This is a genomic window from Cryobacterium sp. TMT4-31, from assembly GCF_004403385.1.
Lineage (GTDB): Bacteria > Actinomycetota > Actinomycetes > Actinomycetales > Microbacteriaceae > Cryobacterium > Cryobacterium zongtaii.
Map to the genome: position 1 here is coordinate 1 of NZ_SOGI01000056.1, position 57,450 is coordinate 57,450.

Sequence of the window (57,450 nt, forward strand, 5' to 3'; positions counted from 1 at the left end):
GGCGGCTCCACGGCGGCCGGGGCCGGCGGTGCAACGGCGGCAGGCGCCTCGGCGGGCGCCGGTGCCTCGGTCGAGGGAACCTCGGCGACGGGCGCCTCAGCGGCGGGCGCCTCTGCGGCGGGCGTCTCTGCGACCGGTGCTTCGGCCGCAGCAGAGCCGTCGCCGATGGTCACCAGCGGGGTGCCGACCTCGACGGTCTCGTCCTCCTGGACAAGGATGGCTTCGATGATGCCGGCAACGGGGGATGGGATCTCCGTGTCGACCTTGTCGGTCGATACTTCGAGCAGCGGTTCGTCGACTTCGACGCGGTCTCCCACGTTCTTGAGCCAGCGGGTGACCGTACCCTCTGTGACACTCTCACCGAGTGCCGGGAGGTTGACGGATTCGCTCATGCGTTTGTCTCCTTTGAAACCATTAATGTCTGACCAATGTTAGTGAGAATCTGTGTGCCGAAACGGGCTACATCGCGTGCAAAGGCTTGCCGGCCAGGGCCAGGAAGGCCTCGCCGAGTGCTTCGTTCTGGGTGGGGTGCGCGTGCAGCAGCGGCGCGAGGTCCTCAGGGTAGGCCTCCCAGTTGACGATGAGCTGACCTTCGCCGATCAGCTCGCCCACGCGGGCGCCGATCATGTGGATGCCGATGATGGGGCCATCAGCCTCACGGACGACCTTGATCGACCCGGTGGTGCCCAGGATCGAGCTCTTGCCGTTGCCGCCGAGGCTGTACTCGTAGCTGGTGACCTTGTCGGCGCCGAACTTGGCGACGGCCTTGGCCTCGGTGTAACCGACCGATGCGATCTCGGGGTCGCAGTAGGTGACCTTGGGGATGTTCAGGTCGTCGACGACGATCGGGGACAGGCCCGCGATCTCTTCGGCGACGAAGATGCCCTGCTGGAAACCGCGGTGCGCGAGCTGCAGGCCGGGGACGATGTCGCCGACCGCGTAGACGCCGGGGATGTTGGTGGCGAGGCGTTCGTCGGTGATGACGAAGCCGCGGTCCATGGTGATGCCGGCCTCTTCGAATCCGAGACCAGCGGTCGACGGGCCGCGACCGACGGCGACGAGCAGCAGCTCGGCCTCGATCGTGGTGCCGTTCTCCAGCGTGACGACGACGCCGGAGTCATCCTGCGTGACCGACTGGAAACGCACGCCGAGGGAGAATTCGATGCCGCGCTTGCGGAACGCCCGCTCGAGCTGCTTCGACACCGACTCCTCTTCGTTGGGAGCGAGGTGCGGAAGGGCCTCGATGATCGTGACGTCGGCGCCGAAGGACTTCCAGACGCTGGCGAACTCGACGCCGATCACGCCGCCGCCGAGCACGGCGACCTTCTTGGGAACGTAGTTGAGCTCGAGGGCCTGCTCGCTGGTGATGACGCGACCTTCGATGGCCAGGCCGGGCAGCGACCGGGAGTACGAGCCGGTGGCCAGCACAACGTTCTTGCCGACGATGGTGTCTTCGCCGACCTGAACGGTCGTGGGGGAGATGAGCTTGCCCTCGCCGGCGATGACGGTGATGCCGCGGGCCTTGATCAGTCCCTGCAGACCACGGAACTTGCTGGCGACGATGCCCTCGCGGAACTTGGTCACGGCGTCGATGTCGATGCCCTCGAAGGAGGTGTTCACCCCGTACTTGGCCGACTCGCGGCTCACGTCGGCAACCTCGGCCGAGTGCAGCAGTGCCTTGGTCGGGATACAACCGACGTGCAGGCAGGTGCCACCGAGCTTGTCCTTCTCAATCAGGCCGACGGTCAGGCCCAGCTGAACGGCACGCAAGGCGGCCGCGTAGCCGCCGCTGCCGCCACCGAGAACTACAAGGTCAAAATTCTGTTCAGACACCCAGATACTCCCTCGTGCATCACATACACTTTCACGGCCCGCCCGACGCACGTGTTGTGCGTGGGTAGGCGTTGAACGGCAAGGATTTTCCTGCCTATAAGACCTTACTACTTGCGCGAAAACTCCTCGGCCAGTCGCAACAGGGTCCGCACCGTCACACCGGTCGGACCGGGGGCGGTGAAGCCGAGCCCGCCGCCGACAAGCTGGGCGCTGCCGGCGATGTCCAGGTGCGCCCACGGAATGGTGGTGGTCTCGGCGCCCTCGCCTGTGCTGCCGATGAACTCGTTCAGGAAAACCGCGGCCAGGAGCATCCCGCCGCCGGTGTTGCCGATCTTGGCGTTCGCGATGTCTGCGACGTCGGAGTTGAGCAGGGCGCGCAGTTCTTCGGGCATCGGCATCGGCCAGGCGAGTTCACCCTCGGCCTTGCTCGCGGCGAGAACCTGGGCCACGAGGTCGTCGTTGCCCAGCACCGCGGAGTAGCGGGTGCCGAGGGCCACGATGGCGGCGCCGGTCAGGGTTGCGACGTCGATGATCGCGTCGGGGCGCTCTTCACCCGCAGCGACGAGTCCGTCCGCGAGGACCAGCCGGCCTTCAGCGTCGGTGTTGAGCACTTCGACGGTGCGGCCGCCGCGCATGGTCAGCACGTCGTTGGGGCGGATCGCGGACCCGGACGGCATGTTCTCGGCGATACACAGCCACGCCGTGAGTCGCACGGGCAAGCGCAGGCGGGCCGCGGCCAGCGTCACGGCCAGCACGGTGGCGGCGCCGGTCATGTCGTACTTCATGCCCACCATGGATGCCGGCGGCTTCAAGGACAGTCCGCCGGTGTCGAAGGTGATCCCCTTACCCACCAGCGCGAGGTGCTGGGTCGCCTCGATCGGGTCGTAACTGACCTTGACCAGTCGCGGAGGCCGGGTCGACCCCTGGCCCACTCCGGCGATACCGCCGAAGCCGTCGGCGACGAGCTGGTCTTCGTCCCACACCGTCAACGTCACGGGAAGGCCCTCAGCGGCCGCAGCGGCGAGGTCTGCGAGCGATTCGGGATAGAGGTCGAGCGGCGGCATGTTCACGAGGTCCTTCACCAGGCTCACGGCATCGGCCACGATTCCGGCACGGTCGGATGCGTCCTCATCGGCCTGATCCGTGTGCACGGTGATGTCGGTGGCCGGAAGCTTGGTGGCGGCCAAAGACGCCTTGCGATAGGTCGTGAAGGAGTAACCGCCGAGCGCTGCACCCTCCAGAACGGCTGCGGCCTGGTCAGCGTCGGCCAGCGGGAGGGCGAACGCCACCGTGGCGGCGCCGGTGAGCTGGCGCACCGCCGAGCCGGCCGCGTAACGCAGCGACTCCGGTGTGACAACGGAGCCGAGCCCGATCACGGCGATGGTCTTCGCGGCCCCGACGACTGGCGCGAGACGAATCAACTGATCCTTTGTTCCGGACACGGCGACAGCGGCGAATTGCGCGGCGATCTCCTCGAAGCCCGGGTCGGCGAACAGGGTAGGCCCGTCCTTTCCCTGCACGGCACCGATGACGATCACGTCGGCTGTGGATTCGATGGAGGGCTGTGCGGACACGGAAACGCGGGAAACGGTCATGCCTCGATGCTACGGGGCGGAGTGTTCGCTCTGGGCACCACGGTGTGAGGAGCGATTCTCCGACAGTGGGCGAATCGTCCGCTTAGAGTTAATGGATGCGCGATCCTGATGAAATCTATACGCTCACTTCGGACGCCGCAGGCGTTCCAGAAGGGTTGCATCTCGTCGCGGGCCTGACCGGATTCGCGGACGCCGGCGGCGCGGTCTCCCAGTTCACCGAATATCTGCTCGCGACCCTCGAGCATGAGGTCATCGCCGAGTTCGACGCGGACCTGCTGCTCGACTACCGGGCGCGGCGACCGATCATCTACTTCGATCAGGATCACCTGACCGACTACCAACCACCCCGGCTCCGGCTCTACCTGGCCCGGGATGAGATCGGCCAGCCGTTCCTGCTCCTGGCCGGCTTCGAACCTGACTTTCGGTGGGAGCAGTTCACGGCCGCGGTGCTCGATCTCGTGAGCCGCTTCAGGGTGTCCTCCACCACGTGGGTGCACGCCATCCCGATGCCGGTCCCGCACACTCGACCCATCGGTGTGACGGTCAGCGGCAATCGCACCGACCTGATCGAGAGCATGTCGGTGTGGCGTCCGCACACCCAGGTGCCGGCCAACGCGCTGCACCTGGTGGAATTCAGATTGCAGGAAATCGGGGCCTGGACCATCGGATACGTCCTGCTGATCCCGCACTACCTTGCCGACACCGAATACCCGTCCGCCGCCCTCTCTGCCCTGGAGAGCACGAGCGCGTCCACCGGGCTGATCTTCCCCACCGATCGGCTGCGGGAAAAGAACCGCGAGTTCATCGGCCGGATCGACGAGCAGGTGGGGGAGAACCCCGAACTCGCCAAGCTCGTCGGCACCCTCGAAGAGCGCTACGACGCCTACATGGAGGGCAACACTCTGCGGTCGCCGTTGACAGACGAGGACGGCGCGCTGCCGTCCGCGGATGAAATCGCGGCGGAGCTGGAGAAATTCCTCGCGACCCGGCGTGGGCGGGACGACGGCCAGCAGCCCTGACCCGATGCCCACCCGGTGGACGGCGATGGTCGGGAGGACCGGCTCGCCCGGCTAGATTGAGGCGAGTGAACTCTCGTCGATCCTGGTTGATCTTTTCCTTCGGATCGTTCGTCTACCTGTCCGCCGTCATGCAGCGCACCTCGCTCGGCATCGCGGGAGTGTCGGCAACCGAACGATTCGGCGGCTCGGCCGCCGTCCTGTCCAGCCTCGCCGTGGTGCAGCTGATCGTCTACGCCGCCGCGCAGATCCCGGTCGGCGTGCTGATCGATAGGTTCGGCCCCCGCGTCCTTATGCTCGCCGGGACCGTCCTGATGGTGGCGGGGCAGCTGACGCTTGCTTTCGCCCCGTCGATCACTCTCGCGGTGGCGGGGCGGATGCTGGTGGGGGCCGGCGACGCCGCAATCTTCATCTCGGTGATCAGGCTGATCACCTCCTGGTTCTCCGGGCGTATCGTGCCCCAATTGTCGCAATGGTTCGGCAACATCGGCCAGCTCGGCCAGGTGCTCTCCGCAGTGCCGCTGGCCTGGGTCTTGCACGAGTTCGGTTGGACGCCGGCGTTCCTGGGCGCCACCCTGGTCGCGTTCGTTGCCTTCGTGGTCGTCGTCGTGGGTGTCCGCGACCGGCCGGCCGGGTCGCCGGACCAACCGCGACCGCAGAGCTGGGGGAGCGCCCTGACCCAATTGCGGCACAGTCTCGGCCGACCGGGAACCCAACTCGGCTTCTGGTCCCATTTCGTCACCCAGTCCTCCGGGACGGTCTTCACCCTCCTGTGGGGCTTCCCGTTCATGGTCTACGGTCTCGGCTACGAGTCGAGCATGGCCGCCGCGATGCTCACCATCCCGGTCGCCGCCGGGATGATCTGCGGACCGATTCTCGGCGTGCTGACGGCCCGGCATCCGCTGCGTCGCAGCAATATAGTGCTGGGCATCGTGACCGTCATGGCAGCGACCTGGGCGGTCGTCCTGCTGTGGCCGGTGGCGCCGCCGTTCTGGCTCATCGTCCTCCTGCTGATCGTGTTGGGCGGCGGCGGCCCCGGCTCGCTGATCGGCTTCGACTTCGCGCGCACGTTCAATCCGCAACGCAGCCTCGGCTCCGCCAACGGGGTCGTCAACGTCGGCGGGTTCCTGGCCAGTTTCGTGATGATGTTCCTGATCGGGGTGCTGTTGGACCTGCAGGACGGGTGGCGTCAGGCCCAGGGTGGCGTCAGCGATCTCTACTCGCTGGACTCGTTCCGTTTCGCGTTCACCGTGCAGTTCCTGATCGTCGGCATCGGTGTGGTCATGCTCGTGAGGACCCGGAAACGCACCAGGCGACTGCTGTCCCGCGATGAGGGAATAGAAGTGGCGCCGCTCTGGGTTGAACTCTCTAGAAGAATGAGACGCCGCGGGCGCGGAGAGTGAGAGCGCGTGGCTCGGTTTATACACAATCCGTGCAATAATTGTCAATAGGACCCGTTCTGGTTCCTGGACGCGCCGATCAGTTGTCGGCTGCAATCCCGGGGACTTGACATGGGTCCTAGTACTGCCCAAAAACGTACGGCCCACAAACGTACTGCCCATAACCCCGCTCTCAGATGAACCCGGCCCGCGCCGAGTACCGCAACGAGCGAGGCCGCGCCGCACGCGCACGAATCACGGCATGAGAGGTGTTCGAATGGCAACCCCAACGAAGACAGAGCCCGAATTGAAGACCACCGAGACCCAGCCGGCCGACGACGCAACCGTCACCGCGGCCAAGACGCCCGCACAGAAGGCCGCTGCGACGCGCGCAGCCACGGCCGCCGCCAAGGCCGCCGCCGCCGCCGCGGCCGGTGCCGACGCCCCCGAGAAGGCCGCACCACGCAAGCGCGCCGCGAGCACGAAGACCAAGGCGCCAGTGGGGAAGAAGAAGGCCGGCGATGCCGAAGCCGGCGACGACGAGGCCGTCGCTCCCGGTGACGAGCACGACACCGATGATGACGACACCACCGACGGCGCTGCCAAGCGCGTCGCCCCTGCCGAGCCGCTGCCCAGCGGTGCGCTCGTGCTGTCCCTCGTCGACGACGAGGATGAGGTACCGGTCTACTCGAGCGCCATCACCGGCGCGACGGCGGACCCGGTCAAGGACTACCTGAAGCAGATCGGCAAGGTCGCGCTGCTCAACGCCGCCGAAGAAGTCGAACTGGCCATGCGCATCGAGGCGGGCCTGTTCGCCGAAGACAAACTTTCCCAGATGACCGACGCCGAGAAGAAGAGCGCGCTCGGACGCGAATTGCAGTGGGTCGCCAAGGACGGCGCCCGCGCGAAGAGTCACCTGCTCGGCGCCAACCTGCGTCTGGTCGTCTCCCTGGCCAAGCGGTACACCGGTCGTGGAATGCAGTTCCTGGACCTGATCCAGGAGGGCAACCTGGGCCTCATCCGTGCGGTCGAGAAGTTCGACTACACCAAGGGCTTCAAGTTCTCCACCTATGCGACCTGGTGGATCCGCCAGGCCATCACGCGCGCCATGGCCGACCAGGCCCGCACCATCCGTATCCCGGTGCACATGGTCGAGGTCATCAACAAGCTCGCCCGTGTGCAGCGCCAGATGCTGCAGGACCTCGGTCGCGAACCCACGCCGGAGGAACTGAGCCGCGAGCTCGACATGACCCCGGAAAAGGTCGTCGAGGTGCAGAAGTACGGCCGCGAGCCGATCTCCCTGCACACCCCGCTCGGCGAGGACGGCGACAGCGAGTTCGGCGACCTGATCGAGGACACTGAAGCGGTGGTTCCCGCCGATGCCGTGGGCTTCACGATGCTGCAGAAGCAGCTGGAAAGCCTGCTCGACTCCCTCTCCGAACGCGAAGCCGGCGTCATCCGGATGCGCTTCGGCCTGGGCGACGGCATGCCGAAGACCCTCGACCAGATCGGCGACACCTTCGGCGTCACGCGTGAGCGGATTCGTCAGATCGAGTCCAAGACCATGGCCAAGCTGCGCCACCCGTCCCGGTCGCAGTCGCTGCGCGACTACCTCGAGTAAAGAGTTGGCTGTACGGTACGCGCCGGCGATCCTGCTCGGCAGAGTCGCGCGCACCCTCGCGCGCTGGCGCAAGCCCGGTGGCGGCTCTGCCGTCCCCGGCCTGGTCGTCAACACCATCGCGCCCGGGTTCCTGCCGCGCACCCTGAACGGTTTTCCGGGCGGGCTCGTCATCGTGACGGGCTCGGCCGGCAAGTCCACGACCACCAAGATGCTTGTTGCGGCGCTGCGCGCCCACGGCCTCTCTGTCTTCACCAACCAGTCGACGGCGAACATCAGCCAGGGTCTCACCTCGGCACTGTTGGAACGGGTCAGCCTGACCGGCCGCATTGAGGGCGACATCGCGGTCCTCGAAATGGACGAGGGCCACGGCGCCCTGATCTCGGGCTCCCTGAACCCCCGCGTCGTCGTGCTGACCAACGTGATGGTCGATCAGATCGACCGTTTCCACGACTCCGACATGGTCGCCGCGATGCTGGCCAAGATCGCCGCACGGGCCACCGGCTCCGTCGTGCTGAACGCCGACGACCTCCACCTGTCCCGGCTGGGCGATGGTATTGCCCCCGGCGTCGCCGTGGCCCGCTACGGCGTGGCCGACGAGGTGCTTGCGGCGAACCCGCGGGGTTTGGGCTATACCCTCACCGCACCGACCCGGCTTGACGCCGCCGACGGCATGGTTCTGACCGCGGTCTCCGGACTCGACGCGACGGTGCTGGTCGACGGACGGGTGCACACGCTGCGGTTGCCGGCCAGAGGCACCCACTACGCGGTGGACGCGCTCACGGCCCTTGCCGCCGCCCGGTCGGCCCTGCTCGACAGGTTCGATGCCGCTGTGGCGGTCGCCGCGATTTCCAGCATCCCCCCGGTGTTCGGCCGCGGCGAGATCGTATCGGTGCGCGGCACCACTGTGGAATTCGTGCTGGTGCAGAACCCCGCCAGCCTGCAGCTCAACGTGGACAGCCTGGACCCCGACACCGAACAGATCCTCGTCGCCGTCGGCTCCGACGTGCGCGACCCGTCCTACCTCTGGCCGGCCGACACCTCCGCCCTCGGCCACGTGCTTATCGCCTCGGGGTCGAAGGCCTACGACATCGGCCTGCAATTGGCCTATGACGGCGTGCTCGTCGACCGCATCGAACCCGACCTCGGCCGGGCCCTCGACGACTTCCTGGCGCTACCGGAACCCGCCCACGGTGTCAAGACGATCATCTTCTCGGCCGATTCGATGCGGCGCACCCGGGCGCACCTCGGCCTGGAAACCAACGAAGCGGACCCGTCATGACAGTTGACCACCCGGCCGATCTCACCATCGTGAGCCTGCTCCCGCGGCTTCTGGACACCAACGGCGACGCCGCGAACGCGCGGGTTCTCGCGCAGCGCGCCCGCTGGGCCGGACTGTCGGCCCGGATAGTGCCCGTGCACGCCGTCGCCGACCTTCCCGAGACCGTCGACCTCGTCGTCATCGGATCGGGAACCGACACCGACCTCGTCGCCGCTCGCGACGCCCTCAGTACCCTGGCAGAGCCACTGCGTGCCTGGCTGACCGGGGGAGTGCCCGTGCTGGCCGTCGGTACCGGCTGGGAGCTGCTCAGCGCCGGGCTCAACCTGGCGGACGGCTCGTCGGTCGACGGTCTCGGCCTGGTGCCGGGGCGCGCGGGCGCCCTGCCGGCCCGCGTCACCGACGACCTCGTCGTCGACGCCGACGGTCTGCGCCTCCTCGGCTTCGAAAACCATCTGCGCGGGTACGCCGGAGCCGCGGCCCCGCTGGGCACCTTGGACTACGGCACCGGCAACGGCGACGGCACGGAGGGCGCCGTCGACGGCAGCTTCATCGGCACTCACCTGCACGGCCCGGTCCTGGCCCGCAATCCGCAGCTCGCCGACCGGATGCTCGGAACTGCCGCCGCTGCCAGAGGCCTCACCCTGACCCCGACCGCTCAGACCGAATCGGTCGACGGCATAGCAAAAGCCGCACGCAACCAGGTTGCAGTGCGGCTCAGCCTCACCTCGGAGTAACTCCGGTCAAGCGCCGTCGGCGCCGCAGTTGCCTGCGGCGCCGACCGGTGATTAGGACTTCTGGTCCTCGAAGAGTCGGCTCGACTCGTCGTGCCAGCTTTCGGCGATTGCGGCGAGCTTCTCCTGGTGCTTGCGTCCGTGGTGGGCGCAGAAGAGCAACTCGCTGTTATTCACGACTACACGGATGTAGGCCTGAGCGCCACAAGCGTCGCAGCGGTCGGCCGCGGTGAGCTGGTGGGGGGCGCCCTGTTGGTCGACGGCACCATTTTCGGTGGCGATCTGGGACATATTCTCCTCCTCCAGACTGATACCAGGTGATACCAATTGAATCCTTACTCACCATGTAAACACGGCCGGGCGTGGATTGGGCCACAGTTGGGTGACATTTCGCTCACCGCGTAGCCTTCCGCGCGGTGGACCCGGCTCGGGGGAGCCCCGCTCGAGTGTCGAACGAGGCTGCACGCATCCGGGTCGCTATTCTTAACAGTTGTGAGTTCTGACTATTCCGCCCGCCACCTCTCGGTCCTCGAAGGCCTGGACGCGGTGCGCAAACGCCCCGGCATGTACATCGGATCGACCGACTCCCGTGGGCTCATGCACTGCCTCTGGGAAATCATCGACAACTCGGTCGACGAGGCGCTCAGCGGGCACGGGTCATCGATCGGCATCGTGCTGCATCCCGATGAAAGCGTCGAGGTCAGCGACACGGCGCGCGGAATCCCGGTCGACATCGAACCGAAGACCGGACTCTCCGGGGTTGAGGTCGTCTTCACCAAGCTGCACGCCGGCGGCAAGTTCGGCAGCGGTTCCTACGCGGCGTCCGGCGGCCTGCACGGTGTCGGCGCATCGGTCGTGAACGCCCTGTCCGAGCGCCTCGACGTCGAGGTTGACCGCGACGGCAAGACCTGGGCGATGTCCTTTCACCGCGGCGAGCCCGGTGTCTTCGCCGACACCGGTGAGAAGAGCCCGGATGCGCCGTTCACGCCGTTCGAGAACAAGAGCGAACTGCGCGTGGTCGGCAAGGTTCGCAAGGGTGTCACCGGCACCCGCATTCGCTATTGGGCCGACCGGCAGATCTTCACCAAGGGCGCCACCTTCCAGACCGAGGACCTGATGGGCCGGGCCCGCCAGACGGCGTTCCTGATCCCGGGCCTGACCATCAACATCGACGACCGGCGGAGCGCCGTGCCCATCGCGGAGTCGTTCACCTTCGCCGGCGGTATCTCCGAGTTCGTGGACCACCTCGCCGTCGACACGCCGATCACCGACACCTGGCGGCTGACCGGCGCCGGGAGCTTCACCGAAACCGTGCCGGTCCTCACCGACACGGGCGCGATGATCCCCACTGAGCTCGTCCGGGAGTGCCAGGTCGACATTGCCCTGCGTTGGGGCACGGGTTACGACACCGTCATCAAGAGCTTCGTCAACATCATCTCCACGCCCAAGGGCGGCACCCACCAGGCGGGTTTCGACGCGGGCATGCTCAAGTTCCTGCGGGCGCAGGTCGAGCAGAACGCCCGGCGGCTCAAGGTCGGCTCCGACAAGCTCGAGAAGGACGACATCCTCGCCGGGCTCACCGCGGTGCTCACCGTACGGCTGCCAGAGCCGCAGTTCGAGGGCCAGACCAAGGAGGTGCTCGGCACCCCCGCGGTGCGCGCCATCGTGGCCGCGGTGATCAACAAGACCATGACCGAACGGTTCACCTCGACCAAGCGCGACGACAAGACCCAATCGGCAGTGGTGCTCGACAAGATCGTGGCCGAGATGAAATCCCGCATCTCCGCCCGCGCCCACAAGGAGACCCAGCGGCGCAAGAACGCCCTGGAAAGCTCCTCGTTGCCGGCGAAGCTGGTGGACTGCCGCAGTAACGATGTGGCCCTGAGTGAGCTGTTCATCGTCGAGGGTGACTCGGCACTCGGCACCGCGAAGTTGGCCAGAGACAGCGAACATCAGGCGCTGCTGCCTATCAGGGGCAAGATCCTCAATGTGCAGAAGGCGTCGGTCTCCGACATGCTCTCCAACCTGGAGTGCGCCTCGATCATCCAGGTCATCGGCGCCGGGTCCGGCCGCAGCTTCGACCTGTCCGCCGCCCGCTACGGCAAGGTCATCATCATGGCGGATGCCGACGTCGACGGTGCGCACATCCGTACGTTGCTGCTCACCCTGTTCTTCAGGTACATGCGCCCGATGATCGAAGCCGGCCGGATCTTCGCGGCGGTGCCCCCGTTGCACAGGGTCGTGGTGATGAACCCGGGTAGCAAACCCAACGAGACCATCTACACCTATTCCGAAGCAGAGCTGCAGGGTGTCCTCGCCGCGCTCAAGAAGAGCGGCAAACGCTTTCAGGATCCCATCCAGCGGTACAAGGGGCTGGGCGAAATGGATGCCGACCAGTTGGCCACCACCACGATGGAACGGGCCCACCGCACTCTGCGCCGGGTCAGGGTCGCCGACGCCGAAATGGCCGGAAAGGTGTTCGAACTGCTGATGGGCAACGACGTCGCCCCGCGCAAGGAGTTCATCATCGAAAGCTCCGACAAGCTCAGCCGCGACCGCATCGACGTCTGACCGGGCCCGACTGTTCCCGAAGCGGACTTCTGCGTCCGGTGTGCCGGACGCAGAAGTCCGAATGGGCAACAGTTGCGGGCGTGAGACTGGTCGCGTCGCGGGCGGCGGTCAGCGTGGCGCGGCGGCGGCGAAGACGGTGCTGGGCAGATCCCGGTCGCCGTCCGCGAGGCCCCGAACGATTCGGGCGCACACGGCCACGGGGTCAAGGCCGACGGGCAAGGGCGGCGCCGTGCCGCTGATCGGGTGGCTGGACAGCGCCGTCTCGGTGTGCCCGGGCCGCGCGTCGATGACCCGGATGCCCGCCCGCCGCAGTTCCCGGCCGGCCGCGGTGCCGAAGGCGGCCAGGGCGGCCTTGGACGCCGAGTATGCCGCGAGATTGGCGGTCGGGCTCTCACTGACCACCCCGCTGAGGGTGAGGAAGAACGGTGTGCGGCCGGCGGCGGCCGAGGCCGAGAGCGGCCCGTGGGCGGCCTGCAGCAGCAGCATGGGCGCGGTGGTGTTCACGGCGAAGAGCCGGGCGATGGTGTCTCCGGTCAACTCAGCAGCGGGGCCGAAGGCGACGACACCCGCGGCGACCACGATCCCGTCGAGGTGGCCGGTCACCGAGACCGCCACGTCGACGAGGCGCCGGACGGCGGCGGGATCGGTGAGGTCTGCGGGGATGACAGTGCCGGGCAGTCCGAGTTCGGCGATGGCGGCGGGGTCACGGGCGCTGAGCACAAGGGTTGCTCCGGCGTCGGACAGTTGCCGGGCGATCTCCCGGCCGAGTCCGCCCGTGGCGCCGACGACGAGGATTGTGGAACCGTGGAGTTCGGGCATGTTTCACCCTACTGCGGGCGCCCCGACCGTGGCTGAAACGCGGTCAGGAAACGAACGGCGGTCGGACAGCCCGTCAGCCGATACCCGAACCGATCGAGCCGACGACGGCATCCAACATGGTTCCGGAAGCATCGCGTCGCGCCCCGGTGTCCGGCAGGGTCCGGGGAGAGCCCTCGACGCCCAGCGCGCGGGCGGGTGCCGCGCCCACCCAGGCCACAGCCAGGGCGTCTTCGCCCTTGAGGAAGCGGTGCGAGCGCACCCCACCGGTGGCTCGGCCCTTGGCGGGGAATTCGGTGAAGGCCGACACCTTGGCGCTACCTGGATCCGTTCCCGGCAAGGTCTGGCTTCCGGAGGCGATCGTCGCCACCACGGCGTCCTCGGCGGCGTCGCCCGCCAGGCTCGTGAAGAACACCACCCGGGCGTCCGGGCCCAGCTTGATGCCCGCCATCCCGCCGGCCGTCCGGCCCTGCGGGCGCACCGTCGATGCGGGGAACCGCAACAGCTGGGCATCGGAGGCGACGAAGACCAGCTCGTCGTCCTCCGCACCCTGGACGGCGCCGACGACCTCGTCTCCGGGCTTGAGCGCGATGATCTCGAAGTCGGGCTTGTTCGCCCAGTCGTTCGGGGTGACCCGCTTGACGATGCCCTGCCGGGTGCCGAGCGCGATGGCACGTTCGCTGTCCAGAGAGACCAGGGCACGGACCACCTCACCGCCGCTGCCCAGCGAGAGGTAGTCGCGCACCCGCACACCGGCCGCCAACTGGATCGAGGTGGGTGGCAGAACGGGCAGGTCGACGGGGGAGAAGCGGATGAGTCGGCCGCGATTGGTCACGGCACCGATCTCCGAACGGCTGGTGGTGTCCAGCGCCGAGAGGACAGCGTCGTGCTTGCTGCGGCGGTGCGCCGGAGTGATGCGTTCGATCTGGTCGTCGCCGGGCTGCGGCAGGTCCACCCTGGCGATGCGGCCCGTGCTGCTCAGATAGACGCGGGTGGGGGAGTCTGAAACCTCGAGCACGGCCGTCTTCCGCGCTGAGGCTCCGGCGATGCTCGGACGCGCCTCGGTGAGGAGCGTGCGTCGCGGGGTGCCGAACCTGTCGGAGATGGTGGCCAGCTCGTCGGAGACCAGCGTGCGGATGGCCTGCTTGCTGGCGAGCAGGGCTTCCAACTCCTTGATCTCGGCGAGCAGCTGGTCTCGCTCTGTTTCCAGTTCGATGCGGGAGAACCTGGTGAGCCGGCGCAGCCGCAACTCGAGGATGTACTCCGCCTGCAGCTGGCTGAGGTCGAACACGTCGATGAGCCGGGTACGGGCCTGCTCGGTGTCGTCGCTGGCGCGAATCACCTGGATGACCTCGTCGATGTCGAGGATCGCGATGAGCAGTCCCTCGACCAGGTGCAGGCGTTCGCGGCGTCGGGCCAGCCTGTACGCGGAACGCCGGGTGACGACCTCGACGCGGTGGTTGACGTACACCTGCAGCAGTTCGACCAGGCCCAGCGTCTGCGGACCGCCGTCGACGAGAGCGACGGCGTTGATGTTGAAGGAGTCCTCCAGCGGGGTCACCCTGTACAACTGCTCGAGCACGGCCTCCGGGCTGAAACCGGTCTTGATCCCGATCACCAGGCGCAGACCCTTGGTGCGGTCGGTGAGGTCGGTGACGTCGGAGATGCCGCTGAGCTTCTTGGAGTTGACGCCGTCCTTGATCTTCTCGATCACCCGTTCGGGTCCGACCAGGTAGGGCAGCTCACTGACGACGAGCCCGGCCTTGCGGGCGGTGATCGCCTCAACCGACACCTTGGCCCTGGTCTTGAAGCTGCCACGCCCGGTCAGGTAGGCATCCCTGATGCCGGCCAGGCCAACGATGGTGCCGCCGGTGGGCAGGTCAGGGCCCGGCACGAACTCCATGAGCTCGTCGAGGGTCGCACGCGGGTGGGCGAGCAGGTGCCGGGCGGCACCGATGACCTCGACGAGGTTGTGCGGGGCCATATTGGTGGCCATGCCCACCGCGATGCCGCTGGCCCCGTTCACGAGCAGGTTGGGGTACGCCGCCGGCAGCACGTCGGGCTGGGTGAGCTGATTGTCGTAGTTGGGCACAAAGTCGACGACATCTTCATCGAGGTGTTCGGTCATGGCCAGTGCCGGTGCCGCCAGGCGCGCCTCGGTGTACCGGGGCGCAGCGGGCCCGTCGTCGAGCGAACCGAAGTTGCCGTGCCCGTCGATGAGCGGCACCCGCAGGGTGAAGGCCTGGGCCATCCGCACCATGGCGTCGTAAATGGCGGTGTCGCCGTGCGGGTGCAGCTTGCCCATCACCTCGCCGACGACGCGCGCCGACTTCACGTGCCCGCGGTCGGGCCGCAGGCCCATCTCGCTCATCTGGTACAGGATGCGGCGCTGCACAGGCTTGAGGCCGTCCCTGGCGTCCGGGAGAGCTCGGGAGTAGATCACCGAATAGGCGTACTCGAGGAACGACCCCTGCATCTCCGTCGACACATCGACGTCTTCGATGCGCTCGGTGGATGCGGCGGGCCCCTGGTGGGCTGACACTGTCTTGTCTGAGCGGCTCATTCGTAGATTCTGCTGTGTGGTGCATGTCGGCGGAACCGGGAGCACCAGGCTGATGCGCACGGACCTGCGCTGAGGAAACCTGCGGCCGGGTCTATGTCAGACTGGGCCAGATGCCCCCTATGTTACCGGTCCGGCCCTTCAGCGCCGTTCGCCTTGCCGACGTTTTGACAAGTTCGCTGGCCTCGCTCCGGTCCCAGCCGAACCCGCTCGGGCTCCCGCCCGCTGGCAAGGCCCTCGTGCTCCTCGCGGACGGTCTCGGGATGAGCAACCTGCGAGCTCGCGCCGGGCATGCCCGGTTCCTCACCTCGCATCTGGCCAAGACCGACGTCGTCGACGGGGTGTTCCCGGCCACGACCGCCGCGGGCATCGCCTCACTGACCACCGGGGTCGCGCCAGGCACCCACGGGCTGGTCGGCTACAAGGTGCTCGACGCGGCCAACGATAGGGTCGTCAACCAGCTCACGGGCTGGGACGAGCGGATGGAGCCGCACAGCTGGCAGAACCAGCCGACGGTCTTCGACACGGCCGCGGAGACCGGGATCCCCAGCTTCGCCGTCGGCCCCAAGAGGTTCACGGATTCCGGCTTCAGCCGGGCCGTGCTTCGCGGTGCCGGCTACGTGCCGGCCGAGACCATCGGCGCGCGGTTCGACGCGGCGCGGGCGATTCTCGACGCCGAGCCCACGGCCCTGATCTACCTGTACGTGCCCGAATTGGACATCAACGCGCACGCCCACGGCTGGGAATCCGCCAGGTGGTTGGCGCAGCTGGAAAACCTCGACGCCGAAACGGCCAGGTTCGCCGCCACCCTGCGCCCGGACGAGGGCATGATCGTCACGGCAGACCACGGGGTCGTGGATGTTCCGGCGGCCAAGCAGGTGCTTTTCGACACCGTGCCGGCCCTCGTCGCCGGGGTGCGCCACATCGGCGGTGACCCGCGCTGCCTGCAGCTCTACACCGAGGCCGGTGTCGACGCCGACGTGCTGGCCGAAACCTGGCGTGCGGTCGAGGGCGAGCGCGCCTGGATCTTCACCCGGAGCGAGGCCGTGGCCGCGGGACTGTTCGGTGCTGTGCGAGACGACGCCGCGGCACGGATCGGCGACGTCATCGTGGCCGCCCGGAAGCTGATCGCGTACTACGACTCCCGGGAACCCAACCAGTCGGCGCGCAGCATGGTCGGCCAGCACGGCTCCTTGACCGATGAGGAACTGCGTGTTCCGGTCATCAGGTTGGGCGCATACCGGCGTTGACCCGATGCACGCAAGAACCCCTCGGAGCCGGCTCCGAGGGGTTCTTCGTGTTTTCGTGGATCAGGCCGGGTACTGGCCCCGCTTCACCTGGGGCTTCGGCAGGCGCATGACCCGCAACTGCAGGGCTCGCATGGCCGCATACCAACGGACCTTCTCGGCCCGGTCGGCGCCGAACTTGGCCTCGATTTTCTTGGTGAGGATGAAACCGAGCACTACGCAGTCCGCGATCGCGACCAGGAAGAAGGCCCAGAGAGCGAGGATGCCATACGTCTGGACGGACGGATCCGGGAAGAAGGTGAGCAGGATGACCAGGAACATCACCGGGATCATGAACTCGCCCACGTTGAATCTGGCGTCGATGTAGTCACGGGCGAAACGCTTCTGCGGTCCACGCTCGCGCACCGGGAGGTACTTGTCGTCACCGGCGGCCATGCCGAGACGCGCCCTCTCACGGGCCTCGGCCGACTTCGCCCGCGCCTGCTTGGCGGCCAGTTTGCGGTCGTCCGGAACCAGTGGGCGTTTGTTCGCGGCCTCCTGTACACGGCGGCTCGGCGTGGGCTGGCCCTTGCGCGTCGACTGACCGGCCAGACGGGACTTCGTCTCATCGGCGGATTCGATCGACGGTTCTGCGCCGGGATTTACAGGTTGCTTAGCCACATCAGTTCCTTGCAGTTAGGTTGCCTTAAGATTACTCGCATGACGGATACCGCGGACACAGCAGCAGCAACCACCCAGCAAGTCGCAGCACACCCCCGTGAATCGGCGCTGCGGAACGCCGTCGAACGGGAGCTCCCGCGGACGGTCGCCGACCTGTGCGCCCTCGTGCGGATCCCCTCGGTGTCCTGGGCCGCATTCGATCGCGATCACGTGCGCGCCAGCGCCGACGCCGTCGCCGATCTGGTGCGGGAGATCGGGATCTTCGACACCGTCACGGTCACGCAGGCGGGCATCCCCGGTACCGACGAACTCGGACAGCCCGCCATCCTCGCGACCCGCCCGGCCAAGAACGGCCGCCCCACGGTTCTGCTTTACGCCCACCACGACGTGCAGCCTCCCGGGCTCGACGACGCGTGGGACTCGCCGCCCTTCGAACCGACCCTGCGCGGGGACCGCCTGTACGGTCGCGGCGCCGCGGACGACAAGGCCGGCGTCATGGCGCACGTCGCCGCATTGCGCGCGCTCCTCGCGGCCACCGACGGGGACCTCGACCTCGGCCTGGCCCTCTTCATCGAGGGCGAGGAAGAATTCGGCAGCCGCTCCTTCGCCACCTTCCTCACCGAGAACCGGGAGGCGCTCCGCGCCGACGCGATCGTCGTCGCCGACTCGAACAACTGGGACGTCGACACTCCGGCCATCACTATCGGGCTGCGCGGCAACGTCACCTTCAGGCTCACCGTGAGCACGTTGGCGCACGCCTCGCACTCCGGAATGTTCGGCGGCGCCGTCCCGGACGCCATGATGGCGACCATCAAACTGCTGGGCACCCTGTACGCCGCAGACGGGTCCGTCGCGATCAGCGGTCTGACCAGTCACGACGCGCCGACACCGCCGTACGATGAGTCCGCGCTGCGAGCGGAGACCGGCCTGCTCGACGGAGTCTCCCCGATCGGGCACGGATCCATCCTCAGCCGCATCTGGTCCCAGCCCGCGCTGACGGTGACCGGAATCGATGCTCCCACCGTCGCCAACGCGTCCAACACCCTGACGCCCGCGGTCAGCGTGCAGATCAGCGTGCGCATCGCGCCCGGCCAGTCCGCCAAGGAAGCTGCCGGCGTGATCGAGGCCCACCTGCGTGCACACGCACCGTTCGGCGCCCACCTCGCCATCGACGACCTGGACACCGGAGAACCGTTCCTGGTCGACACCGGCGGGTGGGCCGTTGCGGAGACCCGCCTGGCCATGACGGCAGGCTGGGGCGTGGAGCCCGTCGACATCGGTGTGGGCGGGTCGATCCCGTTCATCGCGGACCTGGTCCGGGAGTTTCCCGAAGCGCAGATCCTGGTGACCGGGGTCGAAGACCCGGATTCCCGGGCGCACAGCCCCAACGAGTCGCTGCACCTGGGCGTCTTCAAGCGAGCCGTGCTCAGTGAGGCCTTCCTTCTGGGCCGCCTCAACGACCGCACCGGCCACTGACCCCACCGCAGGGCCTGAGAAGGCGTCCGCGTCATCCAGCCCGCTCACGGCCCGGGCGGATACACTAGGAACAGATTCGCCGGCGGACCCCATGCGCGTGGGATGCTCACCGACGCGAAACCGGATAATACCGAGGAGCACCATGACCGACACGATCGAAACCAGCACCATCGCCCACGGCGTCGGTCTCACCGACGTCGCCGCCGCGAAGGTGCGCAGCCTGCTCGCCCAGGAAGGCCGCGAAGACCTGCGACTGCGCGTCGCCGTGCAGCCCGGCGGCTGTTCAGGCCTGATCTACCAGTTGTACTTTGACGAGCGCACCCTCGAGGGTGACGCCGTCATGGACTATGACGGTGTCGAGGTCGTCGTCGACAAGATGAGCGTCCCGTACCTCGAGGGTGCGTCCATCGACTTCGAGGACACCATCCAGAAGCAGGGCTTCACCATCGACAACCCGAACGCCGGCGGCAGCTGCGCCTGTGGGGACTCCTTCAACTAGCGTGTGATCATAAAAAAAAGGAGACCGTCCACCGGACGGTCTCCTTTTTGCACATCCGGTTCGGGTCCCGTCGTCGTCGGCGCTTCTGGCTCAAAACGGCTCAGGACGGGCCCTTCGACCCTGTTGTCACTCCCCAATCGGAGCGGAGAATTGCGACGGGTCCGTCGCTCGTGCACTCGGGTGCGACCGGCGCGGAGTAAGCTAAAGATGATAAACGCACTTCCTGTGTAGTGCCTTCACGTCTTTCCGAAAGGTCACCGGTGCTCAAAAACCGCCGTCTCCGATGGGCCGTCATACCGGTCGCAGCAACGCTAGCCATTGTCCTCACCGGATGCACCCAGGCTCAGCTCAACGGGTACCTGCCCGGTTTCGAGGAGGGCGAGTCCCCGGTAACCAACAACACCGAGCGCGTGTCCGGTCTGTGGACCACCTCGTGGATCGTGCTGCTCATTGTCGGCCTGATCACCTGGGGCCTCACGATCTGGTCCGTCGTCGTCTACCGTCGGCGCAAGGGCCAGACCGGACTCCCGGTGCAGCTGCGGTACAACATGCCGATCGAGATCTTCTACACGATCGTCCCGCTCATCCTGGTGCTGGGCTTCTTCGCCTTCACCGCGCGGGACCAGAACGCCATCGAGGCTCGGTTCGACGAGCCTGACCTGCAGATCGAAGCGATCGGCAAGCAGTGGGCCTGGGACTTCAACTACGTCACCGACGATGTCTTCACTCAGGGTATTCAGGGCCAGCCTGACCTCGAGGGTGAGAAGGGCGCGCTGGTCGAGTCCGAGATCCCCACGCTCGTCCTGCCCGTCGGCAAGAAGATCGAGATCGCGCTGGAAGCGCGCGACGTCATTCACTCCTTCTGGGTCATCGACTTCCTCTACAAGAAGGACATGATCCCGGGCAAGACCAACTACATGTCGGTCATCCCCGAACGCGTAGGCACCTACGCCGGCAAATGCGCCGAGCTCTGCGGCGAGTACCACTCGTTGATGCTCTTCAACGTGGAGGTCGTCTCCGAGGCCGACTACGAAGCCTATGTCGACTCCCTGCGCGCCGCCGGCAACGACGGCCAGGTCGACAGCGAATACGACCGCAACTTGAACCAACCAGGCACCGACGCCCCGACGGCTGAGGAAGGCAACTAGACCATGAGCACCACAACAGCTCCCGCCGGCGCTCCGGCAGCGTCCTCGGCCGCCCGGCCGACCGGCGTTGACCGCAAGGGCAACATCGTCGTTCGGTGGATCACCTCCACCGACCACAAGGTCATCGGGTACATGTACCTGATCACCTCGTTCATCTACTTCTGCCTCGGCGGGGTGATGGCGCTCGTGATGCGCGCCCAGCTCTTCGAACCCGGACTGCAGATCGTGCAGACCAAGGAGCAGTACAACCAGCTCTTCACGATGCACGGCACCATCATGCTGCTGATGTTCGCGACACCACTGTTCTTCGGCTTCGCGAACGCGCTGATGCCGCTCCAGATCGGTGCACCCGACGTCGCGTTCCCGCGACTCAACGCGTTCTCCTTCTGGCTGTTCTTCTTCGGCAGCCTGATAGCGGTCGGCGGCTTCCTCACCCCGCAGGGAGCGGCGTCGTTCGGCTGGTTCGCCTACCAACCGCTGGCGAGCACGACCTTCTCGCCAGGGGTCGGCGGTAATCTGTGGATGGTCGGCCTGGGGCTCTCGGGCTTCGGCACGATCCTCGGTGGCGTGAACTTCATCACCACCATCATCACCATGCGTGCCCCCGGCATGACGATGTTCCGGATGCCGATCTTCACCTGGAACACTCTCGTCACCTCGCTGCTGATCCTGATGGCGTTCCCGGTGCTCGCCGCCGCCATGCTCGCCGCCGCCAGCGACCGGATCTTCCTCTCGCACATCTACGACCCGGCCAATGGCGGTGCCATCCTCTGGCAGCACCTGTTCTGGTTCTTCGGTCACCCCGAGGTGTACATCATCGCCCTGCCGTTCTTCGGCATCGTGTCCGAGGTGTTCCCGGTCTTCAGCCGCAAGCCGATCTTCGGGTACAAGACCCTGATCTACGCGACCATCTCCATCGCGGCGCTGTCCGTGACGGTGTGGGCGCACCACATGTACGTGACCGGCTCGGTCCTGTTGCCGTTCTTCTCCCTGATGACGATGCTCATCGCGGTTCCGACCGGCGTGAAGATCTTCAACTGGATCGGAACGATGTGGCGGGGTTCGCTGACCTTCGAGACCCCCATGCTCTGGGCCATCGGCTTCCTGATCACCTTCACCTTCGGTGGGCTGACCGGCGTCATCCTGGCCTCACCGCCGCTGGACTTCCACGTGTCAGACACCTACTTCGTGGTTGCCCACTTCCACTACGTGGTCTTCGGCACGGTCGTCTTCGCCATGTTCAGCGGGTTCTACTTCTGGTGGCCCAAGTGGACCGGCAAGATGCTCAACGAACGCCTGGGCAAGTGGCACTTCTGGCTCCTGTTCATCGGCTTCCACACAACCTTCCTCGTGCAGCACTGGCTCGGTGTGGTGGGCATGCCCCGCCGTTACGCGTCCTACCTGCCCGACGACGGGTTCACCTGGATGAACCAGCTCTCGACCGTCGGCTCGATGATCCTCGCGATCTCGATGATCCCGTTCTTCCTGAACGTGTACGTCACCGCCCGAACGGCTCCGAGGGTCACGGTGAACGACCCGTGGGGCTACGGCGCCTCCCTGGAGTGGGCTACATCCTGCCCGCCGCCGCGCCACAACTTCACGTCGATCCCGCGTATCCGCTCCGAGCGTCCCGCATTCGACCTGAATCACCCGGAGGTCGGTATGCCCGTCGGCATCGGTCCGGCAAAAGACGCCCCGGATGCTCCCACCTATGACGCAGGATCGGAAAAGGTTAAGTAGATGAAAGCCAATGTCAACCTCTACTGGATCCTGACCGGATTCCTCGCGCTGGTAGCAGTCGCGTACGTCGTGTGGGGCCTCGTCGACCCGAGCCAGGGTCGCATCGAGTGGGTCGGAGCCTTCGCGATCTCCCTCTGCGCACTGCTCGTGGCGTTCATCGCGTTCTACCTGTCTCGCGTCTACAAGGCGCAGGGCGGCGAACTTCCCGAGGACATGCTCGACGCCAACATCGATGACGGCGACCCCGAGCTGGGCTTCTTCAGCCCGTGGAGCTGGTGGCCGATCATGCTCGCGGCCAGCGCGGCACTGTTGTTCCTGGGACTGGCCGTCGGCTTCTGGATCTCCTTCATCGCCGTCGGCATCGGCGTGATCAGCCTCGTCGGCTGGGTCTACGAGTACTACCGCGGACTCTTCGCCCGCTAGGCCCCACCACCGCACGACAAAGCGCCAGTGACCTTCGGGTCACTGGCGCTTTGTCGTGCACCGATGCTCAGTGCAGGGAGCGGCGGAAGCCGAGGAGTCGGAACGCCACGGTCACCTCGGTCGACCCTGGCGGCCCGGTAGGGTCTGCGGGGTCTGTGGAGGATGTGTGGTGCGAGGAGGGGCCCATGCCGATGAGGGCGGCAACGTCGTCGGGGGAGAGTACCAGGACCCTGGAGAGGTCCGCCGTGGACTCCAGGTGAAAGCCCGGCGCCAGGCTGGCGACCAGGTCGTCGGTCTTGTTCCCGTGCACCTCCAGGGCCAGGCCGGCGGCGCGCAGTTCCTGGAGATGGCTGGCGTGCGGCACCACGACGGCGAGAAGTGCTCCGGGAGCCAGGATGCGATGGAACTCGGCCGGATTCCGGGGAGCGAACACGTTGATGGCGACGTCAGCGGCCCCGTCCCGGATCGGCAGCGGCGACCAGACATCCGCGACGAGCCCGTCCGTGGTCGAGTGAGGTTCGGTGAGACCGGCCCGGACCGTTCGTGCGACCGCGGCCGCTGACAGGTCCATGGCCAGTGCCGCGACGCCAGGGGTACGGGACAGCGGGGAACCGGGGGAGTGGACGCCGGAGGCGGCGTGCAGGGCCCCCCGCAGGTAATAGCCGGTGCCGCAGCCGATGTCGATGATTCGGTGCGGGGATTCGGCGGCCACGAGAGCGCTGAGGGCCTCGCGGAGTTCGGTATACCACCCGCGTTCCAAGAAGATGTCGCGGGCGTCCAGCATGGCGGCGGAATCGCCGATGAGTTTGCGTGAACCGACCATGAGGGACGCGAAGCCCCGCCGGTTCGTGTCGAAACGGTGGCCGGTGCTGCAGGCGAGAACTCGGTCGCCGGCCGGGACCAGGTCGCCCAAACAGTTCGGGCACCGCAGCCACTCAGACAGAGTCTGGAGTGGGTGGGGTGCCCGAACCGATTCGGCTGAGGAACTAGTGGTGATCGCCGTGGCTTTCTTCGAGTTCCTTGGTCCCGACCGGGGCAATCCGATCTTCGAAGAACCAGCGGGACAGGCCGGCACGAACCCGCTGAACCGGGGACACCTTGCCCTGGGCGTTCGGAGTCAACTCGAGCGGCTTGTAGTTGGTGTAGCTGACCAACTTCCAACGCTCGTACTCGTCGACGGGCTGGTGCACCTCGATGTACTCGCCGCCGGGCAGACGGACGATGCGACCGGACTCGTAGCCGTGCAGGACAATCTCCCGGTCCTTCTTCTGCAGCGCCAGGCACACTCGCTTGGTGATGAAGTAGGCGACGAACGGGCCGAGGATCACGACGGCCTGAAGGGTGTGGATGACACCCTCCATGGTCACCGAGAAGTGCGTGGCGATGATGTCCGAGGACGCCGCCGCCCACAGGCCGGCGTAGAACGTGACACCCGCGGCGCCGATGGCCGTGCGGGTCGGCGCGTTGCGCGGACGGTCCAGGATGTGGTGCTCGCGCTTGTCACCGGTGATCCACGCTTCGAGGAACGGGTACAGCAGGACAACGCCGATGAACACGCCGAGGCCCACGAGGGGGATCAGGATGTTGAACGACCAGGTGCCGCCCAGACCAACCCACTCCAGTCCCGGCGGAATCAACCGGAGGGCGCCGTCGGCAAAGCCGATGTACCAGTCCGGCTGGGTCCCGGCGGACACCGGTGAGGGGTCGTACGGTCCGTAGTTCCAGATCGGGTTGATCGTGAAGAACGAGGCCATCAGCATCACGACGCCGAAGACGATGAAGAAGAATCCACCGGCCTTGGCGGCGTAGACCGGGAGCACCGGGTAGCCGACGACGTTCGTGTCCGTGCGGCCCGCTCCGGGGTACTGGGTGTGCTTGTGCACCACGACGAAGAGCAGGTGCAGCGCGATCAAGGCGACGATGATCGCCGGAAGCAGCAGGATGTGAAGCGAATACAGACGACCGACGATGTCGGTGCCCGGGAACTCGCCGCCGAAGAGCAGGAACGAGATCCAGGTTCCGACGACGGGGATGCCCTTGACCATGCCGTCGATGATCCGCAGGCCGTTTCCGGAGAGCAGGTCGTCGGGCAGCGAGTAGCCGGTGAAGCCCTCAGCCATGGCCAGGATGAACAGGACGAAGCCGATCACCCAGTTCAGCTCGCGAGGCTTGCGGAAGGCTCCGGTGAAGTAGATGCGCAGCATGTGCAGTCCGATGGATGCCACGAACAGCAGCGCAGCCCAGTGGTGTACCTGACGCATCAGCAGTCCGCCGCGCACGTCGAAGGAGATGTCCAGCGAGGATGCCATGGCCACCGACATCTCCACGCCCTTGAGAGGCACGTAGGAGCCTTCGTAGTGCACTTCGGCCATCGAGGCCTGGAAGAAGAAGGTCAGGAACGATCCGGACAGCAGGATGATGACGAAGCTGTAGAGCGCCACCTCACCGAGCAGGAAAGACCAGTGGTCGGGGAAGATCTTGCGACCCAGTTCCTTGACCGCGGTGGAGATGCTGGTGCGCTCGTCGATGTAGTTCGCCGCGGCGCCGGTGAAGCCACCGGACTTCTTCGACTCGGCGGGTTTCATATCGGTTGTGGTACTCACTGTCGCTCCCAAAAGCTCGGTCCGACCGGTTCAAGGAAATCGCTCTGCGCGATGAGGTACCCCTCGGAGTCCACGGCGATGGGCAGCTGCGGAAGGGCGCGTTTGGCGGGTCCGAAGATGACTTTCGCCTGGTCGGCCACATTGAACTGTGACTGGTGGCAGGGGCAGAGGAGGTGGTGCGTCTGCTGTTCGTACAGGCCGACGGGGCAGCCTACGTGTGTGCAGATCTTGGAGTACGCGACGATCCCGTCGTAGGACCAGCTAGCCCGCTCGGGCGTTTCGATGAGGTCCTCGGGCTTCATGCGCACGAGGATCACCACAGCCTTGGCCTTCTCTTCAAGCCGGCCGTGCTCAAGATCCATCAGGCCCTCCGGGATCACCGCGAAGGACGAACCCAGGGTGACGTCCGAGGCCTTGATCGGCGCACCGGACGGGTCCAGGGCCAGCCTGGTGCCCTTCTCCCACATGGTCTGCTTCAGGAGGGCGACGGGATCCTGGTCCATCGGGGCGAGCCCGCGGAACAGGACGACGGCGGGGAGCGGGAAGACCACGAGGGCCCCGATGAGGCTGTTGCGGATCACGGCGCGTCGGCCGATGCCGGACTCCGTGTTGGCTTCCTGGAAGATTTCGACCGCGCGGGCGCGGGTCTCGTCGCTGCCCCGGACCGGGTGACGCTCGTCCACGCCCTCCTCGTCGTGCATCAGCGCCTTGCCCCAGTGCACCGCACCGATGCCCAGCGCCAGCAGCGCCAACGCGAGCCCGATCCCGATGAACAGGTTGTTCAGCCGCACGGAGCCCGGGTCTTCGGGGACGATCGGGAAGATGATGTACGCCGCGATGGCGAAAATGCTGCCGACGATCGACAGGTAGAACAGGGTGTACACCGTGCGCTCGGCGCGCTTCTCGGCGCGCGGGTCGAGGTCGGTGATCCGGGGGCGGTGCGGAGGGAAGCCGGGATTGGCCACGGCGTCGCGGGCGACGACGGCGGTGCCGACGGCGGCCGTGACGTGCTCGACACTCGAGGAGTCGGCAGCGGTCAGATCCTTTCCGCTGGTCTCATCGCTGGCCATTGTTCTCCTTCGTGGGCGCTGTCTGTGCTGGGTGTGTCATTGCCGGGTGCCGATCAATTCGATTTCGCCGTGATCCACACGGTCAGGGCCACGATGGCACCCAGACCGAAGATCCAGAGGAAGAGGCCTTCGGACACCGGTCCGAGGGATCCGAGGGCGAATCCACCCGGCGACGGGTTGTTCTCGATGTACTTGAGGTAAGTGATGATGTCGCGCTTGTCTTCAGGCGAGACGTTCATGTCGTTGAACACCGGCATGTTCTGCGGGCCGGTGATCATGGCCTCGTAGATGTGCTGCGGGGTGACGCCGTCCAGCGCGGGAGCGTACTTGCCCTCGGTGAGCGCGCCGCCTGCTCCGGCGACGTTGTGGCACATGGCGCAGTTGATCCGGAACAGCTCGGCGCCGGCGGCGGCGTCGCCCTCGGCATCCAGGTATTCGGCTTCGGGGATGGCAGGGCCGGGCGCGAGGGATGCGACATAGGCGACGAGAGCCGCGGTCTGCTCCTCGGTGAACTGCACAGGCTTGACGATGGCCTGCGGGCCGTTGGCCTGCATGGGCATGCGCCCGGTGCCGACCTGGAAGTCAACGGACGCGGCGCCCACGCCGATCAGGCTGGGACCGGTGCCGGTTCCGTCGGCGCTGAGGCCGTGGCAGGTCGCGCAGTTCGCGGCGAAAAGCTTCTCGCCCTCGCTGACGGTCTGCTGCGATGCCGTTTCGGTCTGTGCGGTTGCCGTGCTGGTGCTGATCATCGCGTACGCGCCGCCGGTGAAGAGCAGGCCGATCGCGATCAGGGCGACGCTGGCCAGCGGGCTGCGCCGACCGCTGCGACGTGTGCGGCCGTTGGTAGGTTTCTGAGTCCTGGGCATACTGAGTGTGTCCGCTCCTGCTTGTTATTTAAGAACGTAGATGACCAGGAAGAGCCCGATCCACACGACGTCGACGAAATGCCAGTAGTACGAGACCACGATGGCGCTGGTGGCTTCCTTGTGACCGAAGTTCTTGACCGCGAAACCGCGACCGATCACGAGGAGGAAGGCAATGAGTCCGGCGGTCACGTGGATGCCGTGGAATCCGGTGGTGAGGTAGAACGCTGAGCCGTAGGCGTTGGAGGCGAGGGTGACGCCCTCCGACACGAGGGTCGCGTACTCGAGGACCTGGCCGGAGACGAAGACGGCGCCGAGGGCATAGGTGAGGAAGAACCACTCGACCATGCCCCACTGGCTGGGCTTCCACCCGGTGGACCTGGCCTGCAGGCGCTCGGCAGCGAAGACGCCGAACTGGCAGGTGATCGAGGAGGAGACCAGGATCAGGGTGTTCACCAGGGCGAAGACGAAGTTGTGCTTTTCCGTCTCGAACTGCCACAGCTCCGGGGAGGTGGACCGCAACGTGAAGTAGATGGCGAAGAGGCCAGCGAAGAACATGACCTCACTGCCCAGCCAGACAATGGTGCCAACCGCCACGCTGTTGGGCCTGTTAACTACGGGAATGGTCGCCCGGGGAGTAATTGAGGTCGTCGTCACTATTCCATTATGACCGATTCCTCCACAGGTTTTTCTCAAGGTGAAGTGCCATAAGACCCTAATGTGAAAATTGGTATCCCCAACCGAGGCCTGACGGCGCCGAAATACCGGTCGGGGGAGCGCCGGCGCTTAAGATTGGGCCATGCTCGAATCCCAGTCATGGCCCGCCGTTCTTGATGCCCTCCTGCGTAGAGAGGACCTGAGCGTCGCCGATGCGGCGTGGAGTATGGAACGCATCATGCTCGGCGAGGCCACCCCGGCTCAGTTGGCCGGATTCCTGGTGGCTCTGCGCGCCAAGGGTGAGACCGTCGATGAAATCGTCGGTTTCCGCGACGCGATCCTGGACCACGCCGTTCCGCTGAACGTCAACTCGATGGGGCTGGACATCGTCGGCACCGGGGGAGACCGGTTCGGGACCGTGAACGTCTCGACCATGGCGTCGATAGTGTGTGCGGCAACCGGTGTGCCGGTGATCAAACACGGCAATCGGGCGGCCAGTTCGGCATCCGGTTCGTCGGACGTGCTTGCCGCGCTGGGCATCGACCTGACCCTGTCGGCCGACGCAGTGGCCTCGATCCTGGCTGCCACGGGCATCACCTTCGCCTATGCTGCCGCGTTCCACCCCGGTTTTCGGCATGCCGCTGCCGTTCGGTCCGAGCTGGGTATCCCCACGGTGTTCAACTTCCTCGGCCCCCTCGTCAACCCGGCCCGGCCGGAAGCTTCCGCCGTCGGTGTGGCCAACCTCGACAGGGTCCCTCTGTTCGTCGGGGTGTTCCAGACCCGCGGAGCATCGGCGTTGGTGTTCCGTGGCGACGATGGCCTCGACGAACTCACCACGACGGGGCACAGCCACGTGTGGGAGGTCTCCAGGGGTCTGGTCACCGAGCACGACATCGACCCACGCGATCTCGGCATCCCGCGGGCGACCATGAGCCAGCTGATCGGCGGTTCGCCGGAACACAACGCGGCAGTGGTGCACTCGGTCCTCGCCGGAGAGCAGGGACCGGTGCGGGACATCGTGCTGCTGAACGCGGCAGCGGGCCTGGTCGCCTACGACCTCGCCCACGATCCCGCTCAGTCCCAGGTCAGCATCCTGGACCGGTTCCGGGCGAAACTCGCCGTGGCCGCGCAGGCCATCGACTCCGGCGCCGGAACCGCGAAACTCGCCGACTGGGTGCAGGCCAGCCGCGCCTGACCTGCACCACACGGCGGTTTGACGGTTAGAGCACGTCCTCGTCGACCCAGTCGAAGGTCTTGGTGACGGCCTTCTTCCAGTTCCGCAACTGCCGGGCGCTCTCGTCTGCGCTCAACTTCGGTGTCCAGCGGCTGTCTTCCTGCCAGTTCGACCGCAGCTCGTCCAGGGTGCTCCAGAAGCCCACCGCCAGGCCTGCCGCGTACGCGGCGCCGAGCGCGGTGGTCTCCGCCACAACCGGGCGGATCACCGGCACACCGATGATGTCGGCCTGGAACTGCATCAGCAGGTTGTTCTTGATCATTCCGCCGTCGACCTTGAGCTCGGTCAGCGGCACCCCGGAGTCCGCGTTGACCGCGTCGAGGACCTCGCGGGTCTGGAAGGCAGTGGCCTCCAGCGCCGCCCGGGCGATGTGGCCCTTGTTCACGAACCGGGTCAGTCCCACCAGGGCGCCGCGGGCATCCGCGCGCCAGTACGGCGCGAACAGGCCGCTGAACGCCGGCACGAAGTAGGCGCCGCCGTTGTCATCGACCGTGGCGGCCAGCGTCTCGATCTCCTCAGACGACGTGATCATGCCCAGGTTGTCGCGCAGCCACTGCACCAGGGCGCCGGTGACGGCTATCGACCCCTCCAGCGCGTAGTGCGGTTCGGCGTCGCCGAGCTTGTAGCCCAGGGTGGTGAGCAGGCCGTTCTTGGAGTGGATGATGTCGGTGCCGGTGTTGAAGATCAGGAAGTTACCGGTGCCGTAGGTGTTCTTCGCCTCACCCTGGTCGAAGGCGGCCTGGCCGAACGTGGCGGCCTGCTGGTCACCGAGGATGCCCGCGATGGGCACCTCGCGCAGNGGTGCCGTAGACCTCGCTGGAGGACTTGATTTCCGGCATCATCGACTTCGGTACGTTGAAGATGCTCAGGATCTCGTCATCCCACTGCAGCGTCTCCAAGTCCATGAACAGGGTGCGACTGGCGTTGGTGACGTCGGTGGCGTGCACGCCGCCCTCCAGGCCGCCGGTGAGGTTCCAGAGCACCCAGGAGTCGGTGGTGCCGAACATCAGGTCGCCGGCGTCCGCCTTCGCCCGCGCTCCCTCGACGTTTTCGAGGATCCAGACGATCTTGGTGCCGGAGAAGTAGGTCGCCAGTGGCAGGCCCACCTTCTGCTTGAACCGTTCCACGCCGCCGTCGGCGGCGAGACGGTCGACGATGGGCTGAGTGCGGGTGTCCTGCCAGACGATGGCGTTGTAGACGGGCTTGCCGGTGGTGCGGTCCCAGACCACGGCGGTTTCCCGCTGGTTGGTGATGCCGACAGCGGAGATGTCGTGCCGGGTGAGGTTGGCCTTGGAGAGCGCCTGGCCGATCACCTCACGGGTGTTGTCCCAGATTTCCATCGGGTTGTGCTCGACCCAGCCGGCGCGGGGGAAGATCTGCTCGTGTTCGAGTTGTCCGGTCGAGACGATGGACCCCGAGTGGTCGAAGATGATGGCGCGTGAACTCGTGGTGCCTTGGTCGATGGCGAGTACGTACTTAGCCATGGTGTACCTCCTTGTACGTTGCATGATGGCTTGAACAGACTATAAAACCGTGTGGCGGTTTTCAGGTGGACTGATGCACAGCGAAGCAGGCCAGTCCGGGGAGGGACCGGCCTGCCACGGTCATACCATGGGCAGCCAGACCAGCGATGCCCAGCCCGCGAGGACTCCGCCGATGACGGGACCGACCACGGGGACCCAGGAATAGGCCCAGTCCGAGGACCCCTTGCCCTTGATCGGCAGGATGAAGTGCGCGATCCGGGGGCCCAGGTCACGGGCGGGGTTGATGGCGTATCCGGTCGGGCCACCGAGTGAGACGCCGATGACCAGAACGAGGAGGGCGACGGGTAAGGCGGCTACGGCCCCCACGTCACCGGACTGGCCCCAACCACCGAAGGCGAACACGACGAAGACCAGGACGAAGGTGCCGATGATCTCGGTGACGAGGTTCCAGCCGTAGGAACGGATGGCCGGCCCGGTCGAGAAGGTACCGAGCTTGTTCGCCGGTTCCGGTTCCTCGTCGTAGTGCTGCTTGTACACCAGCCAGACCACCACGGCGCCGAGGAAGGCGCCGAGGAACTCGCCGGCCAGATACACGAGCGTCGAAAGGAAGTTCACCGGGACGTCCGCAGCACCGCCGAAGGTGTCGGAGCCCGATGCGACGATGCCGAGGGTGACGGCCGGGTTGAGGTGGCCACCGGAGTTGTACGCGACGACCACACCGACGAAGACCGCGAAGGCCCAGCCGATGGTCACCATCAGGAAGCCGCCGCCGAAGCCCTTGTTCTTCGTCAGGGCCACGTTCGCCACGACACCACAACCGAGGAGGGTGAGCATCCCTGTGCCCAGCACCTCCGACAAAAACACTAGACCGATATTGTCCACGATGACCTTTCTCGTAGTAGCGAGATGCCGGCAGTACCGGAGCAATCCCTTCGCGGTGAGCGATTTCGCAGTCACCATAGCGCGGGCGGGGCGTGAGCGAAATAGTCCCGATGGGCTGCATCATCTGCCTCTTACCGAGACCGTTGGCAGCGCGTAGGTTGGGCACGGAGCACAGTTGCGTGCCCGGCGCTCTAGCGTGCGCCGATCGATCCCGACGAAATGAAGGAATGGTCATGAAAAAGCTTGTCAACGACCCGAAGAACGTTGTCGACGAAGCCGTCGCAGGTTTCGGTGCCGCGCACGCGGATATCGTGCGAGTCTCGCTGGATCCGGTGTTCATCGTGCGGGCCGACGCGCCGGTGGCCGGCAAGGTCGGTATCGTCAGCGGCGGCGGCAGCGGGCACGAGCCTCTGCACGGCGGATTCGTCGGGTCGGGCATGCTGGACGCCGCCGTGCCCGGCGCCGTGTTCACCTCGCCGACACCCGACCCGATCCTGGCCGCGACGAAGGCCGTCGACGGGGGAGCCGGGGTGCTGCATATCGTGAAGAACTACACGGGCGACGTGCTGAACTTCGAGACCGCGGCGGATCTGGCCGAGGCCGATGAGATCGAGGTGCGCACGGTGATCGTCAACGATGATGTCGCCGTGAAGGACTCGCTGTACACCGCGGGGCGAAGGGGAGTGGCGGGCACCGTGCTCGTGGAGAAGATCGCCGGTGCGGCCGCCGAACGCGGTGATGACCTGACGAACGTGGCGACCGTCGCCGAAAAGGTGATCGGCCAGGTGCGCTCTATGGGCGTGGCCCTGACCCCCTGCGTCGTGCCGCACGCCGGCGAGCCGAGTTTCACCCTGGCCGACGACGAGATCGAGATCGGCATCGGCATCCACGGCGAGCCCGGGCGCGAGCGGATCAAGCTCGAACCGGCCGACGCCATCGTCGACCGGATCCTCGGTCCGATCCTGGACGACATCCCCTACGCATCCGGAGACAAGGTTCTGCTCTTCGTCAACGGAATGGGCGGGACGCCGCAGGTTGAGCTGTACATTGTATTTCGACGGGCCGCCGAAGTTCTCGCCGAACGAGGCATCGAGGTGACTCGCACGCTCGTCGGCAATTTCACAACATCACTGGAGATGCAGGGCATGTCGATCACGATTCTCAAGCTCGACGATGAGTTGACCGCCCTGTGGGATGCTCCGGTGCACACAGCCGCACTGCGGTGGGGAAAGTAGGGAAGACCGAATGAGCGTAGACGTCGCATGGGCCCAGGCCTGGATCAGGAGCAGCGCGAAGGTTCTCTCCGAGCACCGCGCCGAGCTGAACACACTCGACCGCGAGATCGGCGACGGTGATCACGGCGAGAACATGGACAGGGGCTTCCAGGCCGTGCTGCCCAAGCTCGATGCGCTGGCCGACGCTGCCACGCCCGGCGAACTGCTCAAGACTCTCGCGGCGACGCTCATTTCCACCGTCGGCGGTGCGGCCGGTCCGCTCTACGGCACGGCGTACCTCAAGGCCGCCGGCGCCGTGAGCGGGGCCGCCGAACTGGACGGCCCGGCCGTCGTCGCCCTGCTCACGGCCGGACGGGACGGCATCGTGCTGCGCGGCAAGGCCGAATCCGGTGACAAGACGATGGTGGATGCCTGGACCCCGGCAGTGGAGGCGGCCGTCGAGGCCGAAGCCGCCGGGGCCAGCCCCAGCCTGATCCTGGCCGCCGCCGCTGACGCCGCCGAGGCCGGCGCCGTCGCGACCGAACCCTGGGTCGCCCGCAAGGGGCGGGCGAGTTACCTGGGGGAGCGGGCCATCGGCCATCGCGACCCCGGCGCCCAGTCGACGGCGCTCATCCTGCGCTGCGGCGCCGATGCGGCCGCACAGTCCTGATCGTGGCTGACCTCAACGACGCTGACCAGAGCGTGGCAGCGTCCCGCGTCGGCGTGGTGTTCGTCTCACACAGCGTCGAGATAGCATCCGGTCTGGTGACACTGGCCCGTCAGATGGCCCCTAACGTCGCCCTGGTGGCCGCGGGCGGAATGGACGACGGCGGCATCGGCACCAGCTTCGACAAAATCGTGGCAGGCATCGAGGAAGCCGACCACGGCAGCGGCGTCGTGCTGCTCTGCGACCTGGGCTCGGCCATCCTGACCGCGGAAACCGCGGTGGACTTCCTCGACGACGAGGTGCGGGCACGGGTGCGCATCGCCGACGCACCGCTCGTGGAGGGCGGCGTGTCTGCCGCCGTGGCCGCCGAGATCGGGGGAGACGTCGCGGCGGTGCTGGCGGCGGCCGAGTCGGCCAGTGGCGCCGGGTCGGCACCGGCAGACGCCGCGCCGCCCGCACCGGGCACAGCCGGTACCGAGGAGCTGCCGCAACCGGTCAGCCGCACGGTGACCTTGCGGAACCGGGACGGGCTGCACGCCAGGCCGGCGGCCGACTTCGTGAAGCTCGCCAGCCAATTCGACGCTGAAGTGTCCGTGAACGGCAAGGACGCGCACAGCCTGCTGGGCATCATGTCGCTCGGACTGACCCGGGGGATGAGCGTGGAGATCTCCGGACCCGACGAACGATCGCGGGCGGCGGTAGACGCCCTGGCCGAGTTGATCGAGACCGGCTTCGGCGAAGAATAGTTCCCGCGCAGCCGCTGGTTGGCTGGGCGCGCTTCAGGGGCGTACGCTGTGGCCATGGTCCAGAATGATAAATCCTCGGCCCAGGCTCACCGCAAGGGCGCGAACCGCTTGTTCGACTGGGTAGAAGACCGACTCCGGCCCGCCTTCGACTCGCCGCCCGTCGGCACCTACGACGCGGCCGAGACGACCGGGCTGGCCCAGTGCCCGGTGTGCGGCCGGCCGATGACCGAGCACACCATCGAGCACTCGGCACATGACACCGTGTTGAACTGCCCGGTCCCGCACCCCGGGGCCTGGGACCGGGATGCTTTCGAGCCGGTGAATGAATACGGCATGGTGATCCGTCGTCGCCCGGACGAGGGCTTGCCGGAGTGAGTCTGCGCGGAGTGCGACCGCAGGTGGCGGTCGTCACGCGGATCGCCGACGAGCTGTGAAACCCTCAACCCGAGATTGATTCTCGGTCCAATCTCCGCTTGTTGACATAATGTGCATTATCGGTCATATTTCCATCCCGGGAAAACGGGGTCGGTCCTCGTCCGTCCGGCGTTGGAAACTCTCCGGCTAGATCCCCATCACTGCCCGCCTGGGTCGGCTCGGCAGGGTTTTCGATCGCACGCCAGTCACGGAACGAGAGCGTGCGGAAACCCGAAGGCGCCGCAGGACGACTCCGGTTGCACCAGTCGTCGCACCCCTTCCGGCTGAAACGGTGCGGCCCGAGCCCAACGCATATTATGTCAAGAAAATCGGCTCAGGCGCCGACGTACGCCGCCAGATGCTGGCCGGTGAGGGTGGACCGTGCGGCGACGAGGTCGGCCGGAGTTCCCTCGAAAACGATCCGGCCGCCGTCGCGACCGGCGCCGGGACCCAGGTCGATGATCCAGTCAGCGTGGGCCATCACCGCCTGGTGGTGTTCAACGACGATGACCGTTTTGCCGGCATCGACCAGCCGGTCCAGCAGGCCGAGAAGCTGTTCGACGTCAGCGAGGTGCAGGCCCGTCGTCGGCTCGTCGAGCACGTACACGCCGCCCTTTTCCGACAGGTGCATGGCCAGCTTCAGCCGCTGCCGCTCTCCCCCGGACAGCGTCGAGAGCGTCTGGCCCAGGCTGAGGTAGCCGAGCCCCACGTCGGCCAAGCCGACGACAATGGCGTGCGCGGCCGGGATCCGGGCCTCACCGGCGCCGAAGAACGCCACGGCCTCGGTGACCGACATTGCGAGAACCTCGCTGATATCGCGGCCACCGAGCCGGTATTCCAGCACGGATGCGTCGAACCGCTTGCCCTCACACACCTCGCAGGTGGTTGAGACCGTCGCCATCGGGCCCAGGTCGGTGAAGATCACGCCGGCGCCGTTGCAATTCGGGCAGGCGCCCTCGGAGTTGGAGCTGAACAGGGCCGGTTTGACACCGTTGGCCTTTGCGAAGGCCTTGCGAATCGGCTCGAGCATTCCCGTGTAGGTGGCCGGGTTGCTCCGGCGTGAGCCGCGGATCGCGCCCTGGTCGATCGATACCACGCCGGCGCCGGCGGGGATCGATCCGTGCACCAGCGAGCTCTTGCCCGAGCCGGCCACGCCGGTGATGACTACGAGCACCCCGAGTGGGATGTCGACGTCGACGTCCTCAAGGTTGTGCTCCGTCGCGCCACGGATCTCCAGGGCACCGGTGGGCGTGCGCACGGCCTTCTTCACTCTCGCGCGGTAGTCGAGGTGGCGCCCGGTGAGGGTGTCGCTGGCCCGGAGGCCCTCGAGGGTGCCCTCGAAGCAGACCGATCCGCCCGCCGTGCCGGCGCCGGGGCCGAGGTCGATGATGTGATCGGCGATGGCGATCATCTCCGGCTTGTGCTCCACCACGAGCACGGTGTTGCCCTTGTCCCGCAGGCGCAGCAGCAGCTCGTTCATCCGCTGGATGTCATGCGGGTGCAGGCCGATGGTGGGTTCGTCGAAGACATAGGTGACGTCGGTGAGCGACGAGCCGAGGTGCCGGATCAGCTTGGTACGCTGCGCCTCTCCCCCGGACAGGGTGCCGGCCGGCCGGTCGAGCGACAGATAGCCCAGGCCGATCTCGGTGAAGGAATCGAACAGGTGCTGCAACGCCGCCAGCAGCGGGGCCACCGACGGGTCGTGAATGGTGCGCACCCACGCGGCGAGGTCACTGATCTGCATGGCGCAGGCATCCGCGATGTTGACGCCGTCGATGCGGGACGACCTGGCGCCCTCGCTGAGACGGGTGCCACCGCAGTCCGGGCAGGTCGCGAAGGTGACGGCGCGGTCCACGAAGGCGCGAATGTGCGGCTGCATGGCCTCACGGTCCTTGGCCAGGAACGATTTCTGCACCTTGGGGATCAGGCCCTCGTAGGTCATGTTGATGTCACCGACCTTCACCTTGACCGGCTCCTTGTAGAGGAAGTCGTGCCGTTCCTTCGTGGTGTAGTCACGGATCGGCTTGTCGGCGTTGAGGAAGCCGGAGCCCGTGAAGATCTTGACGCCCCAGCCTTCGGCGGTGTAACCGGGGATGGTGAGCGCACCCTCGTTCAGCGACTTGGAGTCGTCGTACAGCTGAGTCAGGTCGATGTCGTTCACGGTGCCCATACCCTCGCAGCGCGGGCACATTCCGCCAGTGATGCTGAAGCTGCGCCGTTCCTTGGTCGTGGTGCCGCCTCGCTCGATGGTGACGGCGCCGGCGCCGGAGATGGAGGCGACGTTGAAGGAGAACGCCTGCGGCGAGCCGAGGTGCGGCTGGCCGAGCCGGCTGAACAGGATGCGCAGCAGCGCGTTGGCGTCGGTGGCTGTGCCGACCGTCGACCGGGCGTTGGCGCCCATCCGTTCCTGGTCGACGATGATCGCGGTGGTCAATCCGCTGAGCAGGTCGACATCCGGCCGGGCCAGCGATGGCATGAAGCCCTGCAGGAAGGTGCTGTAGGTCTCGTTGATCATCCGCTGGGACTCCGCGGCGATGGTGCTGAACACCAGTGAGCTCTTGCCGGAGCCGGACACGCCGGTGAACACGGTCAGGCGGCGTTTGGGGATCTCGACGCTGATGTCGTTGAGGTTGTTCTCCCGGGCGCCCTGCACCCGGATCAGGTCGTGGCTGTCGGCAACCTGGTTGGACGACGGCGGGGCCGTGGGGGCTGAAGCGTTCATCGTGTCTCCAAGAATGGGTGCCGGGGCTCTGCAGTCGACCAGCTTCGAGCATACGTGAGGATCGCCATGGTCACCGGGCAGTTTGATTGTCGGGTCGACGGCGCGTAGCCGTGGGAGCGGCATCGGATTAGGTTGGCGCCATGCCCAACACCGCCGGACCCACCAGCGCAGTCTTCGCCATCGCCATCGACCCTCGGCAGCTGAGCGCCAGAGAGATAAGCGGCATCCGGGTGGCCTTCGCGGTCAGCGCCGTGGTGGCCATCGCCATCGGGGCGATCCTGCTGGTCTGGACCGAGGCCACCCTCACGGTTATCGCGGTGTTGTTCGGGCTCTATTTCGTGATCAGCGGGGTCGTCAGGATCGCGCGCGGGGTTGCCAGCACCGGGTCGGCCGCCGGCGGCCGGGTGCTCAATATAGTTCTCGGCGTGCTGGTGCTGATCCTGGGCATCCTGGCGCTCCGGAACCCCGAGGGGTCGTTGGCCGTTCTCGGACTGGTCGTCGGCATCGTCTGGATCGTCGAGGGCGTGGCGGCGCTGGTGGAGTACACCACGGACTCCAGCCGCTGGCCCGGAATCCTGCTCGGCGTCGTCGGCGTCCTGGCGGGCCTGATCGTGCTGTTCGCCCCGGTGCAGACCATCGGCGTCCTCGTCACGATCGGCGGCATCATGCTGATCATCTCGGGACTCGTCCAGCTGGTGCGCGCGTTCACCTTCGGGCGGGGCGTCAGTGCCGGGTGACTGACGGTACTAGCTGGTGAAGTCGGAGGTGTCGCCGACGTAGCGGGTGTTGTTCGCCGGGACCGGCTCGACGGCGGCCAGTACGATCTCCGCGGCGAACTCGCTGACGTTGTACAGCTTGCCGGCAGAATCCTGGCGGGCGCTGATGGCACCGGGATTCGCACGCTCGAGCAGGACCGCCGTGATGGTGCCCTGGATCATGTCACCGGAGACGACGACAAAACCGATGCCGGCCTCGGCAAGTTCGGGGATGACGGCGCGGAGCGCGTCCTCGCCGGCCCGCTTGCTGCGGGCCACCGGCTCGTAGACGGCCACGTTCGACGCGGTGTCGACGAAATGCGCCTGGTGGCTCGTGATGAAGACCACGCGGGCGCCGTCGCTGAGCAGCGGCACGGCCGCGGTGAGCAGGTTGACCTGGGCGTCGCGGTTCAACTGCATGGCATAGTCCTCGGCCATGCCGGACTCCATGCCGCCGGAGGCATTCATCACGAGGATGTCGAGTCCGCCGTACTCGGCGCGGATGGTGTCGAACATGGCCGAGACGGATTCCGCGTCGGTGAGGTCGGCGGCCACGGTGATCGCGGTTCCGCCGGCGGCGCGGATGGCGTCGGCCAGCTTGGTGGCGCGCGCTTCCTTGTTGCGGTAGTTGATGACGACCTTCGCGCCGGCTTCGGCGAAGTAGGCGACGGTGTCGGCTCCGATCCCCCGGGACGAGCCCGTGACGAGGATGCGCTTTCCCGAGAGACTGCCGGGCTGGAGGGGATTCATCGTAGGTGTGCTCACGGTGATAAACACTACCAACATGCCCAACACCTCCAAGTGCTAGCGTCATCTGCAAGCGACGCTAAGAGGGGCGACGACATGGTGGATTTGACGGACTACCTGTGGATCGTATGGCTGGTCTTCATCCTGGTCTGCGTCATCATCGAGCTGCTGACCCTGGATTTCACCTTCCTGATGATCGCCGTCGGCAGTCTCGCCGGGCTGGGAGCGAACCTGCTCGGCTGGGAATGGTGGGTGCAGATCCTCGTCGCCGGCGCCGTCTCGGTGCTGCTGTTGCTGCTCATCCGCCCGGTGCTCTTACGCCTGATGGCCAAGAGCGCGGCGGCAGTGCCACCGAGCAACGTGGCCGCGCTGATCGGCATGGGAGGGCGGGTGTCCTCCACCATCGCCGAACTGGGCGGCCTGGTCAGGCTCGACAACGGCGAGACCTGGACGGCCCGCCTCTCCCCCGACCGGACCCCGACCCGCATCGATCCCGGCGAGCGGGTCCTGGTGTCGGCCATCGAAGGCTCCACAGCTGTTGTCGTCCCCGAGGAAAGGACCGATTAACGTGCCAAATCTCGATCAACTCCTGCTCCAGATCTTCATTGTGGTCCTCATCATCGTCGTTCTGGTCTTTGTCGTGGTGGTGCTTGTGCGCACCATCCGCATCATTCCGCAAGCCAGTGCCGGTGTCGTCGAACGCCTCGGCAAGTACCACAAGACCCTGATGCCCGGCCTCAACATCCTGGTGCCGTTCATCGACCGGGTGCGGCCGCTCATCGACATGCGCGAACAGGTGGTGTCTTTTCCCCCGCAGCCGGTGATCACCGAGGACAATCTGGTGGTGTCGATCGACACCGTCGTCTACTTCCAGGTGACGGATGCCCGCGCCGCGACCTATGAGATCGCCAACTACCTCGGCGCGGTCGAGCAGCTGACCACGACCACCCTGCGCAACGTGGTCGGCGGGCTCAACCTTGAAGAGGCTCTGACCAGCCGCGACAACATCAACGGGCAACTGCGGATCGTGCTGGACGAGGCCACCGGGAAGTGGGGCATCAGGGTCGGCCGGGTGGAGCTGAAGGCCATCGACCCGCCGCACTCGATCCAAGACTCGATGGAGAAGCAGATGCGCGCCGAACGAGACCGCCGAGCTCTGATCCTCACGGCCGAGGGCACCAAGCAGTCCGCCATCCTCACTGCGGAGGGCGCGCGTCAGGCCTCGATCCTGCAGGCGGAAGGCCAGGCAAAGGCTGCCGTGCTGCGGGCCCAGGGAGAGGCGGAGGCCATCACCACGGTCTTCAAGGCCATCCACGACGGCGACCCCGACCCGAAGCTCCTCGCCTACCAGTATCTGCAGACCCTGCCCAAGCTGGCGGACGGCACGGCGAACAAGCTCTGGATCGTGCCCAGCGAGCTGACCGAGGCGATGAAGGGGATCGGTCGGGCCTTCGGCCCGAATCCGGTTGCCGGCTCCCACCCGGCTCCCGCCGACGCAGCCGGGATCGGCCCAGAGGCCCCGGGACCCGATCGTGAACGCTGACCTGACGACCTTCCTGTCCCCGCCAGGGCCGCGGATCCTCGCGCACCGGGGCCTGAGCACGCAGGCGCCGGAAAACACCCTGCTCGCCTTTCTACAGGCCATCGTCGGCGGGGCTACGCACCTCGAAACCGATGTGCACGCCAGCAGCGACGGCGTCGCCGTGATCAGCCACGACCCGGTCCTGCCGAATGACGGCCCGGCCGTGAACGCTCTCACGATGGCCCAGCTCAGCCGGGTCGACCTCGGCGCGGGCCAGACCTATTGCTCGCTCGCGGAGGCCTTGGCCGCCTTCCCGGACGCCAGGTTCAACATCGACGTCAAGTCCGCCGACGCCGTGCTGCCCGCCGCGCGCGCCATCCGGGCCGCCGCCGCATCCCGCCGGGTGCTCCTCACCTCGTTTTCTGAGAGCCGGCGACGTCGGGTGCTCCGGGCCGTCCCCGGAGCTGCGACGTCGGCGTCTGCCCAGGGAATCGCCCTGATGCTGGCCGCGGTCGGCCTCCGGCAGCACTGGGCGCTCCCCCGCATCCTGCGCGGGGTCCACGCCATCCAGGTTCCGGTTCGGGCCGGACGGCTGCGTATCGTCACCCCGCGGGTGATCAACCGGATGCATGCCATCGGCGTGGAGGTGCACGTGTGGACCGTCAACGACCCGGCCGTGATGGCCCGGCTGTTGGCGCTCGGCGTGGATGGTCTCGTCACCGACCGATGCGACCTCGCTGCCCATGTGGTCGCCCGGCGGTGAAACCGTCTGCGACAGGCGGCGGTTTCTGAGAGATCCCCGCGAGATCGGCGGTAACGGAAAGATAACGCACAGCTTGATGGTTTAGAACTGAGAATGCATCGCGAGAGGAGACCACACGATGGCAGATCGTAGTTTGCGTGGCATGAGGTTGGGTTCACAGAGCCTGCAGAGCGAAGAGGGCGTGACCTTTTCCCCACGCGTGAGTCACACGTACTTGTGTGCAACGTGCGAACGCGAGACGGTGATGATTTTCTCCGCCGAAGCCGAGGCACCAGATGAGTGGGAGTGCCGTTTCTGCTCCCAGACCGCAACCCGGTTGGTTGATTCGAAGCCCGTGGTCGTCGACCACTCCGACGAAAAGATCGCCCGCACCCACTGGGACATGCTCCTGGAGCGTCGCACCCGGGCCGAGCTCGAAGAGCTGCTGGAGGAACGCCTCGCGGTCCTGCGTCAGCGTCGGGGCCAAAAAGTCGGCGCGTAACCGGCTCAGCGGGCAGCCTGGCTCCCGCGCACACACCTGACGGCGTCGGCTAACCCCGGCGCCGTTTGCGTATCTTCGCGCGGTCGGCGACAACCGGCGCCGGCGCCAACCGGGGGCCGGCGTCGGAGAGCCGTAGGGCTCTGGCCGACACGACGCAGAACAGCAGCCCCGCCAGGCCGAGGCCGGACACGAACCATTCCAGGGGCCCGCCGGCCGTCATCGCCGGTGTGGTCGACACGCTCAGCGGAACGGTCTGGATCATGGCACCGGGCACCCAGGTGGGCAGGCTGTCGAGCGTCTCACCGTCCGGCGTGATGATAGCGCTCGTTCCGACGGTCGAGATGTTCACCACCGTGCGTCCGGCCTCGATGGCTCGGAGCCTCGCGATCGCCAGCTGCTGCACCGACTCATCCGTGCGACCGAAGTCTGCGTTGTTGGTCTGGGCCAGGATGATCTCGGCGTCGTCGTCGATCATCTCGTGCACGAGCTGGTCGTCGGCGATGTCGAAGCAGATGGCGATGCCCGCGATGATGCCGTCGATGTCGAAGACATTGTCCCGGGTGCCGATCTCGTAGTCCCGGGAAACCAGGTCGATCAGATCGGGCGCGAACGGTCGCCAGAAGGCCCGGTCCGGCATGTACTCCGCGAACGGGACCGGGTGCACCTTGTCATAGAGGTCGACGGCGCCGTCGTCGGCCGTCCAGAGCAACGAGGTGTTGTAGAACTTGCCGTCCCGCTCGGTGATGGTTCCGGCGATCAGCGGAGCATCCATGGCCCGGCTGATGTAATCCGCAACGCGGGCCGATTCCGTCGAGCGGAGCGGGTCGACGTCGATGCCGTTCTCCGGCCAGACGACGAAGTCGACAGGGTCACCCACCAGTGGCAGGGTCGCCGAGACGTGGTCGTTCAGGATCTGGCCGGGCTCATTCTGCGCGAACAGGCCGGCGTCGGAGGCGCCCTGCACGGCCGCGATACGGGCGGTCCCGCTTTGCAGGGTCGGCCAGGCGGGGAACGCCAACAGCACCGCCACCGCGGCCACCGCGATCGCAGACCTGGCGCCGACGCGCACCCCGGGCTCGCGGCACAGTTGCACAGCCAGGGCGCTGAGCCAGACCATCACAAAACTGAGACCGGACATGCCCACCCAGGCGATGAGCCCGTTGAACGGGCTCTCGGATTGGGAGATGGCGATGCGGCCCCAGGCGAAACCACCGTATGGCCACACCGCGGAAATCGCTTCCCGAGCCGTCCACAACCCGGCGACGACGACCGGCAGGACACCGATCCGGCCGGCGACGGACGGCCAGAGGCGTGGGCCGACGTTCAGCACCACTGCGGTGAGCGCCAGGCCGACCGCGAAGAAGAGCGCCTCGAGCCCGGCCAGGGCCAGCCAGGGCACCGGGCCGAGGTACAGGGTGAGCCAGCTGATGTGGATGAGCCAGAACGACAGGCCGGCCACCAGGCCGACCAGCAGGCCCGTCCAGGGCCCGCGTCCGAGTAGGGCCAGGAACATCAGCGCCGCACCGACGGGGGCCAGGATCCACCAGGACCGATCCGGGAACCCGGCGTCCATGATCGCGCCGGCGCCGGCGGCCAGCAGAATCGCCGCCCACAGGGGCAGGCCGGTGCGTCGGAGTATGCCGGTGTTCACTTCAATAGCCTAAGCGACCGAGGAATACGCCACGATGCCGCGCCGAATGGAGTCCATCGCCACCCGCGCCGTCCGACCGACGGGGCCGTCCGCGACGAGCGAGAGCTGGTCGAGGAGGTCGATGGTCTGCTTGGTCCAACGCACGAAGTCACCCGCAGCCATCTCGGCCTCCTCCAGCACCAGGCCGAGCGAGTCGCCACGCGCCCATTTCCACATCGCCAGGCTCAGACCACCCGCGAGGGGGTTGCTGCCGGGCAGCTTGTGGTCCCGTTCGAGGTCGTCGAGCTGGCTCCACAGGATCGAGGTGGCGTCCAGCGCGGGCCGGAACGGGCCTTTGGGCAGGAACCTCTCGTCGGTCTCGCCCTCGTCCCGGCGCGGTTCGAAGACCAGGGCGCACGCCATAGCGGCGAGGCTGGGCGCATCGAGGGAGTTCCAGAGGCCACGGCGCAGCGATTCGGCGACGAGCAGGTCGCGGTCGGCGTAGATGCGGCGCAAGATGCGGCCGCTCTCGCTCAGCGTTACGGCGCGGCCCTCGCCGGGCACAAGGTAGCCGAAGCCGAGCAAGACATCGGTGACCCTGTCGAACACCCGGGCGACGGCCCCGGTGCGGTCCGTGATCTGGCTGGTCAGCGCCTCGGTCTCCCGGGTCAGTTTCCACCACCTCTGTGCCCAGCGGGCGTGGGCTTCGCGGTCCGGGCAGCTGTGGCAGGGGTGCGCGCGCATGCGCTTCCGCAGAGCGGCCAATTCCTTCTGGCGCCGGTCCCGGCCCCGCGCATTCGAATCGGCGGCGGCATTCTCACGTTCGAGGTCGGACAGACGTCGCCGGATGCCCGAATACTCGGTGAAGTCGCCCAGGTGGCAGGCCATCGAGGTGGCGTACCCGTCCAGCGAACTCTGCTGCTGCCGCACCCGGCGGGCCAGGTCGACCACGGCGCGGTCGGCCTGGAACTGTGCGAACGAGGACTCCAGAACCTCCCGGGTGTGTTCCCGGCCGAACTGGTCGATGAGGTTGACGGCCATGTTGTAGGTGGGTTTGAAGCTGGAGTTCAGCGGGTAGGTGCGCCGGGACGCCAGCGAGGCGACGGCCTGCGGGTCCAGGCCCTGCTGCCACTGGATGACGGCGTGCCCCTCAACGTCGATGCCGCGGCGGCCGGCGCGACCGGTGAGCTGGGTGTACTCCCCCGGCGTGATCGGAACCCGCGCTTCACCGTTGAACTTCTCGAGCTTGTCGAGCACCACGGTGCGGGCCGGCATGTTGATACCCAACGCCAGCGTCTCCGTGGCAAAAACGGCTTTGACCAGTTTCTTCTGGAAGAGCTCTTCGACCACTTCCTTAAAGGCGGGCAGCATGCCGGCGTGGTGGGCTGCCACGCCCCGTTCAAGACCGTCGAGCCACTCCCAGTAGCCCAGAACGGCAAGGTCCTCGTCGAGCAGGGTGCGGCAGCGTTCGTCGACGATCTGCCGGATCTGATCGCGCTCGGCGGTGTCGGTGAGGCGCACGCCGGCGCGGAGGACCTGGCGCACGGCCTGATCGCAGCCGACCCGGCTGAAGATGAAGAAGATGGCGGGCAGCAGGTGCTTGCCCTCGAGCATCCGCACGATCTCGGCTCGGTCCATGCGACCGGACTCCGCTTGCGCGCGCTGCTGGTGGTACCTGCTCTGGTTCGAGCCGCGGCGGCCACGGCCTGACCTGTCGGAGAGCGGCCGACCGCCGGCCTGATTCAGTCGCACCAGCTCCGGGTTCACCCGGTGGGTGGCGGCCATCCCCGACGAATCGAACAGGTCCAGCATCTTGCTCTTGACCAGCACGTGCTGGTCCAGTGGGACCGGCCGTTCCTCCGAAACAATGACGTCGGTGTCGCCGCGGACGGCCTGCAGCCAGTCACCGAATTCCTCAGCGTTGGACACCGTCGCGCTCAGCGACACCATCCGCACCGACTGGGGCAGGTGGATGATGACCTCTTCCCAGACCGCCCCGCGGAAGCGGTCGGCCAGGTAGTGAACCTCGTCCATGATGACGAACGCGAGATTGCCGAGCAGGTCGGAATCGGCGTAGAGCATGTTGCGGAGCACTTCGGTCGTCATCACGACGATCCGGGCGCCGGCGTTGACGTTGGTGTCCCCCGTGAGCAGGCCCACCTGGTCTGCGCCGTATTCGGCGACGAGCTCCTGGAATTTCTGGTTGCTCAGCGCCTTCATCGGCGCGGTGTAGAAGACCTTGGCGGTCTTCTGCTGCATGGCCAGGAAAATGGCGAACTCGGCGACGACGGTCTTGCCGGCGCCGGTGGGCGCGGCGACGAGCACGCTGTTCCCGGCCTCGAGCGACGCCCCCGCGGCGAGCTGGAAGGAATCCAGGTCGAAGCGCAAGCCCCGACGGAATGTCTCGAGTTTGGGGGTCTGCGCCCGCAGGCGTGCTGCTGTGTACCGGTCCGCCGGTGACTGGAGGTCTGTCATCTGGTGCGCTAGAGCGCCAACTCCCGTTCGAGGGCACGGGCGCGCCGGGCGGCGCGCTTGTCGTGCAGGTACGCGATTCCGTATGCGGCGAAGTACAGCAGGATCATCGGGACCGCGAGCATGAACATCGAGATCACGTCGGCGGCCGGGGTGGCGATGGCGGTGAAGAGGATGATCACCAGAACGGCGATGCGCCAGGACTTGATGATCGAGGCGGCGCTGATCACCCCGGCAAAATTGAGCAGGACCACAAAGACGGGCAACACAAAGGCGATGCCGATGGCGACGAGTAGTTTGAGGGTGAAATCCAGGTAGTTCTGGGCGTTGATGAAGGCCGCGTCCTCCGGCGGCGCGAAGCTCGTCATGAGGCCGACGACCTGCGGCAGCACATACCAGCCGGCCGCACAGCCGGCGAGGAACAGGGGCACCGCCGTCAGCACGAAGCCGTAGACGTACTTCTTCTCGCCGCGGGTGAGGCCCGGCATCAGGAACGCGAAGATCTGGTACAGCCAGATCGGGCTGGACACTACCAGGCCCACGTAGAACGCGATCTTCAGCTTGAGGTCGAAGGCAGAGGTGATGTCGGGGTAATTGATCTGTGCGTTCCGGTCCTGCGCCTCGATGATGGCGTAGATCGGTTCGCGCAGCGCGGACCAGACTCCCTCGGAGAGCATCCAACCTATGATGGCTCCGACGAGGATACCCGCGGCGGCACGGAACAGGCGCTTGCGCAGCTCGACCAGATGCTGGCCCAGCGACATCGTGCCCGCACGGTTCGCACGCTTGGTGGTGCGCACGGCCACGGGAGTTAGGACTTCGTCTGGTCGCCCGGGCCGACGGTCCGCGTCGTACCGTCAGCGGCGTCCGGGTGCGCCGGCGTGCCGGTCTTGTCTGCAGGCTCGTCAACGGTGTCGCTCTTGATCTCGTTCTTGAAGATCTTCATTGACTGGCCGAGGCTGCGGGCCAGGCCGGGCAGCTTGGGCGCACCGAACAACAGCAGGATGACGACGAGGATGATCAGAAAGTGCCATCCGGTCAGATTGCTCAACATGAGGGTCGATCCTCTGGCTTGTAGGGAGTGTGTTGGATTAGTTTACCCCGGTTGATCCTGAGATCCCGCCGGTGCGCTCGTCGGTGCGCACGCTCGATGCGAGCCTGGTCGATCGCGGCGGCCAGGTCCCGTCGCTTCTGGAACACCGCCGGTGAGAATGGTTTCCTCGGCAGCGCGGTGTCGAGGTCGAGTTCGGCCAGCTGGTCGCCAAGGTCTTCGAGGGCGCCGAAGGTGACCATCAGCTTGCGAAACAGGCGCACCGCGAACCAGGCCAGCATCGCGAGGAGCCCGGCGACCAGCAGCGCCCAGATCAGGATCCAGGACCAGACCGGCATCAGGTCGTCGCCCCGGCGGTGGGCTCGCTCTGCGCGGTAGCCGGCGACTCGTACCGGGCGGCGCCGGCGGCCGCCCACTCGGCGACGGTCTGTCTGGCCAGGCCCGGATCCACCACGGTGACGACGCCGGACAGGCCGGCAACGAGCCGTTTGAGACCGTGGAAGTGCGACACCCGCACCTGCGCCCTGGAGCGTCCCTCGTCGTCGGCCGGTCCGTGCGGAACCGGCCCATAGTCGGCGAGGAGTTCCAGGGCCGCAGCCGGCAGTTCGATCGTGACGGTGAGGTCGTCGGCCGTGCCCTGGAACAGGGTGTCCGGCAGGAGGACGCCGTCATCGTGGGCGTCAGCGGGCACATCCGTCGAACGCAGGTTGCTCATCCGGTCGAGTCGGAATGTGCGCATGGCCTCGCGCAGATGGCACCAGCCGCGCAGGTACCAATCGCTGTCGACCGATTCGATCCGCAACGGGTCGACACAGCGATGCTCATCGGTCCCCCGGGCATTGAGGTAGTCGAATTCCACCTGGGTACCCGCCCGCACGGCGGCTTGGATGACCGAAATGGCCACGTCGGCGTCGGTGCGGGACACCGCGAGCTGGCTGGGAGCGCCCGTGGAGCTGCGGGTGAGCTTGGCCATCAGCGTGGCGATGGCGTCCCGGTCGCCGTTCTCGGGGAGGGCGGAGAGATACTGCAGCCCGGCGATGAGCGCGGCTGCCTCTCGGGCCGAGAACCGCGGCGAATCGTCGATGGCTACCAGGTGGGTGAGGACGATGTTGTCGTTGGTTTCGAATTCGTCCCACTGGATGTCGAAGAGGTCGCCGTGCAGGTACTGCCGGGTCTCCCCAGGCACCCCCGACATGGCGATGAGGTTCACCGCATCCCGCACCCGCTCGGGAGTGACCCCGAAGTGGTCGGCCACCGCGGTGACGCTCACTTTGTCGTGGTCCATCAGATACGGCACGAGGGACAGCAGGAAGGTGAGCTTGTCCGATGCTCCGAACGCGACGGGCTTGGCGGCGGTCATCGTGCGGCCTCCGGCCGGGGCAGTGGCGTCTCGATCAGTGGGGCGTGGCTGTCCCGCACCCGGCGGAGCCGTTCCAGGACGGCGTCGATCAGGGTGGGCGGGGACAGCACGTAGACCTCCGGTCCGTAGCCGGCCAGCTCGTCGGCGAGGATGTTGACGTCGGTGTAGTGCAGCTCGACGCTGTCCGCGGCGCTTCCGGGCTCGCCGCGCTTGCTCAGCCGTACCGCGGCATCCGAGCCGGGTTCGACGGTGATCAGTGCGACCTGGGCCTGCCATAACGCGTCGAGTTCGGCGAGGGCCCGTTCGCCCTGACCGTCCTCGGCCGGCGCGATGGTGCGACCGGGCACGGTCACCACGGGGCCGACGATCCTGGCGAGCAGGAAGGTGCGGGTGGCTCCGGCATCCTGATCGGCGGCGTACAGGTGCCACCGGCCCTCGTGCAGCACCACGGCCAGCGGGGCGATGACCCGGCGGCGCGGCGCGCTCTCGCCCGGTTTGAGGTAGAGGAATGCGACGACCTGGCCGCGGTCCATGGCCTTGCCGAGGGGTTCGAAGGACGCCTCGCGGGCGCGCAGCGACGGTGCGTAACCGATCACAGGGTCGCTCGAGTCGATGCCGAGAGAGTTGAGCTTGGTGAGTGCGCGGCGGGATTCGGCGGAGAGGGACCCCTCCCGCCACACCGCGGCGGCGAGTTTGAGAAGCATGATCTCGTCGGGCGAGAAGACGATGTCTGCCGGCAGGTCGTAGAGTCCCTTGGGGATGCGGTAGCGCAGATGGTGGTTGCTGCCCGGGTCGTCGGGCGACTCGATGGTCTCGAGCGGGATGCCCAGTTCCCGGATGTCGTCCTTGTCACGTTCGAACTGCCGCTCGAGGCTGGCGTTGTCACCGCCGACCCGGAACCGTTGCCGGTAGCCCTGGACGGTCGAGAGGATGTCGGCCTTGGTCAGGCCGATCTGGGTGGCAATGAGCGCAAGGACCAGGCTGAAGAGGCGTTCTTCGACAGTGACCGGGTGCGGCTGTTCTGGGGTGGGCGACACGTACGCGATTCTATCGGTGGTGCACTCAATGGTCGGCCCATCCCGTTGGGGACCGCGGGATGGGCCGGGAAGCCGGTTAGTCGACGCCGAGGATGTCTACGACGAAGACCAGCGTGGAGCCGGCCGGGATGGTGTCGGTCGCCTGGTCGCCGTAAGCCTGGTCGGGCGGGAGGACGGCAACGATCTGGGATCCGACGGTCTGGCCGATGAGAGCGTTGGCGAAGCCGGGGATCACGCCGCCCTCGGTGGTGGAACCGTCCGCGGCCACGAAAGCGGCCGGGGTTCCGGCGGCCCAGCTGGAGTCGAAGACCTCTTTGGAGTCCCAGACGACACCGGTGTAGTGCACGGTGACCGTGGACCCGTCGGTGACGGTCTCGCCGTCGCCCTTCTTGAGCACGCCGACCTTCAGCTCGGTGGGCGGCTCGGCCGAGGGAATCGTGATGCCGGGGGTGCCGTCATCCGCGAGGACCACGGCGGGCAGTCCGGCCACGGGCAGCTGGTCGGCGCCGTCGGCGCGGGTGAGGTACGCCTTGACGACGTCGAGCACGAACACGAGCGAATCGTCCGCGGCGACGCCGATGTCTTCGTTGCCGCCGGCCGGACCGAAGGTGTCGGCCGCCGACGCGACAACGGCGACCCTGGAGCCCACCTGGGCACAGAGCAGACCGTCGGTCAGGCCGGTGAGGGTCTGGTCGTTGAGGACAAAGCTGGCCATGGTGGTGCCGTCGTACGAGCTCTGCTCAATGGCCTCACCCGTGGTGGCGTTGAAGACGCTGAGGTCGACCTGCACCTTTTGGCCTTCGGTGAGGCCGGGGCCGGTGCCGTCGATGATCTCGCTGCGCTGAGTGGTCTCGGTCTTCAGCGGGGTCGGGAAGTCGACGGTGGGGGACGAACCGAACTTGCCGGTCACCTCCACCAGCTTGGACGCGTCGCCGGAGGACACCGGAGCCGTGCAGCCGGCATTGTCGGGGCCGGCGCTGCAGGCGGTCAGGGTCGCGAGCACCAGGCCGGCGGTTGCGATAAGTGCGGGAACTTTACGCACGGGTCCTCATTTCGATACGGGGAGGCGGCAGCGTGATGCCGTCGAGTGACTTTCGGGGTGAATGCTGGCCGAAACCGCTGGTGCGGGCGGCAGGCCGAAGCCCATCCTATCCGGCGTCGAGGTCCCGAGCCTTGGAGAGCGCCGCGCCGTTCTCGGCGGTGCGGTTGCGCTTGCGCATCACCTTGGCGCTGACGGACCTCTCGCCCAGGGCGCCCGGGGTCCACAGCTCGACGTCGGCGTCGCTGAAGTCAGTTTTTGAAGGGCGACGCTTGAGCTCGGGCAGGATCGTGTCCGGTGCGAGACGGCGGGCGGTGATGAGGAAACCGGTGTGACCGATCATCCGGTGGTCGGGGCGAACCGCGAGGCCTTCCACGTGCCAGCCGCGCACCATCGTCTCGTGTGAATCGGGGTTGGTGTAGTTGCCGGTGGCGCGGATGGCCTCCGCGACGCGGGACAGCTGGGTGACGGTGGCCACGTAGCAGAGCAGCACTCCCCCGGGCTTGAGCGCGTCGGAGACGACATCGATGCACTCCCACGGGGCGAGCATGTCGAGCACGACCCTGTCGACCGACTGGGCCGGCATGGTCTCCGGCAGCGTGTCGGCGAGGTCGCCGAGCGTGATGGACCAGTTCTGCGGGTCGCTGCCGAGGAAGGTGGCGACGTTGGCGCGGGCCACGTCGGAGAATTCCTCCCGGCGTTCGAAGGAGGCCAGGGTGCCGGCCGGGCCGATGGCGCGGAGCAGCCAGAGGGACAGCGCTCCGGAGCCGACGCCGGCCTCGACCACCGTGGCGCCGGGGAAGATGTCGGCCTGGGCGAGGATCTGGGCGGCATCCTTGGGGTAGATGATGGCCGCGCCGCGGGGCATGCTCATGACGAAGTCGATGAGCAGCGGACGCAACGCGAGGTGTTCGACGCCCACGTTGTTGGTGACGACGGACGCGTCGGGCAGGCCGATGATGTCGTTGTGCTCGAGGATGCCCCGGTGGGTGTGGAACGTCTTGCCCGGTTCGAGGGTGATGGTGTTCAGCTTGCCCTTGGGGCCGGTGAGCTGCACTCTGTCGCCGGCGCGGAACGGACCGCTGTTCTGGATGACCTGGTTGTCGCTCATGCGCGTGTTGCGTCCTCGGTGTGGGTAACGGTGCGGGTGGATGGGGAAGATCGTCGGGTCAGGTAGAGCTCGGTCAGGGTGGCCAGTGAGCTGCCGGTCAGGCTCTGCACCAGCGTGTAGTGCTCGCTCTCCTCGAGGGGAACCATGTGCGGAACCGCGACGACGACGGCGCCGGAGGCGACGGCCGCTGCGACGCCGGGCAGGGAGTCCTCGATCGCGACGGAGTGCCTGGGGTCGACGCCGAGGATGCCCGCAGCGGTGAGGTAGGCCTCGGGGTGCGGCTTGCTCTGCTGCACCATGTCGCCGGAGACGATGGTGGCGAAGGCGTCGAAGCCGACGAGGTCGGCGATCTGGCGGGCCATCCTGTGTTCGGACATCGTCACCAGGGCCATCGGCATCCCGGCGCCGTGCAGTTCGGTGAGCAACTCGTGGGCCCCGGGGCGCCACGGGATGCCGGCCGAACCGAGCTGCTCCTGAACCCGGGTGGTCAGCACCTCGACGATGGCCTCAGCGGCGAGGTTCACCCCGCGGTTCTGCAGGATGGCGGCGGAGCCGAGCAGGCCGGAGCCCACCAAGAGCATGGCGTCTGCGTGCGTCCAGACGCCGCCGAAGGACTCCACGAGCTCGTGTTCGGCTCGCATCCAGTACGGTTCGGTGTCGACCAGGGTGCCGTCCATGTCCCAGAGAACGGCGGCGGGTGGGGACGAGAATGCGGGGATCAGTGTCACGGGGTTCAAGTTTAGGGGGCACGGCCTATCCTTGAAGGAGGCAACCCAGTCGTGGTGGCCGGAATACACGAGGTTTCACTCAAGTGACAGACGGCAATGGGTTCCTCAGCGGACGTCTCCTGGTGGTCGCCTTCGAAGGATGGAACGATGCGGGTGAAGCCGCAACGGGCGCCGTCAGCACGCTGAAAGAGCTCCTCGATGTCGAAGAGGTCAAGCGGATCGACCCCGAACTCTACTTCGACTACCAGTTCAACCGCCCCAGCATCTCCACCGATGAGGACGGCCACCGGGTCATCGAGTGGCCGAGCGCGGTCATGTACGGTCCCGTCGTTCCCGGGGCCAGCGGGGTTCCGTTGGCCGAAGACGCCCAGCTCAAGGTCAGCGGCACCAACGCCGGAAACATCTACCTGCTGGTCGGAACGGAGCCCTCGCGCAGCTGGAAGAGCTTCACGGCCGAGATCCTGGACTCCGTGCTCGCCGCGGATGTGAGCGGGATCGTCTTCCTCGGCGCGATGCTGGCGGACGTGCCGCACACCCGGCCGATCTCGATCTTCGTCTCGAGCGACAATCCCGAGGTGCGTGCCGAGTTGCAGATCGAGCGCAGCAGCTACGAGGGGCCCGTGGGCATCCTCAGCGTGCTGGCCGCAGCGGCCGAGACCGTGGGTATCCCGAGCCTGTCGATCTGGGCATCCGTGCCGCACTACGTGCACAACGCTCCGTCGCCCAAGGCCATGCTCGCCCTGATCGACAAGCTCGAGGAGATCATCGACGTTGTGATCCCCCGCGGCGACCTGGTTACCGACGCCTCCGAGTGGGAGACGGGCATCGACGCCCTCGCCGCCGAGGACGAGGAGATGGCAGCGTACATCGGTCAGCTCGAGCAGGCCAGGGACACCGTCGACTCACCGGAGGCCAGCGGAGAGGCGATCGCCCAGGAGTTCGAGAAGTACCTGCGGAAACGCGGCGACGGCGGCCGGGACGGCTGGGCCGACGGCCGTCAGGGCCCGGAGCCCCGCCAGCCCTAAGGCGGACCAGCCAGGGTGGGCTAGAGCTTGACGCCCAGGAGCGCGTCGATCGCCGCGGCGACGAGGGCACGGTCGTCCACGCCGGCCGCCACAGCAGCGTCCACAGCGTCCAGGGCACCCCGGGTGTCGAGATCGTCGACCAGCGCGGCGCGCATCCGCTCGACAACCGCCGCAGCGCTCTCGAACGCCGAGACTGCAGCGCCGGCCGCGGAGTCAACGGGGTCGACGGGGCCGAAGGCCGACGTCCACGCCGCCAGGCGAGCCTCGGCATCAACCAACTGCTGCGCGGTCCACTCCCAGTCGGTGCGGTAGTGCTGAGCGAGCAGGGCCAGGCGGATGGCGCGTGGGTCGGTGCCGCGGGCCCGAAGGCGGGAGACGAGAACCAGGTTGCCCAGCGACTTGCTCATCTTCTCGCCCTGGTAGGCGACCATGCCGGTGTGGCTGTACACCTGGGCCAGCGGATGCCCGGACAGCGCGGCGGCGTGGCCGGCGCTCATGTCGTGGTGCGGGAAGATCAGGTCGCTCCCGCCGCCCTGCACGGTGAAGTCGGTTCCGAGCTCGGCGAGGGCGATGACCGAACACTCGATGTGCCAGCCGGGGCGGCCGGCCCCCACGGGTGACTCCCAGGAGGGCTCTCCCGCGCGGGCGGCGCGCCAGAGCAGCGGGTCGAGCCTGTCGCGCTTTCCGGCCCGGTCGGGGTCTCCGCCGCGCTCGGCGAACAGGGTGAGCATGGTGCTCTGATCGAGGTTGCTCTCCTCGCCGAGGGCCCACGGCGCCTGGCGCTCGGCCGCCCGGATGTCGAAGTATAGGTCGGCGCCGGGTCCGTCGGGCGTGGGCAGCGCATCCGGTGTCGGCACCTTGTAGGCCAGCGCGGACTGGCGCAGTGCCAGCACCGCGGCGCTGATGTCGTCGATGACGTCGGTCACGGCCACAAAATCGTCGGGCGGGATGATGCCCAGGGACTCCATATCGGCCCGGAACAGGTCGGTCTGCTCCACGGCGAGGTCACGCCAGTCGACGCCGGTCGCGGTGGCACGTTCCAGCAGCGGGTCGTCGACGTCGGTCACGTTCTGGGCGTAGTGCACCCGGTAACCGCCGTCACGCCACACCCGCTGCAGCGTGTCGAAGGCGAGGTAGGTGGCCGCGTGGCCGAGGTGGGTGGCGTCGTACGGCGTGATGCCGCAGACGTACAGCCTGGCCACGTCGGTCGGTTTGGCTTCGACGATCGAGTCCGTCGCGGTGTCGTGCAGGCGCGGGGCCTGTGAGAGTCCCGGAATCGACGGGATGACGGGGTGTGACCAGGCGCGCATACTTCCAGCCTAACTACGCCGTGATGGTGTTCGTGCCCAGCAGGATCATCACGACGATGCCCAGCGCAATGCGGTAGACCACGAACGGCATGAAACTGCGCTTGGAGATGTAGTTCATGAAGAAGCCGATTACGAACAGCGCCACGACGAACGCCACGACGGTGGCGACGAGGGTTTCCAGCGGGCCGAACAGTTCGGGCGTGCAGTTCGCGGCGGCCACGACGCAGGGTTCCTTGATGGACTTGTAGACCTGGTAGAAGCCACTGCCGAGAACGGCGGGGATCGCGAGCAGGAACGCGTATCGGGCGGCGGCGGCCCGCTCGTAGCCGAGGAACAGGCCGGCCGTGATGGTGCCGCCGGAACGCGAGACCCCGGGGATGAGCGCCAGCGCCTGGGCGAAACCGAAGATGACGCCGTGCCCGACGGTGAGGTCGTCCAGTTTGCGGCGCTTGGCACCGACATAGTCGGCGACACCCAGGAGCACGCCGAACGCGATGAGCATGATCGCGGTGACCCATAGGTTGCGCAGGCTGGTTTCGATCTGGTCCTGGAAGAGCAGGCCCAGGATGACGATGGGCAGGGTGCCGAGGATGATCAGCCAGCCCATCCGGGCATCCGCGTCGCTGCGCGGTACCTTGCCGACCAGGGACTTCGCCCATTGGCCGATGATGCGCACGATGTCGCGCCAGAAGAAGATCACCACGGCCGCCTCGGTGCCGATCTGGGTGATCGCCGTGAACCGGGCGCCGGGGTCCTCACCGGTGCCGAGGAACTGACCCACGATGCTGATGTGGGCGCTGGAGGAGACCGGCAGGAATTCGGTCAAGCCCTGGACCAGGCCCAGGATGACCGCGTTGAGGAAGTCCACGTGATACTCGTTTCGCTTGTGCGGTGTGCTGGCCGTTAGCGCTTCAGTGGGCTAGTACGTCGTCAGCAGATCGGTCAAAACCGTCCTGCCAAACACTAATGCGTCCAGTGGCACACGCTCATCAACGCCGTGGAACAGCGCCGGAAAATCCAAATCGGCTGGGAGTTTCAGCGGGGCGAAGCCGTATCCTTTGATGCCCAGTTTGCTCAACGCCTTGTTGTCGGTGCCGGCAGGCATGAGGTACGGGAGCACCGGAGCGCCCGGGTCGTGGGTGCCGAGGGTCTGGACGATCCGGTCGATCAGCGGGCCGGCGAACTCGGTCTCCAGCCCCACGTCCTGGTGCATCACCACGATTTCGATATCCGGGCCGACCAGCTCGGCCAGTTCGGCCAGCACGGCGTCTTCCTCGCCGGGCAGGGAACGCACGTCGATGAGGGCCTCGGCGCGATCGGGGATGACATTGTGCTTGTAGCCGGCTTGCAACACCGTCGGGTTCATGGTGGTGCGCAGGCTCGCCTGGATGAATCCGGATGCTGTGCCCGTCGCCAGGGCCAGCTCGTCCGGACCCATGGACTGCGGCTCCACACCGAGGATCCGGGCGATCTCCGAAAGCAACTGCCGGGTGGTGTTCGTCAGGCGGATCGGCCACTGCCGCCGACCCACACTGGCGACGGCCTCGGCGAGCCGGGTGATGGCGTTGTCCGTGACCAGCCGGGAACCGTGGCCGGCCGGGCCGTGCGCCACGAGCTTGAGCCAGATGAGAGCCTTCTCACCGGTTTGGAGCAGGTAGGCCCGCTGGCCGCCGATGCTGATCGAGTAGCCGCCGACCTCGCTGATGGCCTCGGTCGCTCCCGCGAACAGGTCCGGGCGGGTGTCGACGAGGTGGTGCGAGCCGTACACTCCCCCGGCCTCCTCATCGGCGAAGAACGCGATGACGAGGTCCCGCTCTGGCTGGCCACCCTGGTCGAGCACATCCGTGAGGGACGCCAGGATCATCGCGTCCATGTTCTTCATGTCGACGGCGCCGCGCCCCCACAGCATGCCGTCCTTGATCTCGCCGCCGAACGGATCCACCGACCAGTTCGCCGGGTCGGCGGGCACCACATCGAGGTGGCCGTGTACGACCAGTGCGCCCTTGCTGCGGTCGCGGCCGGGTACCCGGGCGACCACGCTGGTGCGACCCGGCTCCGAATCGAACAGCTCCGGCGCCAGGCCAAGGGCGCGCAGCTTCTCGGCGACGTACTCCGCGGCATCCGTCTCGCCGTTGGAGCGCCCCTCGCCATAGTTCGTCGTGTCGAACCTGATGAGGTCGCGGGCGATCTCGGTGGTGAGGTCGAGAGCATTGGCCGAAGCGGGGCTGGTGGCGGGGGCTGTCATGCAGTTCACGCTACCGGGCGTGGAACCCACCGGTGTCCGGAAGTGGTTTGGATCCGTGCTAAGTTATTCCCCGGCAGCAAAACATAACTGCGGCCAAAACATCCAGTCCGGGTGGCGGAAATGGCAGACGCGCTAGCTTGAGGTGCTAGTGCCCGTATAGGGCGTGGGGGTTCAAGTCCCCCCTCGGACACGGAGATTGTTGGTAAGACAACGATCAACGAGAACTGGTTGAGACAGTTCACGGGCCGGATCTTAGGATCCGGCCCTGTCTCGTTTAACGAGACTTCTGGCGACTCGGTATTGCTCGTCGTCAGCGCGCACCGACGGTGCGCCGCGCTCTGCGCCCGGTGAAGATTCCCGGAACGCGACAGGTCACGTGCCGTCGCCACAATCCTGATGCTAGAGTCATCCCAGGCGCTCGTGAGAGCGCTCTCACAGAGACCAGGCCCGGCTGCGCCGGCGGATTCAGAACAATGGATCCCCGCGACACCCGGTCCCTTGAAACCGAAAAGGTGCACGCATGAAGTTCGGCCACTTCGACGATGAAGCCAGGGAATATGTCATCGAGACCCCGTTGACTCCCTACCCGTGGATCAACTATCTCGGCAGCGAGGACTTCTTCTCGCTGGTCTCGCACACGGCGGGCGGGTACACCTTCTACAAGGACGCCAAGATGCGCCGCCTGACTCGCTACCGCTACAACGACGTCCCCACAGACTCCGGTGGACGCTACTTCTTCATCAAGGACGGCGACGACGTCTGGACGTCCAGCTGGCTGCCGATGAAGAAGGACCTCGATTTCTTCGAAACCCGGCACGGCATGGGTTACACCCGCATCACCGGCGAACGCGGCGGCCTGCGGGTCTCCACGCTGTACTTCGTTCCACTCGGTGAGACGGCGGAGGTGCAGAAGGTCACGATCACCAACACGTCGGATGCGGTCAAGACCTTCTCCCTGTTCTCCTACCTGGAGTTCTGCCTGTGGAACGCCCAGGACGACCAGACCAACTACCAGCGCAACCTT

At 66.8% G+C, this 57,450-nt stretch carries 52 protein-coding genes, 1 tRNA gene and 1 pseudogene (1 of these 54 only partly in view); 25 read left to right on the plus strand and 29 right to left on the minus strand.

From position 1 onward, the window contains the following. From E3T19_RS12625 to E3T19_RS12635, 3 genes are all read right to left on the minus strand, one after another. On the minus strand, positions 1-392 hold a 392-nt coding region (locus E3T19_RS12625), incomplete at its 3' end, for a biotin/lipoyl-containing protein (RefSeq protein WP_304993454.1). A gap of 67 nt (positions 393-459) precedes the next feature. Then, positions 460-1,833 (minus strand): dihydrolipoyl dehydrogenase, encoded by a 1,374-nt coding sequence (gene lpdA / locus E3T19_RS12630; protein ID WP_103459770.1) that lies wholly within the window; start codon positions 1,831-1,833, stop codon positions 460-462. Positions 1,834-1,940: 107 nt separating this feature from the next. Continuing rightward, positions 1,941-3,428 carry a leucyl aminopeptidase gene (locus E3T19_RS12635; protein WP_088456165.1) on the minus strand — a complete coding sequence of 496 codons (1,488 nt, stop codon included), beginning with the start codon at positions 3,426-3,428 and terminating at the stop codon, positions 1,941-1,943. A gap of 95 nt (positions 3,429-3,523) precedes the next feature. Between E3T19_RS12635 and E3T19_RS12640 the strand changes: the two genes are divergently transcribed. From E3T19_RS12640 to E3T19_RS12660, 5 genes are all read left to right on the plus strand, one after another. Beyond that, positions 3,524-4,447 carry a proteasome assembly chaperone family protein gene (locus E3T19_RS12640; protein WP_134409007.1) on the plus strand — a complete coding sequence of 308 codons (924 nt, stop codon included), beginning with the start codon at positions 3,524-3,526 and terminating at the stop codon, positions 4,445-4,447. Between the two features lie 65 nt (positions 4,448-4,512). Further along, positions 4,513-5,847 (plus strand): nitrate/nitrite transporter, encoded by a 1,335-nt coding sequence (locus E3T19_RS12645; protein ID WP_088456167.1) that lies wholly within the window; start codon positions 4,513-4,515, stop codon positions 5,845-5,847. Positions 5,848-6,100: 253 nt separating this feature from the next. After that, positions 6,101-7,444 (plus strand): RNA polymerase sigma factor, encoded by a 1,344-nt coding sequence (locus tag E3T19_RS12650; protein WP_134409008.1) that lies wholly within the window; start codon positions 6,101-6,103, stop codon positions 7,442-7,444. A 4-nt stretch (positions 7,445-7,448) separates the two neighbouring features. Further along, positions 7,449-8,723, plus strand: coding sequence for a MurT ligase domain-containing protein (locus tag E3T19_RS12655; protein ID WP_134409009.1), 1,275 nt, complete (start codon positions 7,449-7,451; stop codon positions 8,721-8,723). Then, complete coding sequence (locus E3T19_RS12660) at positions 8,720-9,457, plus strand: type 1 glutamine amidotransferase (protein ID WP_134409010.1); 738 nt, start codon at positions 8,720-8,722, stop codon at positions 9,455-9,457. Before E3T19_RS12655 ends, E3T19_RS12660 begins: the two co-directional genes overlap by 4 nt. 51 nt (positions 9,458-9,508) lie before the next feature. Here the strand turns inward: E3T19_RS12660 and E3T19_RS12665 are convergent, their stop codons facing one another. Beyond that, entirely contained in the window at positions 9,509-9,745 is a 237-nt protein-coding gene (locus tag E3T19_RS12665) for a hypothetical protein (RefSeq protein ID WP_066595309.1), read from the minus strand. 201 nt (positions 9,746-9,946) lie between these two features. Here E3T19_RS12665 and E3T19_RS12670 point away from each other — a divergent pair, with 201 nt between their 5' ends. Then, complete coding sequence (locus tag E3T19_RS12670; protein WP_174776228.1) at positions 9,947-12,025, plus strand: type IIA DNA topoisomerase subunit B; 2,079 nt, start codon at positions 9,947-9,949, stop codon at positions 12,023-12,025. 108 nt (positions 12,026-12,133) lie between these two features. Here E3T19_RS12670 and E3T19_RS12675 read toward each other — a convergent pair whose 3' ends face one another. After that, a complete protein-coding gene (locus tag E3T19_RS12675; RefSeq protein ID WP_134409012.1) occupies positions 12,134-12,844 on the minus strand; it encodes an SDR family oxidoreductase in 711 nt (236 codons plus the stop codon). A 73-nt stretch (positions 12,845-12,917) separates the two neighbouring features. Continuing rightward, positions 12,918-15,404 (minus strand): DNA topoisomerase (ATP-hydrolyzing) subunit A, encoded by a 2,487-nt coding sequence (locus E3T19_RS12680; RefSeq protein WP_088456173.1) that lies wholly within the window; start codon positions 15,402-15,404, stop codon positions 12,918-12,920. Positions 15,405-15,523: 119 nt separating this feature from the next. Here E3T19_RS12680 and E3T19_RS12685 point away from each other — a divergent pair, with 119 nt between their 5' ends. Beyond that, entirely contained in the window at positions 15,524-16,651 is a 1,128-nt protein-coding gene (locus E3T19_RS12685) for an alkaline phosphatase family protein (protein WP_255454554.1), read from the plus strand. A 60-nt stretch (positions 16,652-16,711) separates the two neighbouring features. Here the strand turns inward: E3T19_RS12685 and E3T19_RS12690 are convergent, their stop codons facing one another. Further along, on the minus strand, positions 16,712-17,308 hold the full coding sequence (locus E3T19_RS12690; RefSeq protein ID WP_134409014.1) for a DUF3043 domain-containing protein: 597 nt from the start codon (positions 17,306-17,308) through the stop codon (positions 16,712-16,714). Positions 17,309-17,347: 39 nt separating this feature from the next. Between E3T19_RS12690 and E3T19_RS12695 the strand changes: the two genes are divergently transcribed. The 5 genes from E3T19_RS12695 (at position 17,348) to E3T19_RS12715 (ending at position 22,594) form a co-directional block, all read left to right on the plus strand. Then, a complete protein-coding gene (locus E3T19_RS12695) occupies positions 17,348-18,784 on the plus strand; it encodes a dipeptidase (RefSeq protein WP_134409015.1) in 1,437 nt (478 codons plus the stop codon). 142 nt (positions 18,785-18,926) lie between these two features. Then, positions 18,927-19,283 (plus strand): iron-sulfur cluster insertion protein ErpA, encoded by a 357-nt coding sequence (erpA, locus tag E3T19_RS12700; protein ID WP_088456177.1) that lies wholly within the window; start codon positions 18,927-18,929, stop codon positions 19,281-19,283. 260 nt (positions 19,284-19,543) lie between these two features. Further along, the gene (gene coxB, locus E3T19_RS12705) at positions 19,544-20,431 is read left to right on the plus strand and encodes a cytochrome c oxidase subunit II (protein WP_134409016.1); all 888 of its coding nucleotides are present in this window, start codon (positions 19,544-19,546) and stop codon (positions 20,429-20,431) included. Positions 20,432-20,434: 3 nt separating this feature from the next. Further along, the gene (ctaD, locus tag E3T19_RS12710; RefSeq protein WP_088456179.1) at positions 20,435-22,171 is read left to right on the plus strand and encodes a cytochrome c oxidase subunit I; all 1,737 of its coding nucleotides are present in this window, start codon (positions 20,435-20,437) and stop codon (positions 22,169-22,171) included. After that, the gene (locus E3T19_RS12715) at positions 22,172-22,594 is read left to right on the plus strand and encodes a cytochrome c oxidase subunit 4 (protein ID WP_088456180.1); all 423 of its coding nucleotides are present in this window, start codon (positions 22,172-22,174) and stop codon (positions 22,592-22,594) included. It abuts the gene before it with no gap. Between the two features lie 67 nt (positions 22,595-22,661). Here the strand turns inward: E3T19_RS12715 and E3T19_RS12720 are convergent, their stop codons facing one another. The 5 genes from E3T19_RS12720 to E3T19_RS12740 form a co-directional block, all read right to left on the minus strand. Beyond that, complete coding sequence (locus E3T19_RS12720) at positions 22,662-23,417, minus strand: hypothetical protein (protein ID WP_134409017.1); 756 nt, start codon at positions 23,415-23,417, stop codon at positions 22,662-22,664. 163 nt (positions 23,418-23,580) lie between these two features. Next, complete coding sequence (locus tag E3T19_RS12725) at positions 23,581-25,179, minus strand: ubiquinol-cytochrome c reductase cytochrome b subunit (RefSeq protein ID WP_174776237.1); 1,599 nt, start codon at positions 25,177-25,179, stop codon at positions 23,581-23,583. A gap of 14 nt (positions 25,180-25,193) precedes the next feature. Continuing rightward, positions 25,194-26,267, minus strand: a complete 1,074-nt coding sequence (locus E3T19_RS12730) for a ubiquinol-cytochrome c reductase iron-sulfur subunit (RefSeq protein WP_088456183.1) — start codon at positions 26,265-26,267, stop codon at positions 25,194-25,196. A 53-nt stretch (positions 26,268-26,320) separates the two neighbouring features. Then, a complete protein-coding gene (locus E3T19_RS12735; RefSeq protein ID WP_088456184.1) occupies positions 26,321-27,133 on the minus strand; it encodes a cytochrome c in 813 nt (270 codons plus the stop codon). Between the two features lie 24 nt (positions 27,134-27,157). Beyond that, positions 27,158-27,787, minus strand: coding sequence for a heme-copper oxidase subunit III (locus E3T19_RS12740; RefSeq protein WP_241980214.1), 630 nt, complete (start codon positions 27,785-27,787; stop codon positions 27,158-27,160). A gap of 142 nt (positions 27,788-27,929) precedes the next feature. On the opposite strand from E3T19_RS12740, the gene trpD reads away from it, so the two are divergent. Beyond that, on the plus strand, positions 27,930-28,982 hold the full coding sequence (trpD, locus tag E3T19_RS12745; protein ID WP_134409019.1) for an anthranilate phosphoribosyltransferase: 1,053 nt from the start codon (positions 27,930-27,932) through the stop codon (positions 28,980-28,982). Between the two features lie 25 nt (positions 28,983-29,007). Here the strand turns inward: trpD and glpK are convergent. Both glpK and E3T19_RS12755 read right to left on the minus strand, forming a co-directional pair. Beyond that, positions 29,008-30,505, minus strand: a pseudogene (gene glpK, locus E3T19_RS12750) (glycerol kinase GlpK). Positions 30,506-30,625: 120 nt separating this feature from the next. After that, a complete protein-coding gene (locus E3T19_RS12755; RefSeq protein ID WP_240632492.1) occupies positions 30,626-31,339 on the minus strand; it encodes an MIP/aquaporin family protein in 714 nt (237 codons plus the stop codon). 281 nt (positions 31,340-31,620) lie between these two features. On the opposite strand from E3T19_RS12755, the gene dhaK reads away from it, so the two are divergent. Genes dhaK through E3T19_RS12775 form a run of 4 tightly spaced genes read left to right on the plus strand, consistent with a single transcriptional unit; the run spans position 31,621 to position 34,389 of the window. After that, a complete protein-coding gene (gene dhaK, locus E3T19_RS12760) occupies positions 31,621-32,622 on the plus strand; it encodes a dihydroxyacetone kinase subunit DhaK (RefSeq protein WP_103460016.1) in 1,002 nt (333 codons plus the stop codon). Positions 32,623-32,632: 10 nt separating this feature from the next. Continuing rightward, positions 32,633-33,271 carry a dihydroxyacetone kinase subunit DhaL gene (gene dhaL, locus E3T19_RS12765; RefSeq protein WP_088456190.1) on the plus strand — a complete coding sequence of 213 codons (639 nt, stop codon included), beginning with the start codon at positions 32,633-32,635 and terminating at the stop codon, positions 33,269-33,271. 2 nt (positions 33,272-33,273) lie between these two features. Beyond that, positions 33,274-34,014, plus strand: a complete 741-nt coding sequence (dhaM, locus tag E3T19_RS12770; RefSeq protein WP_241980215.1) for a dihydroxyacetone kinase phosphoryl donor subunit DhaM — start codon at positions 33,274-33,276, stop codon at positions 34,012-34,014. Between the two features lie 54 nt (positions 34,015-34,068). Continuing rightward, complete coding sequence (locus E3T19_RS12775; protein ID WP_134409020.1) at positions 34,069-34,389, plus strand: hypothetical protein; 321 nt, start codon at positions 34,069-34,071, stop codon at positions 34,387-34,389. Between the two features lie 373 nt (positions 34,390-34,762). Here the strand turns inward: E3T19_RS12775 and E3T19_RS12780 are convergent, their stop codons facing one another. Continuing rightward, positions 34,763-37,150 (minus strand): excinuclease ABC subunit UvrA, encoded by a 2,388-nt coding sequence (locus tag E3T19_RS12780; protein WP_134409021.1) that lies wholly within the window; start codon positions 37,148-37,150, stop codon positions 34,763-34,765. A 140-nt stretch (positions 37,151-37,290) separates the two neighbouring features. Here E3T19_RS12780 and E3T19_RS12785 point away from each other — a divergent pair, with 140 nt between their 5' ends. Beyond that, on the plus strand, positions 37,291-37,887 hold the full coding sequence (locus tag E3T19_RS12785) for an HdeD family acid-resistance protein (RefSeq protein WP_134409022.1): 597 nt from the start codon (positions 37,291-37,293) through the stop codon (positions 37,885-37,887). Between the two features lie 9 nt (positions 37,888-37,896). On the opposite strand, the gene E3T19_RS12790 is transcribed toward E3T19_RS12785, so the two are convergent. Then, a complete protein-coding gene (locus E3T19_RS12790) occupies positions 37,897-38,655 on the minus strand; it encodes an SDR family oxidoreductase (RefSeq protein ID WP_088456194.1) in 759 nt (252 codons plus the stop codon). Between the two features lie 93 nt (positions 38,656-38,748). On the opposite strand from E3T19_RS12790, the gene E3T19_RS12795 reads away from it, so the two are divergent. The 4 genes from E3T19_RS12795 to E3T19_RS12810 all read left to right on the plus strand — a co-directional run bounded on the left by E3T19_RS12795 (position 38,749) and on the right by E3T19_RS12810 (position 41,418). Then, positions 38,749-39,219, plus strand: a complete 471-nt coding sequence (locus E3T19_RS12795; RefSeq protein WP_088456195.1) for an NfeD family protein — start codon at positions 38,749-38,751, stop codon at positions 39,217-39,219. Position 39,220: 1 nt separating this feature from the next. After that, positions 39,221-40,195 carry an SPFH domain-containing protein gene (locus E3T19_RS12800; RefSeq protein WP_370294274.1) on the plus strand — a complete coding sequence of 325 codons (975 nt, stop codon included), beginning with the start codon at positions 39,221-39,223 and terminating at the stop codon, positions 40,193-40,195. Then, complete coding sequence (locus tag E3T19_RS12805) at positions 40,185-40,937, plus strand: glycerophosphodiester phosphodiesterase family protein (protein WP_240632459.1); 753 nt, start codon at positions 40,185-40,187, stop codon at positions 40,935-40,937. Before E3T19_RS12800 ends, E3T19_RS12805 begins: the two co-directional genes overlap by 11 nt. Before the next feature lie 118 nt (positions 40,938-41,055). Further along, positions 41,056-41,418, plus strand: a complete 363-nt coding sequence (locus E3T19_RS12810; protein WP_088456196.1) for an RNA polymerase-binding protein RbpA — start codon at positions 41,056-41,058, stop codon at positions 41,416-41,418. A gap of 49 nt (positions 41,419-41,467) precedes the next feature. Here E3T19_RS12810 and lnt read toward each other — a convergent pair whose 3' ends face one another. The 10 genes from lnt to E3T19_RS12860 all read right to left on the minus strand — a co-directional run bounded on the left by lnt (position 41,468) and on the right by E3T19_RS12860 (position 51,846). After that, complete coding sequence (gene lnt / locus E3T19_RS12815) at positions 41,468-43,069, minus strand: apolipoprotein N-acyltransferase (protein WP_241980216.1); 1,602 nt, start codon at positions 43,067-43,069, stop codon at positions 41,468-41,470. Positions 43,070-43,078: 9 nt separating this feature from the next. After that, a complete protein-coding gene (locus tag E3T19_RS12820) occupies positions 43,079-45,523 on the minus strand; it encodes an RNA helicase (RefSeq protein WP_134409023.1) in 2,445 nt (814 codons plus the stop codon). Between the two features lie 8 nt (positions 45,524-45,531). Further along, positions 45,532-46,320: a twin-arginine translocase subunit TatC gene (gene tatC / locus E3T19_RS12825; protein WP_327015742.1), complete on the minus strand. Its 789-nt coding sequence runs from the start codon at positions 46,318-46,320 to the stop codon at positions 45,532-45,534. Between the two features lie 11 nt (positions 46,321-46,331). Beyond that, positions 46,332-46,574 (minus strand): twin-arginine translocase TatA/TatE family subunit, encoded by a 243-nt coding sequence (tatA, locus tag E3T19_RS12830; protein WP_088456198.1) that lies wholly within the window; start codon positions 46,572-46,574, stop codon positions 46,332-46,334. After that, positions 46,568-46,909 (minus strand): hypothetical protein, encoded by a 342-nt coding sequence (locus E3T19_RS12835; protein ID WP_103459785.1) that lies wholly within the window; start codon positions 46,907-46,909, stop codon positions 46,568-46,570. The genes tatA and E3T19_RS12835 overlap by 7 nt, the downstream gene beginning before the upstream one ends. After that, a complete protein-coding gene (locus tag E3T19_RS12840) occupies positions 46,909-47,931 on the minus strand; it encodes a YafY family protein (RefSeq protein WP_088456200.1) in 1,023 nt (340 codons plus the stop codon). Before E3T19_RS12840 ends, E3T19_RS12835 begins: the two co-directional genes overlap by 1 nt. Then, positions 47,928-48,968, minus strand: a complete 1,041-nt coding sequence (locus E3T19_RS12845) for a YafY family protein (protein WP_103459786.1) — start codon at positions 48,966-48,968, stop codon at positions 47,928-47,930. The genes E3T19_RS12840 and E3T19_RS12845 overlap by 4 nt, the downstream gene beginning before the upstream one ends. 76 nt (positions 48,969-49,044) lie before the next feature. Continuing rightward, positions 49,045-50,010 (minus strand): FKBP-type peptidyl-prolyl cis-trans isomerase, encoded by a 966-nt coding sequence (locus tag E3T19_RS12850; RefSeq protein ID WP_134409024.1) that lies wholly within the window; start codon positions 50,008-50,010, stop codon positions 49,045-49,047. Between the two features lie 106 nt (positions 50,011-50,116). Beyond that, positions 50,117-51,118: a tRNA (adenine-N1)-methyltransferase gene (locus E3T19_RS12855; RefSeq protein ID WP_103431829.1), complete on the minus strand. Its 1,002-nt coding sequence runs from the start codon at positions 51,116-51,118 to the stop codon at positions 50,117-50,119. Beyond that, entirely contained in the window at positions 51,115-51,846 is a 732-nt protein-coding gene (locus tag E3T19_RS12860) for an HAD family phosphatase (protein ID WP_255578538.1), read from the minus strand. Before E3T19_RS12860 ends, E3T19_RS12855 begins: the two co-directional genes overlap by 4 nt. 83 nt (positions 51,847-51,929) lie before the next feature. Here E3T19_RS12860 and E3T19_RS12865 point away from each other — a divergent pair, with 83 nt between their 5' ends. Further along, positions 51,930-52,871 carry a PAC2 family protein gene (locus tag E3T19_RS12865; protein ID WP_134409025.1) on the plus strand — a complete coding sequence of 314 codons (942 nt, stop codon included), beginning with the start codon at positions 51,930-51,932 and terminating at the stop codon, positions 52,869-52,871. Positions 52,872-52,891: 20 nt separating this feature from the next. Here the strand turns inward: E3T19_RS12865 and mshC are convergent, their stop codons facing one another. The 3 genes from mshC to E3T19_RS12880 are packed head-to-tail and all read right to left on the minus strand — an operon-like array spanning position 52,892 to position 56,426. Beyond that, positions 52,892-54,181: a cysteine--1-D-myo-inosityl 2-amino-2-deoxy-alpha-D-glucopyranoside ligase gene (gene mshC / locus E3T19_RS12870; RefSeq protein WP_134409026.1), complete on the minus strand. Its 1,290-nt coding sequence runs from the start codon at positions 54,179-54,181 to the stop codon at positions 52,892-52,894. A 13-nt stretch (positions 54,182-54,194) separates the two neighbouring features. Continuing rightward, positions 54,195-55,049, minus strand: coding sequence for an undecaprenyl-diphosphate phosphatase (locus tag E3T19_RS12875; protein WP_103459789.1), 855 nt, complete (start codon positions 55,047-55,049; stop codon positions 54,195-54,197). Between the two features lie 51 nt (positions 55,050-55,100). After that, positions 55,101-56,426 (minus strand): M20/M25/M40 family metallo-hydrolase, encoded by a 1,326-nt coding sequence (locus E3T19_RS12880; protein ID WP_134409027.1) that lies wholly within the window; start codon positions 56,424-56,426, stop codon positions 55,101-55,103. 105 nt (positions 56,427-56,531) lie between these two features. Here E3T19_RS12880 and E3T19_RS12885 point away from each other — a divergent pair. Both E3T19_RS12885 and E3T19_RS12890 read left to right on the plus strand, forming a co-directional pair. Next, positions 56,532-56,616: transfer RNA gene (locus E3T19_RS12885), tRNA-Leu, on the plus strand. A 330-nt stretch (positions 56,617-56,946) separates the two neighbouring features. Next, positions 56,947-57,450: the beginning of a GH36-type glycosyl hydrolase domain-containing protein gene (locus E3T19_RS12890; protein WP_088456207.1), read on the plus strand. It continues 1,968 nt past the right edge of the window; the window shows 504 of its 2,472 coding nt (coding positions 1-504); it begins with the start codon at positions 56,947-56,949; the stop codon falls past the right edge of the window.

What these genes read in the sequence shown, in the direction of transcription:
- E3T19_RS12635 (WP_088456165.1), bottom strand. Translation starts at nt 3,428, where the DNA reads ATGACCGTTTCCCGCGTTTCCGTGTCCGCACAGCCCTCCATCGAATCC.
- E3T19_RS12640 (WP_134409007.1), top strand. Translation starts at nt 3,524, where the DNA reads ATGCGCGATCCTGATGAAATCTATACGCTCACTTCGGACGCCGCAGGC.
- E3T19_RS12650 (WP_134409008.1), top strand. Translation starts at nt 6,101, where the DNA reads ATGGCAACCCCAACGAAGACAGAGCCCGAATTGAAGACCACCGAGACC.
- E3T19_RS12660 (WP_134409010.1), top strand. Translation starts at nt 8,720, where the DNA reads ATGACAGTTGACCACCCGGCCGATCTCACCATCGTGAGCCTGCTCCCG.
- E3T19_RS12665 (WP_066595309.1), bottom strand. Translation starts at nt 9,745, where the DNA reads ATGTCCCAGATCGCCACCGAAAATGGTGCCGTCGACCAACAGGGCGCC.
- E3T19_RS12675 (WP_134409012.1), bottom strand. Translation starts at nt 12,844, where the DNA reads ATGCCCGAACTCCACGGTTCCACAATCCTCGTCGTCGGCGCCACGGGC.
- E3T19_RS12680 (WP_088456173.1), bottom strand. Translation starts at nt 15,404, where the DNA reads ATGAGCCGCTCAGACAAGACAGTGTCAGCCCACCAGGGGCCCGCCGCA.
- E3T19_RS12685 (WP_255454554.1), top strand. Translation starts at nt 15,524, where the DNA reads ATGTTACCGGTCCGGCCCTTCAGCGCCGTTCGCCTTGCCGACGTTTTG.
- E3T19_RS12695 (WP_134409015.1), top strand. Translation starts at nt 17,348, where the DNA reads ATGACGGATACCGCGGACACAGCAGCAGCAACCACCCAGCAAGTCGCA.
- erpA (WP_088456177.1), top strand. Translation starts at nt 18,927, where the DNA reads ATGACCGACACGATCGAAACCAGCACCATCGCCCACGGCGTCGGTCTC.
- ctaD (WP_088456179.1), top strand. Translation starts at nt 20,435, where the DNA reads ATGAGCACCACAACAGCTCCCGCCGGCGCTCCGGCAGCGTCCTCGGCC.
- E3T19_RS12715 (WP_088456180.1), top strand. Translation starts at nt 22,172, where the DNA reads ATGAAAGCCAATGTCAACCTCTACTGGATCCTGACCGGATTCCTCGCG.
- E3T19_RS12720 (WP_134409017.1), bottom strand. Translation starts at nt 23,417, where the DNA reads ATGGTCGGTTCACGCAAACTCATCGGCGATTCCGCCGCCATGCTGGAC.
- E3T19_RS12725 (WP_174776237.1), bottom strand. Translation starts at nt 25,179, where the DNA reads ATGAAACCCGCCGAGTCGAAGAAGTCCGGTGGCTTCACCGGCGCCGCG.
- E3T19_RS12730 (WP_088456183.1), bottom strand. Translation starts at nt 26,267, where the DNA reads ATGGCCAGCGATGAGACCAGCGGAAAGGATCTGACCGCTGCCGACTCC.
- E3T19_RS12735 (WP_088456184.1), bottom strand. Translation starts at nt 27,133, where the DNA reads ATGCCCAGGACTCAGAAACCTACCAACGGCCGCACACGTCGCAGCGGT.
- trpD (WP_134409019.1), top strand. Translation starts at nt 27,930, where the DNA reads ATGCTCGAATCCCAGTCATGGCCCGCCGTTCTTGATGCCCTCCTGCGT.
- E3T19_RS12755 (WP_240632492.1), bottom strand. Translation starts at nt 31,339, where the DNA reads ATGCTCACCCTCCTCGGTTGTGGTGTCGTGGCGAACGTGGCCCTGACG.
- dhaK (WP_103460016.1), top strand. Translation starts at nt 31,621, where the DNA reads ATGAAAAAGCTTGTCAACGACCCGAAGAACGTTGTCGACGAAGCCGTC.
- dhaL (WP_088456190.1), top strand. Translation starts at nt 32,633, where the DNA reads ATGAGCGTAGACGTCGCATGGGCCCAGGCCTGGATCAGGAGCAGCGCG.
- E3T19_RS12775 (WP_134409020.1), top strand. Translation starts at nt 34,069, where the DNA reads ATGGTCCAGAATGATAAATCCTCGGCCCAGGCTCACCGCAAGGGCGCG.
- E3T19_RS12780 (WP_134409021.1), bottom strand. Translation starts at nt 37,150, where the DNA reads ATGAACGCTTCAGCCCCCACGGCCCCGCCGTCGTCCAACCAGGTTGCC.
- E3T19_RS12785 (WP_134409022.1), top strand. Translation starts at nt 37,291, where the DNA reads ATGCCCAACACCGCCGGACCCACCAGCGCAGTCTTCGCCATCGCCATC.
- E3T19_RS12790 (WP_088456194.1), bottom strand. Translation starts at nt 38,655, where the DNA reads ATGAATCCCCTCCAGCCCGGCAGTCTCTCGGGAAAGCGCATCCTCGTC.
- E3T19_RS12795 (WP_088456195.1), top strand. Translation starts at nt 38,749, where the DNA reads ATGGTGGATTTGACGGACTACCTGTGGATCGTATGGCTGGTCTTCATC.
- E3T19_RS12810 (WP_088456196.1), top strand. Translation starts at nt 41,056, where the DNA reads ATGGCAGATCGTAGTTTGCGTGGCATGAGGTTGGGTTCACAGAGCCTG.
- E3T19_RS12820 (WP_134409023.1), bottom strand. Translation starts at nt 45,523, where the DNA reads ATGACAGACCTCCAGTCACCGGCGGACCGGTACACAGCAGCACGCCTG.
- tatA (WP_088456198.1), bottom strand. Translation starts at nt 46,574, where the DNA reads ATGTTGAGCAATCTGACCGGATGGCACTTTCTGATCATCCTCGTCGTC.
- E3T19_RS12835 (WP_103459785.1), bottom strand. Translation starts at nt 46,909, where the DNA reads ATGCCGGTCTGGTCCTGGATCCTGATCTGGGCGCTGCTGGTCGCCGGG.
- E3T19_RS12840 (WP_088456200.1), bottom strand. Translation starts at nt 47,931, where the DNA reads ATGACCGCCGCCAAGCCCGTCGCGTTCGGAGCATCGGACAAGCTCACC.
- E3T19_RS12855 (WP_103431829.1), bottom strand. Translation starts at nt 51,118, where the DNA reads ATGAGCGACAACCAGGTCATCCAGAACAGCGGTCCGTTCCGCGCCGGC.
- mshC (WP_134409026.1), bottom strand. Translation starts at nt 54,181, where the DNA reads ATGCGCGCCTGGTCACACCCCGTCATCCCGTCGATTCCGGGACTCTCA.
- E3T19_RS12880 (WP_134409027.1), bottom strand. Translation starts at nt 56,426, where the DNA reads ATGACAGCCCCCGCCACCAGCCCCGCTTCGGCCAATGCTCTCGACCTC.